The sequence below is a fragment of the Alteromonas sp. ASW11-130 genome (genome assembly GCF_026183735.1).
GTDB lineage: Bacteria > Pseudomonadota > Gammaproteobacteria > Enterobacterales > Alteromonadaceae > Alteromonas.
This window is the reverse complement of the sequence record NZ_JAPFRE010000015.1, coordinates 317,585-375,255: the sequence shown is the minus strand read 5'-3', so window position 1 is coordinate 375,255 and position 57,671 is coordinate 317,585. Positions and strand designations below refer to the sequence as shown.

At 44.8% G+C, this 57,671-nt stretch carries 50 protein-coding genes and 1 riboswitch (2 of these 51 running past the window's edge); of the genes, 26 read left to right on the top strand and 24 right to left on the bottom strand.

Annotated elements, in window-relative coordinates:
- The 4 genes in view from thiS to thiC are tightly spaced (each overlapping or abutting the next) and all read right to left on the bottom strand, a layout consistent with a single transcriptional unit that may run on beyond the window.
- Nucleotides 1-8 carry the 5' end (the start) of a sulfur carrier protein ThiS gene (gene thiS, locus OPS28_RS04760; protein WP_265608296.1) on the bottom strand. 193 nt of this gene lie to the left of the window's left edge, so 8 of the gene's 201 nt are visible here — the first part of the coding sequence; its start codon is at nucleotides 6-8; the stop codon falls past the left edge of the window.
- Entirely contained in the window at nucleotides 8-754 is a 747-nt protein-coding gene (locus tag OPS28_RS04755) for a HesA/MoeB/ThiF family protein (protein WP_265608295.1), read from the bottom strand. The genes thiS and OPS28_RS04755 overlap by 1 nt, the downstream gene beginning before the upstream one ends.
- Complete coding sequence (thiE, locus tag OPS28_RS04750; RefSeq protein WP_265608294.1) at nucleotides 744-2,225, bottom strand: thiamine phosphate synthase; 1,482 nt, start codon at nucleotides 2,223-2,225, stop codon at nucleotides 744-746. The genes OPS28_RS04755 and thiE overlap by 11 nt, the downstream gene beginning before the upstream one ends.
- Nucleotides 2,225-4,108 carry a phosphomethylpyrimidine synthase ThiC gene (gene thiC / locus OPS28_RS04745; RefSeq protein ID WP_265608293.1) on the bottom strand — a complete coding sequence of 628 codons (1,884 nt, stop codon included), beginning with the start codon at nucleotides 4,106-4,108 and terminating at the stop codon, nucleotides 2,225-2,227. The genes thiE and thiC overlap by 1 nt, the downstream gene beginning before the upstream one ends.
- Nucleotides 4,109-4,204: 96 nt before the next feature.
- Nucleotides 4,205-4,316: riboswitch (TPP riboswitch) on the bottom strand.
- A gap of 171 nt (nucleotides 4,317-4,487) precedes the next feature.
- Here thiC and OPS28_RS04740 point away from each other — a divergent pair.
- The 3 genes from OPS28_RS04740 (at nucleotide 4,488) to OPS28_RS04730 (ending at nucleotide 7,032) form a co-directional block, all read left to right on the top strand.
- A complete protein-coding gene (locus OPS28_RS04740; protein ID WP_265608292.1) occupies nucleotides 4,488-4,715 on the top strand; it encodes a FeoA family protein in 228 nt (75 codons plus the stop codon).
- Nucleotides 4,716-4,753: 38 nt separating this feature from the next.
- On the top strand, nucleotides 4,754-6,568 hold the full coding sequence (gene feoB, locus OPS28_RS04735) for a ferrous iron transporter B (RefSeq protein WP_265608291.1): 1,815 nt from the start codon (nucleotides 4,754-4,756) through the stop codon (nucleotides 6,566-6,568).
- Between the two features lie 110 nt (nucleotides 6,569-6,678).
- Nucleotides 6,679-7,032 (top strand): hypothetical protein, encoded by a 354-nt coding sequence (locus OPS28_RS04730; protein ID WP_265608290.1) that lies wholly within the window; start codon nucleotides 6,679-6,681, stop codon nucleotides 7,030-7,032.
- A gap of 32 nt (nucleotides 7,033-7,064) precedes the next feature.
- Here OPS28_RS04730 and OPS28_RS04725 read toward each other — a convergent pair whose 3' ends face one another.
- The 5 genes from OPS28_RS04725 to OPS28_RS04705 are packed head-to-tail and all read right to left on the bottom strand — an operon-like array spanning nucleotide 7,065 to nucleotide 11,802.
- Nucleotides 7,065-8,240, bottom strand: a complete 1,176-nt coding sequence (locus tag OPS28_RS04725) for a heme biosynthesis HemY N-terminal domain-containing protein (RefSeq protein WP_265608289.1) — start codon at nucleotides 8,238-8,240, stop codon at nucleotides 7,065-7,067.
- Nucleotides 8,237-9,430 (bottom strand): uroporphyrinogen-III C-methyltransferase, encoded by a 1,194-nt coding sequence (locus OPS28_RS04720; RefSeq protein ID WP_265608288.1) that lies wholly within the window; start codon nucleotides 9,428-9,430, stop codon nucleotides 8,237-8,239. Before OPS28_RS04720 ends, OPS28_RS04725 begins: the two co-directional genes overlap by 4 nt.
- Entirely contained in the window at nucleotides 9,430-10,146 is a 717-nt protein-coding gene (locus OPS28_RS04715) for a uroporphyrinogen-III synthase (RefSeq protein ID WP_265608287.1), read from the bottom strand. The genes OPS28_RS04720 and OPS28_RS04715 overlap by 1 nt, the downstream gene beginning before the upstream one ends.
- Before the next feature lie 2 nt (nucleotides 10,147-10,148).
- Nucleotides 10,149-11,084, bottom strand: a complete 936-nt coding sequence (hemC, locus tag OPS28_RS04710) for a hydroxymethylbilane synthase (RefSeq protein WP_265608286.1) — start codon at nucleotides 11,082-11,084, stop codon at nucleotides 10,149-10,151.
- Nucleotides 11,085-11,124: 40 nt separating this feature from the next.
- The gene (locus OPS28_RS04705) at nucleotides 11,125-11,802 is read right to left on the bottom strand and encodes an alpha/beta hydrolase (RefSeq protein ID WP_265608285.1); all 678 of its coding nucleotides are present in this window, start codon (nucleotides 11,800-11,802) and stop codon (nucleotides 11,125-11,127) included.
- Nucleotides 11,803-11,932: 130 nt separating this feature from the next.
- On the opposite strand from OPS28_RS04705, the gene gmk reads away from it, so the two are divergent.
- The 10 genes from gmk (at nucleotide 11,933) to OPS28_RS04655 (ending at nucleotide 22,019) form a co-directional block, all read left to right on the top strand.
- The gene (gene gmk / locus OPS28_RS04700) at nucleotides 11,933-12,580 is read left to right on the top strand and encodes a guanylate kinase (protein ID WP_265608284.1); all 648 of its coding nucleotides are present in this window, start codon (nucleotides 11,933-11,935) and stop codon (nucleotides 12,578-12,580) included.
- Nucleotides 12,581-12,683: 103 nt separating this feature from the next.
- Nucleotides 12,684-12,956 (top strand): DNA-directed RNA polymerase subunit omega, encoded by a 273-nt coding sequence (gene rpoZ, locus OPS28_RS04695; protein WP_265608283.1) that lies wholly within the window; start codon nucleotides 12,684-12,686, stop codon nucleotides 12,954-12,956.
- A gap of 126 nt (nucleotides 12,957-13,082) precedes the next feature.
- Nucleotides 13,083-15,191: a bifunctional GTP diphosphokinase/guanosine-3',5'-bis pyrophosphate 3'-pyrophosphohydrolase gene (spoT, locus tag OPS28_RS04690; protein WP_265608282.1), complete on the top strand. Its 2,109-nt coding sequence runs from the start codon at nucleotides 13,083-13,085 to the stop codon at nucleotides 15,189-15,191.
- Between the two features lie 215 nt (nucleotides 15,192-15,406).
- Entirely contained in the window at nucleotides 15,407-15,793 is a 387-nt protein-coding gene (locus tag OPS28_RS04685; RefSeq protein ID WP_265608281.1) for a RidA family protein, read from the top strand.
- A gap of 88 nt (nucleotides 15,794-15,881) precedes the next feature.
- The gene (gene trmH, locus OPS28_RS04680; RefSeq protein ID WP_265608280.1) at nucleotides 15,882-16,598 is read left to right on the top strand and encodes a tRNA (guanosine(18)-2'-O)-methyltransferase TrmH; all 717 of its coding nucleotides are present in this window, start codon (nucleotides 15,882-15,884) and stop codon (nucleotides 16,596-16,598) included.
- 167 nt (nucleotides 16,599-16,765) lie between these two features.
- Nucleotides 16,766-17,299: a peroxiredoxin-like family protein gene (locus OPS28_RS04675; RefSeq protein ID WP_265608279.1), complete on the top strand. Its 534-nt coding sequence runs from the start codon at nucleotides 16,766-16,768 to the stop codon at nucleotides 17,297-17,299.
- Nucleotides 17,300-17,426: 127 nt separating this feature from the next.
- Nucleotides 17,427-19,499, top strand: coding sequence for an ATP-dependent DNA helicase RecG (gene recG / locus OPS28_RS04670; RefSeq protein ID WP_265608278.1), 2,073 nt, complete (start codon nucleotides 17,427-17,429; stop codon nucleotides 19,497-19,499).
- The gene (locus OPS28_RS04665) at nucleotides 19,492-20,256 is read left to right on the top strand and encodes a class I SAM-dependent methyltransferase (RefSeq protein ID WP_265608277.1); all 765 of its coding nucleotides are present in this window, start codon (nucleotides 19,492-19,494) and stop codon (nucleotides 20,254-20,256) included. The genes recG and OPS28_RS04665 overlap by 8 nt, the downstream gene beginning before the upstream one ends.
- Nucleotides 20,257-20,265: 9 nt before the next feature.
- Nucleotides 20,266-20,739 carry a peroxiredoxin gene (locus tag OPS28_RS04660; protein WP_265608276.1) on the top strand — a complete coding sequence of 158 codons (474 nt, stop codon included), beginning with the start codon at nucleotides 20,266-20,268 and terminating at the stop codon, nucleotides 20,737-20,739.
- Between the two features lie 98 nt (nucleotides 20,740-20,837).
- Entirely contained in the window at nucleotides 20,838-22,019 is a 1,182-nt protein-coding gene (locus OPS28_RS04655) for an NAD(P)/FAD-dependent oxidoreductase (RefSeq protein WP_265608275.1), read from the top strand.
- A 358-nt stretch (nucleotides 22,020-22,377) separates the two neighbouring features.
- On the opposite strand, the gene OPS28_RS04650 is transcribed toward OPS28_RS04655, so the two are convergent.
- A complete protein-coding gene (locus OPS28_RS04650) occupies nucleotides 22,378-24,558 on the bottom strand; it encodes a S8 family peptidase (RefSeq protein WP_265608274.1) in 2,181 nt (726 codons plus the stop codon).
- Between the two features lie 737 nt (nucleotides 24,559-25,295).
- Between OPS28_RS04650 and OPS28_RS04645 the strand changes: the two genes are divergently transcribed.
- Nucleotides 25,296-25,796 carry an outer membrane beta-barrel protein gene (locus OPS28_RS04645; RefSeq protein WP_265608273.1) on the top strand — a complete coding sequence of 167 codons (501 nt, stop codon included), beginning with the start codon at nucleotides 25,296-25,298 and terminating at the stop codon, nucleotides 25,794-25,796.
- A 412-nt stretch (nucleotides 25,797-26,208) separates the two neighbouring features.
- Here OPS28_RS04645 and OPS28_RS04640 read toward each other — a convergent pair whose 3' ends face one another.
- The 4 genes from OPS28_RS04640 to efpL all read right to left on the bottom strand — a co-directional run bounded on the left by OPS28_RS04640 (nucleotide 26,209) and on the right by efpL (nucleotide 31,278).
- Nucleotides 26,209-27,255, bottom strand: a complete 1,047-nt coding sequence (locus tag OPS28_RS04640) for a lipocalin-like domain-containing protein (RefSeq protein WP_265608272.1) — start codon at nucleotides 27,253-27,255, stop codon at nucleotides 26,209-26,211.
- Nucleotide 27,256: 1 nt separating this feature from the next.
- Nucleotides 27,257-29,653 carry an ABC transporter permease gene (locus tag OPS28_RS04635; protein ID WP_265608271.1) on the bottom strand — a complete coding sequence of 799 codons (2,397 nt, stop codon included), beginning with the start codon at nucleotides 29,651-29,653 and terminating at the stop codon, nucleotides 27,257-27,259.
- Nucleotides 29,637-30,290, bottom strand: a complete 654-nt coding sequence (locus tag OPS28_RS04630) for an ABC transporter ATP-binding protein (protein WP_265608270.1) — start codon at nucleotides 30,288-30,290, stop codon at nucleotides 29,637-29,639. The genes OPS28_RS04635 and OPS28_RS04630 overlap by 17 nt, the downstream gene beginning before the upstream one ends.
- 412 nt (nucleotides 30,291-30,702) lie before the next feature.
- Nucleotides 30,703-31,278, bottom strand: a complete 576-nt coding sequence (efpL, locus tag OPS28_RS04625) for an elongation factor P-like protein EfpL (RefSeq protein WP_265608269.1) — start codon at nucleotides 31,276-31,278, stop codon at nucleotides 30,703-30,705.
- 268 nt (nucleotides 31,279-31,546) lie between these two features.
- On the opposite strand from efpL, the gene OPS28_RS04620 reads away from it, so the two are divergent.
- The 5 genes from OPS28_RS04620 to OPS28_RS04600 all read left to right on the top strand — a co-directional run bounded on the left by OPS28_RS04620 (nucleotide 31,547) and on the right by OPS28_RS04600 (nucleotide 37,499).
- Entirely contained in the window at nucleotides 31,547-32,068 is a 522-nt protein-coding gene (locus tag OPS28_RS04620) for a DUF2975 domain-containing protein (RefSeq protein ID WP_265608268.1), read from the top strand.
- Between the two features lie 8 nt (nucleotides 32,069-32,076).
- Nucleotides 32,077-32,280 carry a helix-turn-helix domain-containing protein gene (locus tag OPS28_RS04615; protein WP_265608267.1) on the top strand — a complete coding sequence of 68 codons (204 nt, stop codon included), beginning with the start codon at nucleotides 32,077-32,079 and terminating at the stop codon, nucleotides 32,278-32,280.
- Nucleotides 32,281-32,378: 98 nt separating this feature from the next.
- On the top strand, nucleotides 32,379-32,978 hold the full coding sequence (locus OPS28_RS04610; RefSeq protein WP_265608266.1) for a DNA-J related domain-containing protein: 600 nt from the start codon (nucleotides 32,379-32,381) through the stop codon (nucleotides 32,976-32,978).
- A 263-nt stretch (nucleotides 32,979-33,241) separates the two neighbouring features.
- Nucleotides 33,242-34,396 carry an efflux RND transporter periplasmic adaptor subunit gene (locus OPS28_RS04605; RefSeq protein ID WP_265608265.1) on the top strand — a complete coding sequence of 385 codons (1,155 nt, stop codon included), beginning with the start codon at nucleotides 33,242-33,244 and terminating at the stop codon, nucleotides 34,394-34,396.
- Nucleotides 34,397-34,406: 10 nt separating this feature from the next.
- Nucleotides 34,407-37,499, top strand: a complete 3,093-nt coding sequence (locus OPS28_RS04600) for an efflux RND transporter permease subunit (protein ID WP_265608264.1) — start codon at nucleotides 34,407-34,409, stop codon at nucleotides 37,497-37,499.
- Between the two features lie 14 nt (nucleotides 37,500-37,513).
- Here the strand turns inward: OPS28_RS04600 and OPS28_RS04595 are convergent, their stop codons facing one another.
- The 3 genes from OPS28_RS04595 to OPS28_RS04585 all read right to left on the bottom strand — a co-directional run bounded on the left by OPS28_RS04595 (nucleotide 37,514) and on the right by OPS28_RS04585 (nucleotide 40,649).
- Entirely contained in the window at nucleotides 37,514-38,251 is a 738-nt protein-coding gene (locus OPS28_RS04595; protein ID WP_265608263.1) for a glutaredoxin, read from the bottom strand.
- Between the two features lie 545 nt (nucleotides 38,252-38,796).
- Nucleotides 38,797-39,768: a zinc transporter ZntB gene (locus OPS28_RS04590; protein ID WP_265608262.1), complete on the bottom strand. Its 972-nt coding sequence runs from the start codon at nucleotides 39,766-39,768 to the stop codon at nucleotides 38,797-38,799.
- The gene (locus tag OPS28_RS04585) at nucleotides 39,765-40,649 is read right to left on the bottom strand and encodes a mechanosensitive ion channel family protein (protein ID WP_265608261.1); all 885 of its coding nucleotides are present in this window, start codon (nucleotides 40,647-40,649) and stop codon (nucleotides 39,765-39,767) included. Before OPS28_RS04585 ends, OPS28_RS04590 begins: the two co-directional genes overlap by 4 nt.
- A 300-nt stretch (nucleotides 40,650-40,949) precedes the next feature.
- On the opposite strand from OPS28_RS04585, the gene OPS28_RS04580 reads away from it, so the two are divergent.
- On the top strand, nucleotides 40,950-41,480 hold the full coding sequence (locus tag OPS28_RS04580; RefSeq protein ID WP_265608260.1) for a hypothetical protein: 531 nt from the start codon (nucleotides 40,950-40,952) through the stop codon (nucleotides 41,478-41,480).
- Nucleotides 41,481-42,365, top strand: a complete 885-nt coding sequence (locus OPS28_RS04575) for an ATP-grasp domain-containing protein (protein ID WP_265608259.1) — start codon at nucleotides 41,481-41,483, stop codon at nucleotides 42,363-42,365.
- Nucleotides 42,366-42,632: 267 nt separating this feature from the next.
- On the opposite strand, the gene OPS28_RS04570 is transcribed toward OPS28_RS04575, so the two are convergent.
- From OPS28_RS04570 to OPS28_RS04545, 6 genes are all read right to left on the bottom strand, one after another.
- Nucleotides 42,633-43,943, bottom strand: a complete 1,311-nt coding sequence (locus tag OPS28_RS04570; protein ID WP_265608258.1) for a DUF3300 domain-containing protein — start codon at nucleotides 43,941-43,943, stop codon at nucleotides 42,633-42,635.
- A 517-nt stretch (nucleotides 43,944-44,460) separates the two neighbouring features.
- Nucleotides 44,461-45,078, bottom strand: a complete 618-nt coding sequence (gene ribA / locus OPS28_RS04565) for a GTP cyclohydrolase II (RefSeq protein WP_265608257.1) — start codon at nucleotides 45,076-45,078, stop codon at nucleotides 44,461-44,463.
- Nucleotides 45,079-45,163: 85 nt separating this feature from the next.
- The gene (locus OPS28_RS04560) at nucleotides 45,164-47,965 is read right to left on the bottom strand and encodes an EAL domain-containing protein (protein ID WP_265608256.1); all 2,802 of its coding nucleotides are present in this window, start codon (nucleotides 47,963-47,965) and stop codon (nucleotides 45,164-45,166) included.
- A 323-nt stretch (nucleotides 47,966-48,288) separates the two neighbouring features.
- Nucleotides 48,289-49,374: a GGDEF domain-containing protein gene (locus OPS28_RS04555; protein WP_265608255.1), complete on the bottom strand. Its 1,086-nt coding sequence runs from the start codon at nucleotides 49,372-49,374 to the stop codon at nucleotides 48,289-48,291.
- Between the two features lie 79 nt (nucleotides 49,375-49,453).
- Nucleotides 49,454-49,762 (bottom strand): DUF3630 family protein, encoded by a 309-nt coding sequence (locus OPS28_RS04550; RefSeq protein WP_265608254.1) that lies wholly within the window; start codon nucleotides 49,760-49,762, stop codon nucleotides 49,454-49,456.
- A complete protein-coding gene (locus tag OPS28_RS04545) occupies nucleotides 49,750-50,196 on the bottom strand; it encodes a protein adenylyltransferase SelO family protein (protein ID WP_442863967.1) in 447 nt (148 codons plus the stop codon). Before OPS28_RS04545 ends, OPS28_RS04550 begins: the two co-directional genes overlap by 13 nt.
- Nucleotides 50,197-50,488: 292 nt before the next feature.
- Between OPS28_RS04545 and OPS28_RS04540 the strand changes: the two genes are divergently transcribed.
- Complete coding sequence (locus tag OPS28_RS04540) at nucleotides 50,489-51,151, top strand: glutathione S-transferase (RefSeq protein WP_265608253.1); 663 nt, start codon at nucleotides 50,489-50,491, stop codon at nucleotides 51,149-51,151.
- A 182-nt stretch (nucleotides 51,152-51,333) separates the two neighbouring features.
- The gene (locus tag OPS28_RS04535; protein WP_265608252.1) at nucleotides 51,334-53,304 is read left to right on the top strand and encodes an alpha/beta hydrolase family protein; all 1,971 of its coding nucleotides are present in this window, start codon (nucleotides 51,334-51,336) and stop codon (nucleotides 53,302-53,304) included.
- Between the two features lie 40 nt (nucleotides 53,305-53,344).
- Here OPS28_RS04535 and recQ read toward each other — a convergent pair whose 3' ends face one another.
- Nucleotides 53,345-55,180: a DNA helicase RecQ gene (recQ, locus tag OPS28_RS04530; protein ID WP_265608385.1), complete on the bottom strand. Its 1,836-nt coding sequence runs from the start codon at nucleotides 55,178-55,180 to the stop codon at nucleotides 53,345-53,347.
- 153 nt (nucleotides 55,181-55,333) lie between these two features.
- Here recQ and OPS28_RS04525 point away from each other — a divergent pair, with 153 nt between their 5' ends.
- The 3 genes from OPS28_RS04525 to rarD all read left to right on the top strand — a co-directional run.
- Nucleotides 55,334-55,801, top strand: a complete 468-nt coding sequence (locus OPS28_RS04525) for a thioesterase family protein (RefSeq protein ID WP_265608251.1) — start codon at nucleotides 55,334-55,336, stop codon at nucleotides 55,799-55,801.
- Nucleotides 55,802-55,824: 23 nt separating this feature from the next.
- Nucleotides 55,825-57,162 carry a magnesium transporter gene (locus tag OPS28_RS04520; RefSeq protein ID WP_265608250.1) on the top strand — a complete coding sequence of 446 codons (1,338 nt, stop codon included), beginning with the start codon at nucleotides 55,825-55,827 and terminating at the stop codon, nucleotides 57,160-57,162.
- A 133-nt stretch (nucleotides 57,163-57,295) separates the two neighbouring features.
- Nucleotides 57,296-57,671 carry the beginning of an EamA family transporter RarD gene (gene rarD, locus OPS28_RS04515; protein WP_265608249.1) on the top strand. Its footprint extends 560 nt past the window's final position, so only the first 376 of its 936 coding nucleotides appear in the window; its start codon is at nucleotides 57,296-57,298; its stop codon lies beyond the right edge, outside the window.

The following is a 57,671-nucleotide window of genomic DNA, read 5'->3' as shown; positions in this document are numbered from 1 at the left end:
ATTTTCACTATTTGTCTCCACACACTGCACATTCAGACCGTTTAGGAATAGCGAATTGTTTCCACTGCATTTTTGAGCCGTCGAAAACGTGCAGCCGCCCCCAATCGAGTTGATTACTACCTGATAAATAATAAAGTGAAGCTAGCGCCTGATAATTGCCTGCCAACGCCACCACCGGGCCTAATATACCCTGACTTAGGCAGCTATTGCCGGTGTCTTGCTCTGGGGCATAAAGGCAGGCATAACACCCATGATTTTGCGCTGGGTTAAGCGCTACAAACTGTGCAAGACTCCCTGTGGCTGCACCAATAAAAAGGGGTTTCTTGTGTTTGTAAGAAAGCGAATTAATGATAAATCGTGTAGGAAGGTTATCGGTGCAATCAAGTACAATATCGACAAGCGGTATAAATGTCTCTAGCACTGCTTCATCGGCTTGATAGGTTAAGGCAGAAATTCGTCCAGTACTGTTAATTTGCAGAAGACGCCTGGCTGCGGACTCGGCCTTGTAGCTGCCGACATCACTTTCGACATAGAGCGGCTGACGGTGCAGGTTAGAAATATCGACTTTGTCATGATCCATTAGTAGAAGATGCCCCACACCACTGCCGACAAGATATTGCGCCGCCGCGCAGCCTAGCCCACCTGCACCGACAATCAATACGCTCGAATGTATTAGTTGTTGTTGTGCCAAATCGTTGAATGGGTCGACTAACAATTGCCGGCTGTAGCGTTGATAGGTTTCTTTAGTTAACATTTTCAGGCTCCTGCAAAAGCATACCTTGGAGATCGCGAGTAGCCTGAAGGGGCGCGCTGGCCTTTACAATGGCTGATACAACCGCAATACCATCCACTGCTGTTTTCGCCACTGATAAAAAGCGTTCTTTATTGATACCCCCTATCGCCACGGTAGGAATATCACCACAACACTTAACATACTCGGTTAGACGCTCGAGGCCTTGGGGAGCGGACGGCATATCTTTCGTTGTGGTAGCAAAGATATGACCAAGGGCAATATAAGACGGTTTTAATTGCAGCGCCCTTGCAAGCTCACAATAACCATGGGTCGAAATACCTAACCGCAACCCTGCATTGGCAATCGCTGCAAGGTCAGCAGCCTCCACATCTTCTTGACCAAGGTGTACACCGTAGGCGCCCGCTTCAATTGCTTCTTGCCAATAGTCATTTATAAACAGCTGACATCCGGTGTCTCTGGCAAGCAATACTGCTTCTTTTATTTGCGAAGAAATATCTATCGAAGAATTTTTAATGCGAAGTTGAAGGACATTTATTCCCGTTTGCAATAGTAGTTTTACCCATTCCACACTATCTACTATTGGGTAAAGCCCAATATTATCCTTGAGTAGGCGAGGAAAGCGGTAAACGGACAAAGCCGAAGGTGCGTCGACCAACGGCAAATATCGATGGTATGTTACGGGAGTATTGTTAATACTTTGCGCTTCGGCTACGTCAATAAAATTGCTGGCGAGTACACTTTTGGCTAAACACACCGCATCCTCAAGGATATGTTGTTTGGCGAGTGCGGCGCTAAGGGCACTAGCTAACCTGCATCCAGAGCCGCGCAACGTGGTGTTTTTAAGGCGCGGGGAAGTAAAACACACCTTTTGATTGGCCGCAATCAGCCAATCTGTGGCAGAAGGCTCCCAATGTGCATGCCCGCCTTTTATCAACACGGCATCGATCCCTACATTAATAAGTATTTTCGCAGCAGCAGTGGCCTGTGTCCGACTCGAAATATCTTGTTGAGCTAACCAGCTCAATTCGGCCACATTAGGGGTGATTATATCCACGTAAGTTAGGAGGGATAGGATAGCGCCACGTGAACAGAAAGAAAGCTGCAAGCCAGACGTTGTTCTGACAACGGGGTCGAATACGACTTTCAGAGTCGGGTTCTTCGCCTTGATATTCACCAGCGTGGGGAAGAGCGCATCAATTTGCTCATCATTCGCAAGAGCACCAATTTTAATAGACGCAGGTAGGGTTGCTTGTTGAGAAACAAGCTGTTGTTTGAACACGTCTATGGCAACGGGAGAAACAACTTGAGTTGCGTTATTGTCATTCTCCACCAGAGGTTGTGCCGTCACCATTGTCGCAATAGGGCAGGTGTGCACACCTAACGTGTCAGCAATAATGCAGTCTCGCGTCACTCCTGCGCCGCCGCTAGGGTCAAGCCCACCGATACTCCACATTATAGGGTGAGCTGACATTATTCGTGACCTGTTTCAGCAGGCTCATACAACGTTTCGGCGCCAGCGTTAAATGCCTCTGCCATCGCCCGCATGCCCGCTTTCATCTTGGTTTTCTTTTGTGCTTCGCCTTTGCGTACTTCCTGCGATAATTTCATTGAACAAAATTTGGGCCCACACATCGAACAAAAGTGGGCCACTTTACCTGATTCCTGGGGGATCGTTTCGTCGTGGTAAGCTCTTGCGGTATGGGGGTCGAGAGCCAAATTAAATTGGTCTTCCCAGCGAAATTCGAAGCGTGCTTTTGACATAGCATTGTCACGAATTTGCGCACCCGGATGACCTTTCGCTAAATCGGCAGCATGTGCGGCAATTCGATAAGCAATTAGCCCCTGCTTTACATCTTCTTTATTAGGCAAACCCAAGTGCTCTTTCGGTGTGACATAGCACAGCATGGCACAACCGTACCAACCAATCATGGCTGCCCCAATACCCGAGGTAAAATGGTCATAACCCGGCGCGATATCGGTGGTAAGTGGGCCTAACGTATAGAAGGGGGCTTCGTGACAATGCTTTAGCTGCTCATTCATATTTTCTTTAATCAAATGCATGGGAATATGTCCCGGCCCTTCAATAATTACCTGAACATCGTATTGCCACGCAATTTTGGTGAGCTCTCCGAGGGTGTGGAGCTCAGCAAATTGGGCTTCATCATTGGCATCAGCTATGGAGCCTGGGCGCAAGCCATCGCCCAGACTTAACGACACATCGTAAGCGGCGCAAATCTGGCAAATTTCGTCGAAATGGGTATATAAGAAGCTTTCTTCATGATGACTTAGGCACCACTTCGCCATAATTGCGCCGCCGCGTGAAACGATGCCAGTTAAACGTTTAGCGGTAAGTGGTATAAAAGAAAGACGTACGCCTGCATGGATAGTGAAGTAATCAACACCTTGTTCAGCCTGTTCAATCAAGGTATCCCTAAAAAGTTCCCAGGTGAGCTTTTCAGGCATGCCATTTACTTTTTCTAATGCTTGATAAATTGGCACCGTTCCAATGGGAACAGGAGAGTTACGTAACAACCATTCACGGGTTTCGTGGATGTTACGCCCGGTCGACAAATCCATCACCGTATCTGCCCCCCAACGCGTAGCCCACACCAGTTTTTCTACTTCTTCCTCAATGGACGAGGTGACCGCCGAATTACCTATATTGGCATTTACCTTCACTAAAAAGTTACGCCCGATAATCATAGGCTCTGATTCTGGATGATTAATATTGGCCGGTATAATCGCGCGACCTTCAGCGACTTCCTTGCGAACAAATTCTGGTGTAATCTCATTCGGAAGGTTTGCGCCAAAATCCTGCCCTGGATGTTGAGCGTTTAGCTTTTCATCTGAAATGCGAGCGCGGCCCATGTTTTCTCGAATAGCAATATACTCCATTTCGGGGGTAATTATTCCTCTTCGCGCATAGTGCATCTGTGTGACACACTTTCCGTTCAGGGCTTTCCTTGCTGAACGACGGTGACGAAAACGAAAGTCATCTAATGAAATATCTTGTTCCCGAGCCTGAGTATAAGTTGAATTGGATTGTTCAAGTTCGGACGTATCTTTGCGAGCCTCTATCCACTGTTGTCGCACAGGAATTAATCCTCGATGAACATCAATATCACAATCTGGATCACCATACGGGCCGGAGGTGTCGTAAACGGGAATGGGAGGATTACGCTCTACCTTTCCCTGTTCTAGCTGTGTATCCGTTTGATGGATCAGCCGCATAGCGACACGAATATCCGCACTGCTGCCTTGTTCGTAAAACCGGGAGGAGTTGGGAAACGCACTTCCAATAAGTTGATTAATAAATGATTGCGCCTGCTGGCGCTGTTTACGTTGGTTTGACATAGCATTTTCGCCCTATATAAATGGTTTGAATGCTTGTCAGGAGTTGTTGTAGGACAAATGAAAATAATCCCAGTAAGGCAAAGCAATTGCCGCACCGGTTTTATTTACCTTGTTCCCTTCGCAGGTATTAGCCTGATCAGGTTCAACGGATCCCGCTTTAGCGGTCTCAGCTTTGGTTGCAAAACGCAAAGCACTCCGACAAGTTGATAACACCTAGTATAAGTACCCTGCGAAGCAAAGATCAACCATTGCTGGAGTAAAAAAGAAAACTTTGGTAACCTTAATAAAAATCATTATTATTTAAGTTGTCGGTATGAGAGTTGACGCATCCCGTCATTGTCACGTTCTTTAGATTCGAGGCTTTTGGGTTGGAAACACTATGACATTGTGGGATTTATCAACAGGCGACCTCGCTACCGTATCTGGAATTGCTGAGGATGTCGCAGATAACGTAAAGCTGCGGCTGGTCGAAATGGGCATACAGAAAGGGCGCGATTTAAAGTGCGTGCGCAGAGGGCCATTCAATGGTCCTATTGTATTGCAGCTAGGTGGCAGCGTATTCGCCCTTGAGCAAGATATCGCCAAGAAAGTTGGGATTCGACAGTAAAACCCCTTTTAAAGCCGCTAACGAGGAACGTTTTTTTCATGCAACGAATTTTGATGGTGGGTAAGCCAAATTCGGGGAAAAGTCTGCTTTTCAATCAATTAACGGGCCTTCGTCAGAAAGTCGCAAATTATCCTGGCGTTACGGTTGAAGTAAAATGTGGAAAGTGTGAACAATATGAATTGGTGGATTTGCCCGGTACGTATTCACTAACCGGCATTACCCGCGACGAAGAGATTGCCGTTAACGAAATTACTCGTTGCATCACGCGCGATGACACCGCACTGATATTGTGTGTACTGGATGCATCGCGTTTAGAAAGAAGTTTTGTGTTAGCGCTGCAAGTTCAAAGGTTAGCCAAAAACCACAACAAAAACGTGCTGTTTGCAATTAATTTCATCGATGAAGTGCGCCGGCTTGGAGAAGATATCGACGTAGATGCATTATCGAAAGAGCTTGGTAGCCCAGTGATGGCCCTATCCGCTCGTTCCTTAGAGGGCTTGCACGAATTCAAACAATCGATGCTAAAACTAGCTCGCCAAAAAGCCGGTCATATTCCACATAAAGCGCTGGCTGATAATCAAAGTACAGTACCCCTCAGCCGTAAACTTGCCCATCGGTATGGTATACAATTTGATGTGGTGCTTAAAAATCAAAACCAGTTCGATCGTTTTTTACTGCATAGCTGGTCCGGCTGTCTTATATTTTCTGCGGTTATGTTTGTCTTGTTCCAGAGTATATTCACCTTAGCTGCTCCATTAATGGATGGCACAGAAGCTATCATTGAAAAGCTGGCTATCAGTGTTAGCTACGTTGCGCCTGAAGGTATTATTACTGATTTTCTGCATGACGCAGTATTCGGTGGGGTGGGGGCGTTTCTAGTATTTGTACCTCAAATTATGATGCTAACGCTTATCATAGGGCTACTGGAGGACAGCGGCTATTTAGCTCGCGCAGCACTTATATGCCATCGACCGTTAAGTTATGTGGGGTTGTCTGGACGAAGCTTTATTCCTTATTTATCAGGGCATGCATGCGCTATACCTGCCATTCTGGCCGCAAGAACCATCGAATCGCCACATAAACGGTTGATAACGATGCTGACTATTCCCCTTATGTCATGCTCTGCCAGGCTCCCCGTTTATGCACTGCTGGTGGCTGTACTAGTACCCGCAGAAGCCAGCTTTTTAGGCGTATTTAATTTACAAGGGGCGGCATTTTTTGGACTGTACTTCTTTGGTATTATTATTGCGCTGGTTGTGGCACAGCTGCTAAACCGATTATTGCCCCGCGACATAGAAAAATCTGATTTGCCATTTATCCTTGAACTACCTACCTATCGTTTGCCTCATTGGAAACCATTGATTCATAAAACACTAAATAGTGGGGTCGTTTTTATAAAAAGAGCAGCCCCTATCATCTTTTTGGTGTCAGTCGGTCTGTGGACACTAGGGTATTTCCCGGCTAACACCTCTCTTGAAGCCTCATGGCTGGGTCAAATCGGACAATTAGTCGAACCTGTTTTTGAGCCTATGGGGCTGGACTGGCGTTATGGCCTCGCCATTCTAATGTCTTTTCTGGCAAGGGAGGTGTTTGTGGGGGCATTGGGTACACTGTTAGGTATGGATGAGGCAGAAGACAATATCGCTGGCCTCGCCGAAAAAGTACAGACAGATGGACTTGCCCTAGGTGCAGGGCTTGGGCTGGTCTTATTCTACGTCGTTGCCCTGCAATGTGTCGCTACCGTGGCCGTCCTCAAGGGTGAAACGGGAAGTAGTAAACTTGCGTGGGCCTTATATATTGCTTATGGGGTTTTGGCGTATGGCATTGCGGTACTCGTGAATGCCGTTGTGTAAAGTTTTAAGGCTTTGACTGCCGCCCGTCATTTAATGGCTATATTTGCAATTTTTGCTAAATAGGCTACTGTTTTGTTTGTACTTTTTGTTAGGCAATAAAAGGATAAAAAATGAAAAACTTTCGTAGATTAGGTGCAGTAGCAAGCACGGCGTTACTGTTTTCAGGTATTACATTTGCTAACACTCATAATGATATTGACTGGGATACTACTGAGTTCTCGACAGAGACCTACTGTTTGCTTAAAAACGAACATGTGGATCCGCGCTACTTGAAAGCATATGCCGCCCGCCTGGATAAAACGCCGAGCAGAAAAACCTGCAAAGCGTTCACCAAATTTGCTAAGACTGTTACGCCTAAAGACTGGAATTATGAAGATAATAGACCCTACCCGGGTAGCGTTATCAGATTATCGCCACAGCAAGTAGAAAAGTTGAAAAAGGCAAAAAAAGCGCAGAAAAAATAAGCTCCCACTCGATAAAGAAGCCTGACTAACTGTCAGGCTTCATCTACTGCAAATCCCTTCTTATACAGCGAAAGTGCTTGAAGGTTGTCTTCTCTGCGTTCGCTAATCTTAGCAAGCATCAATAAGTCTTCTTTGTTTTCAGCTAATTTAACAGACCGCAGCAGTGCTTTTTCAGCCAAAACATCTTCTCCTGCATTGTAAGCAATATGCCCTAGCGTAGAGTAATAAGTGGCATTGGTGTCGTCCTGTTTAATCCATTCTTCTAATAGTTTTATTGACGAAGCAGGGTTGGGTAAGTAAAGCTCTTTCATTAATGGGAATAGGAACTCGTTAGGTCCTTTACGTTGCCAATTGACTAGACAGGTTTGCGCGTCCTGATGCATGCCTTGCTCAAGTAATTGACGAACATAAGCGCAGCGATACGCATCGTCGTTACGTAATTTACGAGGCAAGTTCTCCCAATGCGATTTGAGTTCAACGGCGCCATGTTTACTGGCAATTTCAGCAAATTTACCTTTCGCGATTCGTTGCGCCCACACGACATAATCATCTTTCAGCACATACTTCCAATGAGGAAGCTGGTCCTGAAGTTCTTGCCAATGGCCCAGACGTGCCATTGCTTCTGTTTTAAGGCGAATGACCTGTTTATGTTTAGCGTGTTTCGGCTCAAGTTCCTCCAGACGCTTTAGCGCACTTTCGTCTCGCCCTTCTTCCAAATCAAGGCGAGCCAATACCAGTTGAGCCGCCAACGTGGAGTCACGGTATTCCCCAGCCTGCTCTAACAATGTTCGCATACGTTCTTTCTCGCCCAAATGACGAGCTACTTGCGCAGCGGCCAGATAATTAACCCCATCAAAGTCGCCGTCAGTGGTTTTTCGAAAAGCGCCTTTCGCTTCTTCCAGCTCGCCTTCGGCAAGCGCCTGAAAGCCGCGATAAAAAGCTTTTTGGCGTTTACGTTTGCCCCAACTGCCAAACCAATGGTGTGAGCCGCGAAACAAGCTCCAAATTCGACTAAAGACGTAGCGTAGAATGTAAAGCAGAACCGCTGCAACAATCAGGCTGATGCATAAGCTTACCACGGTCATTTCTATGGTAAGTGTACCCATGGCTATCAGTACATACCCCTTATCGCCTATTACTTCTGGAGCCACAATCATGGCTGCAAGTAACAGGCAAATTGCGACAACAGCAATAATTAGCCACTTCATATTGCGCTGTCTCCTTTCCCAAATACGTTTTTCACGCGTTGTTCGAGGAGGGTTTCTAGCGGTGCTTGAGCCGCAAGTTTGTTGGGCAGCTCTTTGCTGACATCTGTAATTTGCAGATTCTCAATACCACTTAGCATGCCAACGACTTTACTGTCATCTTTATCAAACTTTTGCTCAAGTAGGGTCTTCGCATTATTAAGCGATTGTTGATAAAGCGTATGTTCAGAGCCCATTGCGGCTGATTGCGCCTGCATAAGTGCAAGTTTTAACTGTTCTCGATTAAGCCATTGTTGCTGCTCGCTCATCATCGGCTCAATGGGCTTGTCGGTACGTTTTACGCTGACAAAGTCATCAACAAGGGAGCGCCAGACGCGCTTGATGTTGGCCTTCCAGTCATCAACTGAGTCAGATACTTTTTCCTGTGTGGGATCTAGCGGACGTTCGAAGGTATCCAAAGGTAACTTATCAACTTGTGGTAGTAGTCCAGAAATCGCCAGGGCCACAGAGGTGCGGGATACGGGGTTGACCTGCTGTAGCGTTTGGATATCTTCGGCAATCAGCGCACGCACTGGTAATACCGATGGGTCAGAGAGCGATTTCAAACGTTTGTCCGCATTAACCAGTAGCATGATTGCGGTTCGAATATCTCTTTCCAACCAAACTTTGCGGCCGGCCATTCGCACCAGATAATCTGCCTCGGCAATTAGCCAGTCTGAAGGGCGTTTGCCTTCCAGATTTTGTAACTGAGTTAACGCCGACTCGGTTTGACGTTGCATAGTACGGCTGGTAGCAGTTAACTCATTTACTGCTTTGCCAAGCGCTTGGCGGCTTTGCTCCAACTGGCTAAGTTGTTGCTGTAAAGCGGCGTTATCCTGATTCAGCTTAGCTAGCCTATCTTGTTGGGCTTCTTGTGTCTTAACCAATTTTTCATGTGCAGTGACCAGCGTTTGGTTATTGTCTTGCTTGTTGTAAATGAACCAATAACCTGCTCCGCCCAGTCCAGCCACGCCCAATAAACAAATTAAAATCATCAACCAGAGCAAGGCATGAGAGCGAGGCTTTGAAGTAGTTTTTTTCTCAGATTCTTGCTTAGGGGGTATCGACGATGTAGTTTCGCGCTTCCCGGTAACCTGACCCTCAATAGCTGGCATTGTAGAGGATTCTTTATTGTTGTCTTTGTTGTCGGCCATCAGGACTCCCAGTTCTCTTGTACCCATTTTATAAGCGCCGCATCACTTGCGCCTTCAGCGATACCAACCGACTTGACGCCCTGGGAAATCAAGGTGTCTGCAATTCGTTGGCTTACCGTTAACCAGGGGGCACTGATTAACTTGTCTGAATCATAGTGTGTAAATAACGGCAGGGCCATTTCTACACTCGTTGTAATAATGCCTTTTACGTCGGTCCATCGCCATTGGTTTGATTCCACAGGTGGCGAAAGTAAATTTCGCCGATATACCGCGATTTCTGTGGGCGTAATTCCAATTTTAGTCAGTCTTTCAGCAAGATACTCTCTACCACCTTCTCCTTTCATGATAACCGCCTGACAATTTTTTGCATTATTCTTTCTCAACATGTCCAACATTCCCTCGGATGTGGGCACATTGGGCGTACTGATTGAAAATCCATGTTGCTTGAGTAAATTAGCAGTCGAATCACCAATTGCCACGCATTTGGCGTGTATATTCTGGGGAGAAATAGATTGCGCTAATATTTTTGCTGCAAACGTACTGGTAATAATAAGCCAGTCATCGCTAGCAAGATTTCTTAGCTTTGAGAAGGAAGCCTCGGCGATAACAAGTGGTTCAATATCCAGCGTTGCAATACCCGTTACGCTGATACCACGCGCAGCAAATTGCGCGCAGCTGGCTGCTAGCTTAGGGCGCGGGCGGGTGAGCAGATACATGGTTATTTAAGCGAAGCCAAAATATTTCCTGCGCCTTGAGAAAGCAACGCATCGGCCACCTCTGTACCCAACTCTTCCGCGCGTAATGCATCGCCGGTAGCACTGGCAAAAAGTAATTCGGTGCCGTCAGGTTTACCTACCATCCCGGTTATAGTAAGTGAGTCTTCACTAAGGGTTGCAAAGCTGCCTATCGGCACTTGGCACCCGCCTTCTAAACGGGCGTTCATAGCACGTTCGGCACGTACCCGCGTCGCTGTGGTGGAATGATTCAACCTGCTTAAAAGTGCAATCAATTCATCGTCATCGTTGCGGCACTCGATCCCCACAGCGCCCTGACCCACCGCGGGAAGCGAAATGTCGGGCGGAAGTTGTTGGGTTATCCGATCGTGCATGTCGAGCCTTATCAAACCCGCAGCCGCCAGTATTATCGCATCGTATTGGCCATCGTCGAGTTTGGCTAAGCGGGTGTTTACATTGCCTCGCAAATCGCGAATGTCCAAATCGGCGCGGTAGCGCCGGAGCTGACATTGACGACGCAAACTTGAGGTACCCACCACCGCGCCGTGAGGTAGTTCATCTATACTTTGGTAGTTATTGGATACGAACGCATCAAACGGATTTTCGCGTTTACAAATCGCGTATAAACCAAACTCATCTGGAAAAGCCACAGGTACATCTTTCATAGAATGAACAGCAAGATCTGCGCGCCCCTCTAGCATCGCAACTTCAAGTTCTTTTATAAACAGCCCCTTACCGCCGATTTTTGCCAAAGGCGTATCTAAAATCTTGTCGCCTTGTGTGCTCATTGGCACGAGTTCAACGGTGAGGTCGGGATAGTGGAGCTGAAGTTGGCTTTTAACGAAATTTGCCTGCCACATAGCTAACGCACTTTTACGGGTTGCGATGCGAAGAGAGCGGGGAAAAGATGATGAAGACATGAATTTCTCTAAATGACTTTGATTAACTGCAAAAGAGCGTTTATTGCAACGGCAAAACGCGAGTGATAAATTCAGAAATATCTTTTATTTCTGCCATACATACGTTGTGCTGCATAGTATAGGTATGCCAAGTGCAATTGTATCCGTTTTCTTTGAGTACTTTAAACGCTGTATTTCCCAAGAACACCGGCACTACTTCATCCTGCTCGCCATGGGCAACAAAAACAGGTGTTTTCTTGTTAGCTTCATGCGCTTCAGTCGCCAGGTTTTGTGGCTCGCACATATAAGTCGATAGCGCCATAATGCCCGCTAGACTTTGGTGAAAACGCGTGCCTTCATGCAGCGCAATTACCCCACCCTGAGAAAAACCAGCCAGTAAGATTCGGTTGGCCGATACGCCATCCGCTATCTGCTTTTCAATTAAGCGGCGAACTTGGGCTGATGATTCTATGACCCCAGTAACATCCGCTCTGCTATTAAAGTCTAACGATTTTATATCGTACCAGGCACGCATGCGCATCCCGCCATTGATAGTAACGGCGCGTTCTGGGGCGTGAGGGAAAATGAACCTTATTCGATGGTTGTCTGGTAAAGACAATTGCGAAACGATAGGTGCAAACCCATGCCCGGAATCTCCCAGTCCGTGCATCCAGATCACACAGGCGTCGGCTTCCTGAGTTGGATTAACTTCTACAAAGGGGAGTAAAGAATGGGACATATTACAGTTCCTAGTTCGTTGGTATTACGCACTTCAATAACTTAAAAGTGAATTATTACGGCTTTATAACAGGTTATGCTACCATTGCTTTTAAAAATCACCACCACTTGATAACGTTGTTATACCGAATATGGCATCTTTACTTGGCAATTTATTTATTCTCGCAGCGCCATCGGGCGCAGGAAAATCCAGCCTGATCAAAGCGCTACTGGAAAAACATGATGGCTGTGCAGACTATCCATTGCAAGTCTCGGTTTCTCATACTACCAGACAGCCCAGACCCGGAGAGGTGGATGGTATCCATTACCACTTTGTCAGCCGCGAACAATTCGAAACTTTGATTGAACAAGGGGTGTTTTTTGAGTACGCAGAGGTATTTGGTAATTACTATGGTACCTCAAGAGTGACAATCGAGCAGACATTGCACCGCGGCGTAGATGTGTTTCTTGATATCGATTGGCAAGGGGCGCGCCAAGTTAAAAAGATACTGCCTGATGCGTGTAGTATTTTTATTTTACCCCCCTCAGTGGCAACCTTGCGTGAACGATTAAGTAAACGAGGGCAGGATTCTGCAGAGGTTATCGAAAGTCGTATGAACGAAGCGGTGGCAGAGATGTCTCATTTCGGCGAATTTGACTACATATTAATTAATGATGATTTTTCCACTGCTTTATCGGAATTAGAAGCGTTAGTATGTGCGCAGCGTTTACGCACCCAAAAACAGGCTCTACGTAATGTGGACTTACTCAGTCAGCTGGTAGGTAGCCGCGAATCCTGAAGATTTACCAATCGTACAAAAATAGGGCTACACCTTCACACGTAACACGTGTATACTGTGCGGCCGTTTTTTATATTCGCACTAATCAATTTCGGAGATATACATGGCTCGCGTAACCGTAGAAGATGCCGTAGACAAAATTGGCAACCGTTTTGACCTGGTTTTGGTCGCTGCACGCCGTGCTCGCCAATTGGCAACAGAGGGTAAAGACCCAATGGTAGATGTTGCAAACGACAAACCTACCGTTACTGCTTTACGCGAAATTGAAGCGGGTTACGTCACTACCAAAACGTTGGAAGAAGACGAAATGCGTGACCAAGAGCAGCAAGAAAGAGCGGAGTTTGCTTCAGTAGCAAACATTCTTTCTGAGCAGTAAGCGCTGCCGTTAAATGTTTAAAAAAACGCCAGTGAAATGTCATTCACTGGCGTTTTAGCATTGGCATAACTCCTTTTTATTCGTATCCTTTAATTAGTTACATTCAAAAACGGAAACCTCACTTCTGTGTACTTATTTGAAGGGCTAAAACAAAAACTTTCCGACTATCTGTCTCCAGATCGCGTATTACTGGTTCAGAAAGCGTATGTTTTAGCAAAAGATGCCCACGATGGACAAATGCGGTCCAGTGGCGACCCGTATATTACGCACCCGGTAGCGGTGGCAGGTATTCTTGCCGACATGCACCTTGATCACGAAACATTGATGGCCGCTTTGTTACACGATGTCATCGAAGACACCCATTATAGTTTCGATGATTTATCCAGCAATTTCGGCAAGACGGTTGCTGAACTGGTCGAGGGCGTGAGTAAACTTGATAAAATAGAGTTCAGCACCAAGCAGGAAGCGCAGGCAGAAAACTTTCGTAAAATGATGATGGCGATGGTGCAGGATATCAGGGTTATCCTGATCAAATTGGCCGATCGCACGCATAATATGCGAACATTGGGGTCTTTGCGCCCCGTGAAGCGTCGTCGTATTGCGTTGGAAACGCTGGAAATATACGCCCCAATTGCGCACCGTCTGGGTATTCACGATATTAAAAATGAACTTGAAGATTTAGGTTTTCAGGCCATGTATCCCATGCGTCACCGGGCACTTAAGTCGGCGGTAAAGCAGGCGCGGGGTAATCGTAAAGAAATTATCGATAATATTCGTCAGGAGCTCTCTACACGTCTGCAAGAACACCAAATCAGCGGCGAAGTAATAGGCCGCGAAAAGCATTTATATTCCATTTATCGCAAAATGAAAAATAAGGAATTGATGTTTAATGAGGTGATGGACGTATATGCCTTCCGCATCCTGGTTGAGTCGGTAGACAATTGCTATCGTTCTTTAGGTGCGATGCATAGCCTTTACAAACCAATTGAAAACCGTTTTAAAGATTATATCGCTATTCCCCGTACCAATGGTTATCAATCCCTGCATACGTCGCTAGTGGGCCCGCATGGTATTCCCGTTGAGGTACAAATTCGTACCCGTGCAATGGATCAGATGGCAGATAAAGGGGTAGCGGCCCATTGGTTGTATAAATCGCCGGACGACAGTGATACCACCGCACAATTGCGCGCACGCAAGTGGATGCAAACTTTGCTGGAATTGCAGCAAAGTGCCAGCACCTCTTTTGAGTTCATTGAATCTGTTAAAACAGATCTTTTTCCTGAAGAGATTTACGTATTTACCCCCGACGGTCGCATTATTGAGCTACCCATGGGTGCTACCGCAGTCGATTTTGCCTATGCGGTTCACTCCGATATTGGTAACACCTGTGTCGGGGTCAGGGTAGAACGACGAAATTACAGCTTAAGTAAGCCACTGGAAAATGGGCAGACCGTTGAAATTATTACGTCTCCAAAAGCCAAGCCCAATGCGAATTGGCTAAACTTTGTGGTTAGCGCCAGGGCGCGCACCCGAATCCGTCAGTATTTACGTAAGCAGCACTCTCAGGAAGCAGTGAACATGGGTAACCGATTATTACGCCATGCGCTTGGTTCCATTAAACTGGATGACATCGCTCAAACAGATATAGACAGAGTGGTCGCTGAAACCAAACATAAAACGTTCGATGATTTGCTAGTGGATATTGGCCTAGGGAACGAACTGAGCGCGATTGTTGCAAGACGATTGTTAGGTGATAGTGCAGAGTTACCCGAGCGAAAAGGGAATGTAGCAATTCGTGGGACAGAAGGCTTATTGGTACACTTCTCTCGTTGCTGTCATCCTATCCCCGACGATGAAATAATCGCTGTACTCAGCCCTGGACGGGGCATGACTATTCATCAGACAGGCTGTAAAAACATTCGTAAATTGACTCGCGAAGAACCGCAACGGGTATTGCCCATGCAATGGGATGACAAACCTCAAGGTGAATTTAAAGCAGCTTGTCGCATTGAACTCTATAATCATCAGGGCACGCTAGCTACGCTGACAAATATGATTTCCAGCTGCGATTCAAATGTGATTGGTCTGCAAACAGAAGAAAAAGAAAGTAATATTTACTTTGTTGATATTGAGTTGACCACCCATAACCGCGTTCATCTTGCGCGCATTATGCGCAAGATAAGAACGATGCCTGAGGTACAGAGAGTTTCGCGTCACAGCCAGTCTCGTAACTAGCGTGTGTGAGGTGCTGTTGCGTAAAATACGTTTTCTGCGGGCTTTCGAAAAAAGTATGAGGCAGGGAGCTTAGTAATCTCAGTAAATGGCGACTCACGTCATGGCAGCACGAAAATTCACCCCAATGGGTAATGTTTGTAACACAACTGGACAACCGTGCGCTGTAAAGCTTAACACCAAAATGCAGCGCGCATGATACTAAAACAGGAAATATTATGGCTAAATCGATTATTCAAACGGATAACGCCCCTGCAGCGATAGGCACTTATAGCCAAGCAGTGAAAGCCGGCACAACCGTATACCTGTCAGGGCAAATACCACTAGATCCAGCAACAATGGAATTGGTGTCAGATAATTTTGAATCACAGGCAGAACAGGTATTTGAAAATTTAAAAGCTGTATGCTCGGCAGCCCGCGGCTCTATGGATGATTTAGTAAAAGTAAATATTTACTTACTGGATCTTTCTCATTTTGCCACGGTAAATGAAATTATGAGCCGATATTTCAATAAGCCTTACCCTGCCAGAGCGGCTATTGGTGTAGCCCAGCTACCTAAGTCTTCGCAAATCGAAATTGATGGCATAATGGAATTGCCGGAGTAATACCCGCCTGTGATGATATGGGCATGAATAATATCGAAAAACGTTAAACCTACTAATAACCAGACATCCCAGCTGTATTGAGAAAATTATGTCTCCAGAACGCTATCAACGCATACGCACTATGTTGGCAAAACGCCAGACAGATCTGACCGTTTGTTTGGAAAATGTGCACAAGCCCCATAATGTTTCTGCCGTGGTGCGCACCTGCGATGCCGTGGGTATCCATCGGGTGCATACCGTTTGGGACCAAAAGTACAAATTACGTGGTGGCACGGCAATGGGAAGTCAGCAATGGGTTAGACAGACTAACCATGACAATATCACTGATGCGCTTGGGCATCTTAAAAGCAAAGGTATGCAAGTGTTAGTAACCCATCTGTCTGATACGGCAGTGGATTTTCGAGAAATAGATTACACCCAACCCACTGCTATTTTATTCGGCCAGGAAAAGTATGGGGCAACCGACGCCGCCATTGAAATGGCCGATCAAGATATTGTTATCCCTATGCTGGGCATGGTGCAGTCTTTAAACGTTTCAGTAGCAGCGGCGTTGGTGTTGTATGAAGCGCAGCGCCAACGAGAGATAGCAGGAATGTATGATCAGCAGCACCTTAGCGAGCAGTCCTGTCAGGAGATATTATTTGAGGGGGGGTATCCCCGGTTGTATCCCTTGTGTAAGCAAAAAGGTATTGCCTACCCGCCCATCGATGAAAACGGTCAAATTGCCGCTGACGAAAGCTGGTGGCAGCAAATGCAGTTAACTCCTAAGGCAATGAGCGCGCTAAAAGCGGATGAATCTTCCTAAAAACTATTAGAAATAAGAATAATGGATTGAAGGTCATATAGGGTTATACAAGCAATCCGCAAATAGTTATGACCAAATCCATTTGCTTAGCCCTAGTCTTATAGTCGTTTGCTGCTAGTCATTATGCTTACGCATACACACCTACTTTTGCTGAAAGTGCAATAGAAGTGCGTTCGTTGCTTAATGACATGAATGTACCTGACATAAAAGAAAAAGATGCTGACGATTCGCCCTTTAGTTTAAAAGCGCTACTAATGCGAAAACCTACTATGGTGCTTTTTTATAGAGGTGGGTGGTGTCCCTACTGCAATCGGCAGCTTGCCGAGCTCAAATACATCGAAACGGATTTGATAAAACTCGGTTATCAAATATTAGCAATTTCACCTCAGTCACCTACCCAACTCCAGAATCAAAAGTTTGATGCTAAACAAGCAGTTACATCGTTCACAGATGAAGGTTTACAAGCAATTAAAGGATTTGGTGTAGGTTTTACTGTGGATGCAGCTACGGTGGCAAAATATAAAGAATATGGCATAACGCTTACTAAAAGTGCGCAGGGACAGCCCGTATTACTCACTCCCAGCCTATTTATCGTGGCTACGCAAGGTATGGTACAAATGAGTTTGGTTAACCCTGACTACAAAGTACGCCGCTCAGCCGACTTTGTGGTGGCCATTGCAAAAACATTTGCGAAGCGATAGCCGTTCGGAGTGTTGGTTGCTCACATTACCGCTGATAGGGATAGAACATCGCCTAATCCGCTTCACGCTAGTGACTTTTTGCGGTTATACTGCGGCTACTTATAAATAGCCGAGGGAACTGGCTGCGATGCAGTCTCTAGCGCACATGCCTCTGACCCAGCTAAAAGGAGTCGGGGCCAAGGTAGCCGAAAAGCTCCAAAAAATTGGTATTTATACGGTTCAGGATTTGCTTTTTCATTTGCCTGCCCGTTATGAAGATCGTACCCGCATATACAGCGTGGCTGAATGTCGTCCTTTTAGTCATGTAAGCGTCATTGGCGAAGTTATGCAAGCCGATATTCAATATGGTCGAAAACGCATGCTGGTAGTCAAATTATCTGATGGAACTGGCACTATTACCCTTCGTTTTTTTCATTTCGGCGCTGCACAGCGGACGATCCTTTCTCCGGGAAATCGTTTGCGATGCTTTGGTGAGATCCGAACGGGCAAGACCGGTCTCGAAATAATGCATCCAGAATTTGCTCTACAAGATGAAGGCGCGGCGTCTGTAGAAGAAACCCTGACACCGGTTTACCCCACAACAGAAGGGATAAAACAGCTTACATTGCGCAAGTTAACTGAACAGGCACTTGCATTACTTAGCGATAAAAACCTTACCGATTTAATGCCTGAAGGTTTGTATGAACACCAAATTCCTTTGCATGAAGCCTTGCATACGGTTCATAGACCCACTGCGGACGTCGCGATTGAAACGTTTGAAAATGCAGAGCATCCTGCGCAAAAGCGGCTTATCTTAGAAGAATTACTTGCCCACCACTTGAGTGTGCTAAAAGTACGACAACAGGCTGATGCTCAGCCCGGTATCCCATTAAAAGATGCGCCAGCTTTGCGTAATAAATTACTCAATTCGTTACCTTTTTCGCCTACAGGCGCCCAACAAAGAGTAGGGGACGATATTCTTAACGATTTGAAAAACGCTCGGCCTATGATGCGATTAGTGCAAGGAGACGTCGGCTCTGGAAAAACGCTGGTAGCCGCCCTTGCTGCATTAACCGCTATAGGAAATGGCTACCAGGTTGCGCTCATGGCACCAACAGAGTTGCTAGCTGAACAGCATGCGGTTAACTTTAGAACGTGGCTGGAACCCCTCGGAATAGAAGTGGGCTGGTTGGCGGGGAAGTTAAAAGGCAAAAAACGAGAGGAATTACTCGATCGCCTCGCGAACGGCGATATTCAGATGCTCGTTGGAACCCATGCAATTTTTCAGGAAGCAGTAGACTATCAGCAACTTGCTTTAGTAATTGTCGATGAACAACACCGTTTTGGTGTTCATCAACGGCTGGCATTACGAGAAAAAGGGCGCGTCCAAGGTCGGTTTCCCCACCAATTAATCATGACGGCAACGCCGATACCCCGCACACTTGCAATGACCGCCTATGCAGATTTGGATACATCGGTTATCGATGAACTTCCCCCCGGCAGAACCCCAGTTACCACCGTGGTCCTGCCCGACACACGTAGGGCAGATGTTATCCAGCGCGTTTACGAAGCATGCAAAACGAATGGCAGGCAGGCTTACTGGGTGTGTACGTTGATTGAAGAATCCGACGTGCTGCAATGTCAAGCCGCCGAGGACGCTGCAACGACATTACGTACCGCATTGCCGGAACTACGCATCGGTTTAGTTCACGGCCGTTTGAAAGCGAATGAAAAACAAGCAGTGATGGCTGAGTTTAAGGCCGGTAAACTCGACTTATTAGTTGCGACAACCGTAATTGAGGTCGGCGTAGACGTACCGAATGCCAGTATCATGATTATTGAAAACCCAGAGCGTTTAGGATTGGCGCAGCTGCATCAGCTACGGGGACGCGTTGGCCGTGGCGCGGTAGAAAGTCAGTGTGTATTGATGTATCAAAGTCCGTTATCGAAAACAGCGACACAGCGATTAGGCGTGCTAAGAGAGTCGAGTGACGGCTTTTATATCGCCCAGCGGGATCTGGAAATCCGCGGTCCGGGTGAATTGATGGGCACGAAACAAACGGGCATTGCTGATTTGAAAATTGCCGACTTGGTGCGCGATGCCTCACTTATCCCTCAAGTACAGCAGATCGCCAACCGCTTGTGGACAGAGTATCCAGCAAACGCCCAAGCTATTATAAATCGCTGGATTGGCGTGAAGGAGCAGTACGGTCATGCTTAATACATTGCCTGTCTATGTCGAGAATGCCAGCGAAGCAGTGCATCAAAAAGCCCAATTGCTGTGCGCAAAGTGGGGATTCGAACGCGTAAAACAACAGCCTACCGAACTCGGGTTGTGTTTTGAAAACGAGCACCTGGTGCTCAAGGATTTCACCGAACCCAAGCAGCATGGAGTCGCCGTAGATTTCCTATCGGCACAAGTTCAGTACCGTAAGCAATATGGCGGTGCTTTTAAAGAACCATTAGTAAAAGCGTTCGCTGTTAAATCGAATCATCAGTTGACGATTATAGATGCTACGCCTGGATTGGGGCGTGATGCTTTCGTGTTGGCCAGCGTAGGTTGCAGGGTAATATTGGTCGAGCGTTCCCCTGTCGTCGCCGCACTACTGGCGGATGGTATCGCCAGATTGGTAGCGCAACAACCCGAAATGGCTGAACACATTTCACTTATTCATGGCGATAGCATATCAGTTATGCAAAACTGGTCCCAAGGACCAGTGGATGGCGTTTATTTAGATCCCATGTTCCCACATCGCAAAAAATCTGCTTTAGTTAAAAAGGAGATGCGGGTATTTCAGCAACTGTTGGGACACGACCTGGACGCTGATAACTTGTTGACGCCAGCTAAGGCCTTGGCCAGGTCGCGGGTTGTGGTGAAGCGTCCCAATAGTGCGCCAGTGCTAGCTGGATGCGAACCATCAATGGCAATTACCAGTAAAAAACACAGATTTGATGTATATCTAATAAAAACAAAATAGGAGAATCCGATGATTCAAGTTGGCAGTTCATTACCTGAAGTTACCCTAAGCGTATTAAAAAATGGAAAGATGACGAACCCCCATGTAAACGAACTGTTCGGCGGTAAGAAAGTCGTGCTGTTTGCCGTGCCCGGCGCGTTTACGCCCACCTGCACGCAAACTCATTTACCGGGTTATGTTGCGTTGGCGGATAAGATTAAAGCAAAAGGCGTAGATTCAATTATTTGTATTTCGGTTAATGATGCGTTCGTAATGGACGCTTGGGCTAAGGCTACTAATGCCGAAGGCATTATTATGGCTGGTGACGGTAACGGCTTCTTCGCCGAATCAATTGGGATGGATGTTGATACTGGCGAGTTTGGCGGCGTGCGCTCAGTGCGATACTCCATGCTGGTTGAGGATGGTATTGTTAGAAAACTAAATATTGAGGATCCGGGCAACTTTGAAGTAAGTGACGCCCAGACCATGTTGAACAGCCTTTAGTGGACAAGGGGGAGTGCCCCCTTCACTTTAATTTTTCATTTTTACGCTGTATTTATCTGTATAATTCCCGCGTTTATATGATTCGGGTTAACTAACAAATGGTAAAGCAGCGGGACGTGATAGTAATTGGCGCAGGCGCAGCAGGATTATTCTGCGCTGCGGAAGCGGGCAAGCGCGGTCGTAAAGTTGAAGTCCTTGATCACGCCAAAAAAGTAGGCCGCAAAATTCTGATGTCTGGGGGGGGGCGTTGTAACTTCACCAACATGTATGCTTCACCAGAAAACTACTTATCGCAAAACCCGCACTTTTGTAAATCCGCCCTGAGTCGCTACACCCAATGGGATTTTATCTCACTGGTGGCTGCTTATGAGATACCTTACCACGAGAAAACATTAGGCCAGTTGTTTTGTGACCAGTCAGCTGCTGATATTGTCAACTTGCTCTTAAGCGAATGCAGCAAATATGGTGCAGAAGTCACCACCCGATGCGACATTATAAGTCTGGAGAAAGTGGCAGACAAATTTGTAGTACATACTTCGTTGGGCGAATACCACGCAGAATCAGTGGTTATCGCTACGGGGGGGTTAAGTTTACCCAAATTAGGGGCTACCCCATTTGGCTATAAAATTGCAGAACAATTTGGTTTGTCGGTTTTACCCACACGGGCAGGTTTGGTTCCATTTACATTGCATGATCAAGACAAACACGTGTTCGCAGACCTAAGTGGAATCGCGGTAGATGTATCGGCAGGAAACCATCGCAACGCTTTTAGCGAAGCGATGCTTTTCACTCACCGAGGCCTAAGTGGCCCTTCCATGTTACAGATTTCATCATACTGGGAACCGGGTGAATCCATCGACATCAATTTACTGGCTGCGGCACATGAGTCAATTTTAGTTGAAGCGAGGCAAACTTCTCCCGACGCTCAGCTATCAACGGTGTTGGCTAAACACTTTCCCAAACGACTAGCGCAAGTCCTGATTGAAGTAAATAAGTGGCAAAATCTGCCCATCAAACAATTTTCAGTTAATCAGTTAAAAGCTATGGAACAGGCGTTAGCAGGGTGGAAAATTAAACCTAACGGTACCGAAGGTTATCGAACAGCGGAGGTGACCTTAGGCGGGGTCAATACCGATGAACTTTCGTCTAAAACCATGATGACTAACAAAGTAGAAGGTTTGTTCTTTATTGGCGAAGTAGTAGATGTCACTGGCTGGCTGGGAGGGTATAACTTTCAGTGGGCGTGGAGTAGCGGGTGGGCTGCGGGACAAAATGCGTAATGTTAGTTAACGACAACAATATTTCCCCATACCCTTAAATAAAATTAAGTGTGCTCCGAGTTGGTGATGTCTCCTCTACATTTGGGGCATTAAATTAAGGCGACTGGCGGGATAGCGAACTCGGTCGCTTTTTTGTTCTAACAATATGCCACAGTATGACACGCGTTTGTTACGACAGAAGCCCTGCTTTAGGTAACAAGACTTTGAATTCACATGAGTGGAAGGTACTTGCTCTGCAACGAGGTAAACATAATGGCGAATAGCAATGCATTATAAATAACCACGCTCCATTGCAACTAAAAAATCCTCGACCATTGGATGGGCGAGGATTTTAAATGGATTATATTTTAACTGATAATTAATCTGCCCATAATAAGAAATCCGACCATAGGTTTGCATCAGACCATAGGTTTGCATCAGACCATAGGTTTGCATCAGACCATAAGTTGGCATCAGACCATAGGTTGGCATCCGACCATAAGTTAGCATCAGACCATAAGTTAGCATCAGACCATAAGTTTGCATCAGACCATAAGTTTGCATCAGACCATAGGTTTGCATCAGACCATAAGTTAGCATCAGACCATAGGTTTGCATCAGACCATAGGTTGGCATCAGACCATAAGTTGGCATCAGACCATAGGTTGGCATCCGACCATAGGTTGGCATCAGACCATAGGTTGGCATCAGACCATAGGTTTGCATCAGACCATAGGTTGGCATCCGACCATAGGTTGGCATCCGACCATAGGTTGGCATCCGACCATAGGTTGGCGTCAGGACGCATCACCCCGTTCACCCACCGCTTTCCATTACCATCAACGTAGTGAGGCTGTCCATATTTATCAACCTCAACTGTGCCTTGGTAATGCTGGCCTTCATATAGCTCTGCAACAATATCCAGACCTTGATTGGCACAGCCAATTCGGCGTGATTTAACGGCTTCTATCACATTCAACGTTCCAAACCCTTGTTTAAAGATAGAATAAGCTGTCGCATCCTGGGTCGCCAAAGGAACAGATGTTGACTTCAATCGACACTTAATATCATCCGGCGTTAACGTTGGATCCGCTGACAACATCAGAGCTACAGCGCCACTCGTAATAGCTGTCGAAATAGAAGTGCCATTAGCCATGTAGTGATTTTGAAGTCCGAAATTATCCGGCCTTAACATGCCAAGCTGAGAGTCACTATCTAATAAACCAATAACGTGATGGCCGGGGGCGACCAGATCGGGCTTTGCAAAGCCGTCAATGGTTGGCCCCACACTCGAAAATGACTTAATGTAATCATCGAAAAGAAAACCGGGGGTGTAATTATCTGAACTAGCACCGACTGTGATCGCATAAGGATTGTTACCCGGCGTATTAATACTGCCATACCCTTCTTCGCCGCGATTGCCCGCTGATGCAACAACCACAATTCCTTCGCTCCACGCCTTAGTCACCGCGTAATTTAAAGGGTCCAGAAAGTATGGGCTCCGGATTCTGGCACCAAGAGATAAATTTAGTACATCAACACTCAGGGTGTCATTGTTTTCAATGATGTAATCAATCGCTTTGATAACATCAAACAAACTCCCTTTTCCTTCTGTACCCATAGCCTTAACGATGACAAGATCTACATCAGGTGCAATGCCGTGATAAGATCCGGTTTTCTTGCCTTGAAATTTTGTTTCAGTACTATTTGCAATCACGGAAGTAACATGCGTACCATGTCCGTAGTCATCATAAATATCGACACCGCCATGGGCATTGTATTCTACGATATGACGCTTACCACCTTGCGTATTGCGCTTAATTTCTTTGAAGGGAGTCAGTCCTGTGTCAATCATCGCTACAGTCACACCCGCGCCAGTAATACCTTGCTTATGAAGTACATGAGCTCCAATTGATTCAGCAACAAACGTGTTGTCCCGTGATCTGTCATAATCATCATATCCCTTTTGTGAAGTGACAGAGCACCCTTCAGACATTTGGACATTGATTTGAATATCTGACTGCTCAACGTCCCTCGTCATTTCACTGAATTTTAATGTGATCTCATCGCCAGAGACAATTTCAATAGGAGCGCTTGTGGTATAGCCGCCTTCCGTAGTTGGAACAAAGGAGAGGCGTTGATTACCAACACTTATCCTTATTAAATCGCCCGTTTGGGCGCGATCAGATGTTACTTGTATGTCTTGGATATACATACTCTCGGCTTGGTGGTAAAGCTTCCATCGAAACCCGTTTCCTTGAATCTTAATATTGTTGGAGCCAAATACGCGGCAGGTGCCTTCGCTGTCTGCAGAGACAGACACGTTTTTGTAAACAAAATCAATGTTTTCATCTTGTCTGATTTTATCAGCTTCAGATTTGCTCATCGTAACGTTATGCAATTCCATAGTTGATAAAGACTGTATTTCGGAAACGTTATAATTGCCTAACACCGCGCCGCCATCATTTGTTTTTACAACATAATCGGCAAGCTCTGATGCTTGTGCGAAGGTACTCATGGAAATTATCGTTGCCAGAATAGTTTTCTTCATGCTTGTCATTATAAACCTCTATTTTTATAGTTCTTGTTCAAACTTTATACTACATGTCCTCCCGAAAAAAGCATTCAATTAAAAATAAATACTTCGAGTTGATGACGAGATGTGAATTTTTAAGAAAAATGGATTGCAGTAAAATTAAGCGGAGACGGTGCTAAACACCCAAGAAAACAAGGTTGTCAAATTATCGCGTGTACTAGATGGAAAGGTACTGTAGGTCAGTACCTTTCGTATTGCTCGCAAAGATAGACTCGGTCGGTGCAAGCCAGAATCGGCGTTTTTGATGGGTTTCCCTGATAGTGTTAATATCCTTTACTATGCTGCTTCTTATATCATGATGCATCCTTTCTCATTAGCACTGTCCTTTATTATATTTTTTGCAAAACGCACTCAATAAAAAAGTGAGCCGCATTCTTATAAAGAAATCGGTGTATATTATATTGGCTGCTACATACCAGTAGGTCTATGCAACGAGAGCATCGGAGAAGTGGTTCAAGCATGACATGCAAAAAGAGGTTTGTTTTTTTTATGCTATTAAACAAGTCGCGTCCAAAGTGGAATTTTGCCGATTTCGAACAGTCTGTTTATCCCCATTATATTGTCATTTATACCTTTCTCCCAATCGTACCTTCGTATTATGTATAAAAACATTTGACATTTCATAGTGTTGCATTACTATCCCGCGCTCCGCGAACGCGGTGACGGAATTTATATTTGTTTTTATTATAAGGAATGAACGAATGAAACGTACATTATTAGCTTGTTCACTGGCTGTTTTTAGTAATATGGCGTTAGCAAATTGGGTGGGACAGCTTTCTTACTCCAGTCTTTCTGATGATGACCCTAACGCAGACGTTTCTTTAGGAGCCATAGGTGCTTCCGTCGGATACCGCTCTCAAATGACTGAAAGCTTTTATCTGACTCCCGAGTTACGCCTAGGAACAGGCATTAATGAAGAAGAGTTGTACGGTGTAGAGTTAAGCATCGATAACTATTATGGTGTGGGCATCCGAGGTGAATACCTAGCGAATGACGTATTTTACCTATTAGCCAGTGCTGCATATTTGAAATTCAATTTTGACGCTGAATATCTTGGCTACGCGGTAAGCGAAGGCGAATCTGAGTTCGGTGTAGGCATTGGCGCAGGTTATAACATCAACGAAAAAGCGAGCATTGAAGCGACTTTCGAGACATTCGATGGCGTTGACTTATTAAATTTCGGCGTCCGCTTTAAATTTTAAGCTAGTTAATAGTTAATTATTTTCTACGTTGAAATAAGAAGTCGATAATGCAGTTATCGACTTCTTTATAGACAATATTATAAATACCTGTAAGTTCCCCATTTACTGATCTTAAAGCTAATAAACTATATTGCTTTGGCATTTAAGAGAAATTCAAAGACCGTTGTGTGACGAAGGAAGTCTTGGTTTTCATCACGAGGGCCGTAGCTGCTCTTGAGGCTCATCCACTCTCTGACGACACTATGTAGTCATCACCACGAACGTAATTTTTAACGTTTCTTCGGTGTTGACGTAGCGTATGATTTTCGCCCCGATGATCCTAATTTTTAATACTGATTAAATATCTCTTCGCTGGTTAAGTGGGTCAACGTTACCCTTTAAAAGAATACCGAGCGTTATGTAAATAAAAATACTAATTTCCCGTTATCTCACCGTATCCTTTCCCAACAAAACCACCGCTGGACGTTATGCGTCCCTCCCAGTATTGTATCGAAAGATTATTTCGGGAATCCCGAGTGATAGTTTCAATAATAATCGGCGAGAAATCGGAGATAGTGACTCGCCATTTTTGCGGGTAAGTTCGATTATCAACGTTTAAAGACTCAACCACAGACATACTGATATCGTCCTGCTTCAGCGCTTTAGCACTGCCGTCAGCAGCAATAATGGTACCCCCACAATACTCATACACTTCTTCGCGGCCCCGTATACAAAAAAGCATTAAGCCATTTTGCAGATCCTTGTCGACTAAACTAAACCAATCCCAGCCAATCTGGTCTTTGTCCAGTAAGCTAGCTGACCATTCTCTGTCGTACCAAGCATGGCCAGTGACAACGTGGTCTTGTCCCGCAAAGGAAATCTCCCCCGTAACGCGCAAAAAGGGATAGCTAAAATAGTAGGAAGCGTGGCCGCTTTGGGTTTTCTGACTGTAACCGTTCGTGCCATGCAGAGTGACAGGACTGTTATTTAACAACAGGGAAACTCCATAGCCTTTTTCTGCGGCGTTTAGTTGTAAGGGAAGAAAGCTGCTCTTTTCGCTTCGTAATTGCCAATCGTCAATTACCGCTTCGAAAGGCGCGCTTGTTACATCTGCTTGGCCTGAACGAGCAAAGCGCTCAAAGGCGACGTGTTTTTGTTCGTGCTGCATGGCGAAATGAGCAAAATACAGGTTGTTATCCCACCAGACGGATTTAATCGGGCTGGGCGCAAGAGTACGGAACAGCGTCCATTGGACACCAAAGCTTTCGCCCGAATCGCTTGTCAGATTAGCGGTTAGATACCACCATTCAATACCCTGTTCTTGGTGTATACCATGGTCTTCGGGGAAAGTAATACTGTATCCCTTTTCAACGGCTGTGCCACTGGCTATTGCCAATGCTGAGTGCTCTGACCGTTCGGGAGGCGGGTGGCACGCAAACAACACCCAAACGAGTAGCAGCAAACCGTATCTTATCCTCATGTCACGTGGCTCCCTTATCTACTTTTGTTAGCATTCTTATGGGTAAATACGCGCAGGCAGTAGAAATAGCCACCAGGGTTAAACAGGTTATCCCCAACGCGGGCAAGTCAGGATTGAAGTGAATGGTCCACCCGAATGCAATTGGCATCACATATTTAAGCAACACCCAACCTAAGACAAACCCTAAAGGCAGACTAAGTAGTGTAGTAAACAATACAACAAGCGCGGTCTGCGATAATTTCATTATCCATAACTGAGTCTGGGTCACGCCAAGTTTGTGTAATATCGATAGCTGCTCTAGCTGGTCAGTGCTTAGGCTCAAAAGACTTGTGCACAAGCTGATAAGTGCGATAGCGAGAATAAAACCGTTGAGTATTTTAGTGACGACAAATGTGTCATTGAATAACTCGCTGGCATAACGTTTAAAGCGCTGATTAACATAAATTTGGGTACTATCCTGCTCAAATGTATTGACTAAACGCTCACTAAAATTGTCTACCGAATAATCTTCTTTAAGGCGAATAGAATAACCAATAAATTCGGTATGTAAGGCGCTATGGTTATGGACTTCTTCAAGCGTTAGCAACTTAATGCGAGGGTTACCATAATCATAGAAAAAACCTGATATCCGGCAACGTACTCGTATCTCATTTTGAGTAAAATAAGCTAAGCTTCCCAGCTTTACACCGAATTTTATTGCGCTCTGTTCATTCGCTAAGCAACCCTTTGGTTTAAAGCTGGAAAGCGACACCTTGGCGCCAGATGTTAAGCTGATATGCTGGTAATGCTCGGGGGTATTTCCGAAACTTTCCAGCGTGGCGGGGATACCGTTTACACTACCCATGCTTTGTTGGTAAATACTGACGAGAGTGACTTCAGGCTGGGCGTCCAGCGCTTTACGTAAATTTCTATTATCTGCATCAGTGCGTAAGTATATGTCTGCACTAAGTTGCTTTTCGAGATGGTTATCTAATGTCACGGCAAAGCTTTTTACCATTATCTGCATACTTAGTGCTGTTCCAAGCGCCACTAAGATAGCCACAATAGCCACATGTAATTCTTTTACGTGAAAGCGGGTGTCTGCGTGTAACCATTGGGCGAGTGGGCTGGTGAAAGCGATGGGTAAAGACGCTATTTGTTGCAATAACCTGGGCGTAAATAAAATGAACAGGGTTAAAATGCACAAGCACAACAGCAACGCCTGGTACTCAGTTGCAGCGTTATAGAACAACCATATTCCGCCCCCTACGCAGATTGCAAAGCTGCTAAAAAAGGCGGGGCGACTAAATTTGCTAATTTGTTTAGATTGCGACAATAAGATCACCGCCATTGCAACAAGGTTTAAGCCAAACCCTAACAATACTTTTGACCACTGCCAGTTAATGATAAGTGCTTTGTCGAGATCATATAACCCGACCAACGTTCTATTTATATCTAATACCAGTAGGTTGGAAATAAAATAGCCGCCTGCGGTCCCTAAGAGGGCGGTAAACAAACTTAGGGTAATAAGCTCGATGAGTAGACTCAAACCGATTGCCTGTTTGGTGCATCCAAGCAAGTGCATTTGGGTAAGAAGTTTTTTTCGTGCAGTTAGTGTTAACTTTATGGCGTTAAAACTTAAGAAGGCAGCAACAATATAACCAAGCATAGCTAAGGCGGTTAAATTGAAGAAAAATGCTTCTGATAGAAGACTGAAATTTTGGTGTTCTGCCTCTACCAGTTGAGCTTTACCAGCGATTACGTTTTTTATCGTGACTATTTGCGTCTCTGTTAATTCAGATAACTCAATAAAGCTAAGTTGTCCTTTTGCATCCAGTAAATAATCAGCGGTGGCCAGATCCGTAAGGGCCCACAGGCCAATGTCCTCAACGAAGTGTAAATCTGGTTGACGACGGTCTTTTTGAAGCTTTAGTGGTATTTTGTCGCCTTGGTCGGTGATAAGGCGTTGAGCAAACTGGGCGTCTACCAGCAAGCTTAAAAACGAATTTTCGACACTAGTCTGTTTTGAATGTTTTCCACCAGTCCTTTCGTTATTTAACCAGAGCAACGTATTTACACCTTGAATAGCCAGTGAACGGCCTTCTTCGGTTTTGAGTGTGCCGCGTAAAACGGGCTGTGCGTTCGTCATACCTAAACGGCGTAGATTAATCCACAATGAACCGTCAATATACTTCGTCCCAGTGAGTGGTTTAACAAAATGGGTAACCGGATTACTTATCAAAGCGGATGACGCTTGATAGCGATTTTGGGCTTCCTGATTTAGCCCAGCGATGGCGGTTAAAAGTGCGCTTCCCAAGCTTAATCCAAGTACGAAGAGTGCAATTAACCACGGATGCCTACGGTAAAAGGCTAAATGACTGGATAATACCAGCCGGATTTCACTAATCGAGTTGCCCATCTTTTAGCGTTTTTACATTTTGGAAATATTCAGATAACTGATGGCTGTGGGTAACCATGATCAAGTTAATTTGTCTCTCGCGGCATAGCTCAGTCAATAATTGCACCACTTGATGCGAGCGCTTTAAATCCAAATTGCCAGTGGGTTCATCGGCTAAAACAAGGTGAGGGTGATGGAGTAAAGCCCTCGCTATACCTACACGTTGTTGCTCGCCGCCTGACAGCTGGTGAGGCAATGCACTAAGTTTGTGCGCTAGACCTAAAGCATCAACAAGCTGATCAAACTCATCCGCGTTCTGGGTAGGGAAATTTAGTTTGTGCTGAAACATTATATTCTGTTTCACGGTGAGACATTCCAGGAGCTGATAGTGCTGAAAGATCAGCCCGATTTTTCGTCGGTAGAAAGCAAGCTCATGTTCGTTTAGGCGAGTAAGTTCTTGGCCATTCACTTTTACCGCGCCACTATCAGGTTGTAGCAGGCCAGCTAACAAATGTAAAAGAGTCGTTTTGCCGGAACCGCTGTCACCCAGCAGAGCCATATGCTCGGCTTTTGGTACTGACAAATTAAGCGCGTTTAGTATAGTGTGTGTTTGGCTGCCATCCGCGCGGCTAAAGCACACATTTTTTACTTCAATCATATCTGCCTCAGTAGCTTTTCCTTAGCTTAGCATGTCAATTCAAACTCATTCCATTAAACGAATTGTGCGCTTAGTCGCGAAGAGCGTATCGATTCTAGCGCTTTAGCAGTATTGCAGTGGTTGAGTAGGCCTATAGCCAGCGCAACGCCCTTCGCTAATTAATGCGAAGGGAATATTATGAGCTAACTTTTAAGTGGTTATTCGCACCCTGTTGTACTTAATAACAGTGGTTCCGCTGCACACCGTTTGTTTTTCCTTTTTGGTAACCGTACAAAAGGTAAAAAAAGGGGTATGCATAGAAATATGTATTTCACCCCCTGTATCGTATTAATCACCCGAATGCGGAGCCACACTTAGTACTCAGTACTAAGTACTAAGTACTAAGTACTAAGTAGAAATTATTCTGATCTCGTTAATGCTTATCGCCACGGCTCTGGAATTTGCGCTCTTCCGTGTTAATTTTTATCCATTCGCCGGTGCTGATGTATTCAGGCACTTGGACAACCAATCCGGTAGATAACGTTGCAGGCTTAGTACGCGACGTTGCAGATGCACCTTTGATAGAGGGATCTGTTTCAATAATTTCCAGCTCAACGCTCATAGGTAAGTCAATTGCTACTGGCGCATCGCTTACAATGACAACCTGAATGCCATCGGTCTCTTCATTAAAGAACAATGCTTCTTCGGCAATACTGTCTTTGTGCAGGTGATAGGGTGTGTAGTCTTCTTTATCTAAAAACACATATTCGTCGCCATCCATGTAAGAAAACATAGCAGGGCGACGCACTAAATCTGCCATTTCCAGTATATCTGAATCTTTAAATGTTTCGTCAAACTTTGCGCCTGTGACCACGTCATACATACGCATGCGGTAAATGCTGCCGCCAGCTCGACCTTGCGGAACAGAGCGCTCGATATCTCTGACGATACAGGTTTTACCGTCAAACACGATAGTATTATTCTTTTTGATTTCACTTGCCTTTGGCATATATCTTATCCTGTCATTAAAAACGCCAGCGTTATCAGGCGTAATGAGGTAAAAGAGTTATTCTCTTCTATTTTTCATCGCAGCGAAAGCGACTTTCTAGGGCAGTGAATATAATTAGCAGAAGTTGTATTAACCATTTCTGTTTACGCCTTTCCAATTTCTATTGAGCTGTGCCCATTATTAATGGGAAAAGGAACAAGAGTTGACTTGTAAAGTTATTGTGAAACGATAATATATTACTGTTTTAATTTAATATTAATGGGGTTTTATGTTATCGGCTATTTCAAAAGTTATCGTTTGGGCCTGTATCACCGTGATATGCGTTACGCCGGTCGTTTATCTTTATTTCATAGTTAATGTAGACTCTTTAGCACACTTTACCAAAGCGAGCCTATCGCTTCCTATTCAGTGGGATACGGTAAGTTTGGCCCAGTGGTATGCACTACTAAGCGTTACTTTTATCTACCATGGTATAGGATTGGTTAGTTTGTATGTGCTCAGCAAAGCATTCAAAAACTTCGCTAAAGGGGAATTGTTCAACCACAGCAATAGCCAAAACCTGCGATGGTTCGCACTGCTTATTTTCATACAAGCTATAACGAGACCCATCCATTATGCATTTTCCAGTGTAATCCTTTCGTTTAATCATCCGACGGGTGAGAAAGTGCTGGCTTTCCTAGTGAGTAGCGAAGAGCTAAAGATTATTGTACTGGCGGGTATAATGTGGGTTATCAGCGAGTTAGTCGTTAAAGCAAGGGTGTTTGAAACAGAAAACAAGCAGTTTGCTTAGAGGCTTACATGTCAATAGTGATTAAATTGGATGTGGTAATGGCAGAAAGAAAAGTGAAGGGTAAAGAGTTGGCTGAAAAAGTCGGCATTACCGAACAAAACTTATCGCTGCTTCGAAATGGAAAAGTAAAGGGGATACGCTTTTCGACGTTGGCAAAAATATGTGAAGAACTATGTTGCCAACCCGGTGAGCTAATAGAGTATAAAAAATAGAATAAGAAAAGACTGTCGTAGTGCAATTGTCTTTGTTAATTTGATATCGCTTTTTTTTGATAAAAATACAGTATTAAGAGCCTGGAGCTTTTGTCATCGTGAATCAACATAACATTCTGCTAGAAACGCTTCAGCACTTTCACGGCATTTTCAAAGAAGGTGTCAGTGAATATAAGCTTATTCAAGCATTGCAAGCTGAACCGTTTAAGTTATTTGATGAGCGGGCGCTAAATAATTCCCTGGCATTATTTCAAACGCACTTTGTCTTGTTTAACGCGCTGTACCAGCTTCAACAGCGTTGGCGACAGGATGAAACCGGTATGTTGAATATTCACGTAACCAACATTGTGCTTAAACCTTATGTCCAAAATCAGGAAGGGATAGCTAAACACGACTCGGTAGCGGCTTACTATTTGGATTGGAACAATTTTAGCCAAACGAGTGAGACAGATGTGGATGAGATGCTGGATAGCTTTTGGCAACAAATGGCAGGCACACATTGTGTGGATGAAACTGATATTTCCCGCGCTAAAAAGGTACTCGAAATTCCCACAGAAAAAATTATAACTAAGCCATTTCTCAAACAGCGAGTTAAACGTATGCAACATAGATTTCATCCAGACAAGGGAGGGGATGTTGAACGATCAAAAGAGATAATGTCTGCCTTTCAACTCCTGCTAAAGTGTGTAAATGAATGAGGTTTAACGATACAGATGACTGGTTAGCCTATATTACCTTGGGATGAGGCCTATTCGTAACCTTCCCTACATCTTACCGAACCACTCTACGATTAATCTAATTCTAATAAGCGGACGTTCCCGTCGGCTTTTTTAATCACTTCGCAATTTTCATCGTCAAATAGCGTGGGTTCAATTTACCTTCATTGACTAAGTTCTTCTCAACGCGTATTTTTTACGTTTCCCCGCCACTTTGCCGGAATGGTAAATATTTAGGTTTTCGTATGTACAAGTTTTACAGAGTTATTACTGTTTTTGCTGTTTCGTTGTTAGTTGCCTGTGCCGAAGAATCAGGCCCACAGCAATCGCGAGGGCAAAATATGCCACCTCCTGCGGTTTCAGTAATGGAACTTACCCGCCAAAACGTAACGCTATCGACCACGTTGCCAGGCCGGGTGGTGCCGTCGAAACAAGCCCATGTAAGGCCGCAGGTGGATGGAGTGGTGGTTAAGCGTTTATTTGAAGAAGGCGCAAAAGTTAAAAAAGGCCAACAGCTATACCAAATCGATGATGCGCGTTATCGGGCACAGTACAATAGTGCGAAAGCCGATCTAGAAAGCGCACAAGCTAATTTGGAAACACTCGAAGCACGCGCAGGGCGATACAAAAATCTTATTAGTAAAAATGCTATCAGCGAGCAAGAAAACGACGATGTTATTGCACAACTTGCTCAAGCGAAGGCTGCAATAAGCGTGGCCAAGGCAACCACTGAGCTGGCAAAAGTTAATTTGGATTACACCAAAGTGTATGCACCAATTGACGGCGAAATAAGCCGTTCTGAAGTCACTGAAGGTGCGTTGGTGAACGCCAATCAGGCCCAGCAAATGGCAACCATTACACAATTAGACCCAGTATTTGTGGATATTCAAAGCTCAGGCAAAGAAGTGCTGGAAATTCGAAAAATGATGAGAGAGACCGGCTCGTTGCCGGTCGATTTGGTATTAAATAATTTAACGGGTGAAAGATACGCGCACCAAGCACAGCTTAAGTTCTCAGAAGTCACGGTAGATGAGTCGACCGGGGCCGTAACCCTGCGTGCAGTCGCTCCTAACCCCGAGGGTTTGCTCATGCCGGGAATGTTTGTTAAAGCTGAGATTCAAATGTCTTCAGAGCGGGCCTTGCTGCTTCCTCAACGCGCCACCACCCGTAAACCCGATGGCTCGCTGGTGGTTTTTATTGTTAACAATGCAAACAAAGTTGAAGCCCGGGCTGTTTCAGTCAAAGGAAATTATCGCGACCAATATGTGGTGCACCAAGGGGTGTCGGAAGGAGAAAGCATTATTGTGACCGGCTACCAGAAAGTACAACCTGGTATGGATGTATCCCCACAACCCTGGGGAGTAAATTCTTCAGGTAAATCAGCATCATCTGGTCAATAAAGGAAACCGCATGGCTAATTTTTTTATCGACCGCCCTGTATTTGCCTGGGTGCTTGCCATAATTACTATGTTGGCTGGTTTGCTGGCAATTCGCTCTCTACCGATCGAGCAATATCCTAAAGTTGCTCCGCCTTCCGTCAGTATCAGCGCAAGTTATCCAGGCGCGTCAGCCGAAACTGTTGAAAACTCAGTTACTCAAATTATTGAGCAAAACCTGTCGGGTATCGACAATTTACGCTATTTTTCTGCTACCAGTGCTAACAACGCAATGAACATTTCATTGACCTTCGCACCGGGAACTGATCCGGATATCGCCCAGGTGCAAACACAAAATAAGGTCCAAGGGGCAATTCCGTTGCTTCCGCAGGAAGTGCAGCAACAAGGGGTGACCGTTACGAAGGCCAACAATTCGTTTGCATTGGTTGTGGGGGTTTATTCCGAGGACGCTACTTTCTCGCAGTTTGATTTAAGTGACATGTTGGTATCGGTCTTTCGTGATCCTATTTCGCGGGTGAATGGTGTAGGTAGCGTCCAGGTGTTCGGTGCGCAACGGTCAATGCGTATTTGGCTCGACCCTGCCAAGCTATATAGCTTTAACATGACGCCAGTTGACATTCAAAATGCCGTGCGAACGCAAAATACGGATATTTCAGCTGGCCAGCTAGGTGGGATGCCCGCTCTCAAAGGCCAACAAATTACTGCCACCATTCAGGCTCAGTCCCTGTTACATTCGGTGAATGACTTCGAAAATATCGTTTTACGTGTCAATACCGATGGCTCTCAAGTACGTTTAAAGGACGTTGCTAGAGTGGAGTTGGGGGCGCAATCGTACGATGCGATCGTGCGCTACAAACGGCACCCCGCTTCGGGGATGGCAGTGAGCCTGGCAGCAGGTGCCAATGCACTTGACACCATTGAACGAGTAAAACAGCGGGTTAATGAACTACAGTCAACTTTACCGCAAGGGGTCACGGTAGTGTATCCGCTGGATTCATCACCATTCATCGAGCTTTCGATAAAGTCGGTGGTACAAACCCTAATCGAAGCCATTATTCTGGTTTTCCTGGTAATGTTGCTGTTTCTACAGAACTGGCGCGCAACTCTTATCCCAACTATAGCGGTCCCCGTGGTTTTATTGGGAACATTTGCGGTGCTCTATAGCTTCGGTTTCAGCATCAATGTGTTAACCATGTTTGCCATGGTATTGGCAATTGGCTTACTGGTAGATGATGCGATAGTTGTAGTAGAAAACGTTGAACGCATCATGGAAGAAGAAGGACTTGGGCCTAAAGAGGCAACCAAAAAGTCCATGACCCAGATCAGTAGTGCGCTTGTGGGGATTGCCGCCGTGTTGTCGACAGTGTTTATACCAATGGCATTTTTCAGCGGCTCGGCGGGGGCTATATATCGCCAATTTTCTATCACTTTGGTGTCGGCGATGATATTTTCAGTGCTCGTTGCCATTATTTTATCCCCGTCCCTTTGTGCAACATTTCTAAAAAAACATGTTCCGCATGATGAGAAAAGTAAAGGGCTTCTCGGCGCTTTCAATCGGATGTTCAACGGAGGGCGTCACCAATACCAGCGCTCCGCTTCTTACATGGCAGGCCGCTTTAAACGTTTCTTTATGGTATATGGTTTACTGGTAGCAGGGATGATAGTTATTTTTATGCGTTTACCCGGTTCGTTTCTACCGAACGAAGATCAGGGCAGTGTTTTGATGATACTGACCACGCCACCCGGTTCAACCGCCGAACGTACGCTAGAATCAGTAAAGAAAGCCGAAGACTTTTTCCTTAATCAACATGAAGAGATTGTGCAGGATATGTTTTCGGTCGTCGGTTTTAGTTTCGCGGGAAGTGCGCAAAACGCTGCTATGGGTTTTGTTCATTTGGTAGACTGGGACGAACGGGACGAGTCCCAAAGTGCTTTTGCTATAACTAATCAAGCCTATGGAGCCTTCTCGCAATTTCAGGATGCCATGGCGTTTCCTATTATGATGCCACCTATTATGGAATTAGGTAACGCAACAGGCTTCAGTATGCAACTTGTTGATCGCGGTGGGTTAGGGCATGAAGCGCTAATGGACGCGCGCAATCAGTTATTAGGTATGGCCTCGCAAAATCCAAAACTGATGGGGGTAAGACCTAATGGTCTGAGTGACGTGCCCCAGTTTAAAATTAATATTGATAATGAAAAAGCCTCTGCATTGGGTATTCCTTTAAGTGAAATCAATGCCACTTTACAAATTGCATGGGGTTCAAGCTACGTTAACGATTTTATTGACCAGGGGCGAGTAAAACGAGTCTATTTGCAGGCTGATGCACCTTACCGTATGAATCCCGAGGATTTAGATAAATGGTATGTGCGAAATCAAGAAGGCGATATGGTGGCATTTAGCGCGTTTTCTACTTACGAGTGGACGTATGGATCACCTCGGTTGGAACGTTTTAATGGTATAGGCTCTTTAAACATTCAAGGCAACCCCGCCCCTGGTGTTTCTACGGGGGAGGCCATGCAGGAAATGCAAAAGATAGTTGACCAGCTGCCTCAGGGGTTTGGGGTCGAATGGACGGGGTTATCCTATGAAGAACAGGAAGCGGGTGATCAAGCACCCATGCTGTATGTTATTTCTGTACTTGTCGTCTTTTTATGTTTAGCGGCGCTTTACGAAAGTTGGGCTGTACCTGTCGCCGTAATCCTGGTAGTACCGCTGGGTATTCTGGGCGCGGTAACTGCTGCGTACTTTTTTGGTTTACCGAATGACATCTATTTACAGGTGGCGTTTCTGACCACGGTTGGGTTGGCAGCAAAGAATGCTATTTTGATCGTTGAGTTTGCCCGCGAGCAGGTTTCCCATGGTGAAGATTTGATGGTGGCGGTAGCCAACGCGGCCAAACAACGTTTTCGTCCCATTATCATGACGTCTATGGCCTTTATTTTGGGGGTGTCGCCCCTAGCCTTGGCAAGCGGTGCAGGCGCTGCTGCGCAGAATGCCATAGGTATCGCGGTAATAGGAGGCATGCTGGCGGCTACTTTCCTGGCCATTTTCTTTGTACCTATGTTCTACGTAGCAGTAGAAAAGGTATTAAGGCGGCGCTAAGGTGCGCCGCTTAACTACATCAACTTCGTTAACATCCAAAGGCCAGCGCCAAGCATAAACAAGTTTTCGCTCAAACTAATGAATCCTAAAGGAACGTTGCTGTCTCCTCCTACACAGGCGCACTTCAATTCCCGCTTATCAACGTATACCGCTTTTATTACTGAAGCAGCGCCTATACCGCCGATGAATATTGATACGGGAGCGATTGCTAGGATAGGAAACTTAGCGAGCATTGCTAATCCCGCGTAAGCTTCAGCAAAGGGGTAAAAATAGGCGTAGCGTAGGTGCTTCATCGCCAGTAAGTCATAGGTAATAAACATGGTAGCAAAAGAATTTATATCTTGAAGCTTTTGCAATGCCAGTAGCACCATAGCAAAAGCTACAAAATGCAAGATAGTGGGTTCAATTGCCACGGGTAAGCGCGAAGAGAATAGCAGTGCGGCCACGAATAACGCAGCGATTAAAAATATGGCTATGACTGGGGTATACGTAGTGCCTTGCTGACCTTCTTCGCCTTTTCCGAAATACTCGCGTAAATCGTCGTAGCCGCCAATACGCTTATCATCAATGAAAGCCTGAGGTGTTGTTTTTACCCCATATTTTGCTTTAAACGCATCTGTTTCTTCGCGTGAGGTTAGCTTGTGATCGTTTACCTTATAACCCTCTCGTTCCAGTAAATCTTTCGACTTAAGGCCATAAGGGCAAAGATGTTCATCAGAAACCATACGGTAAAGAGTTGCTTGCTTAGTCATTTTCACTCCTTATTGGAAACGGGCGATAATCGTGTGGTGACAGGGTAGATAAGAAGCTCGCTATATAGAAGATCACAATAAATAAGTGTGCGACCTGATTCGCAGGTAAGTTTTTTCTGGCCCAAATTTCACACAAATTAGTAACTGGGCAGCAATGAAAGGTGCTCAGGTGGTAATGCTCAGATGGAAAGCCACCCATATTTAATGTCGATTTAGGTAGGGCTAATGTAACGGAAGGGGGGAAAACAGGGTAAAAAGATGAATATTCCCTCACGTTCCATTTATATGCAGGCGGCTGCTGGTATTGCCGAGCCATTCCTCTGGAAAACATATACAACTAATTATGATTTCTTATTGATCAAGACCCTTGCAAACAAAAGAAGGTTCCTCTGCGCGGACAGTCTGTATCTTCGCTGAGGTAAAGCGTGCTTTGGGTAATTGTATTGGTCGCGCAAATTAGCCATGAATGCGAACTCTGAGCGACCCAGATAAGGGGGTACCCACTCCCTTTTAAAGGGTAAAGCAAACGTATTCAACTATGGCGGCTATAACCAACGTTTCCATAACATGGCAATAAGCATTGCTACTGCTAGGCCACCCATAGCGGCCACGAGAATAGTGAAAGCTTCAGGAGATTCCGTTCCGGGTAAGCCGGCCACATTCATTCCAAACACACCGGTAAGGAATGAAAGGGGCAGAAAGATGGCGGTAACCATGGATAAAACATACATGCGCATACCCTGACGATCCGCAATAGTGTTGCGTAATTCATCCTGCAACACCATTGCTCTTTCACGCGCTAAATCGAGATCTTCAATGTAGCGGGTAACGCGCTCAGTCTGCTCTCTTAGCTCGAACATCTGTTCGTTACTTAGGTGGGGAAGTCTGAACATTGCATCTAATGCGTCCCGCTGAGGGGCGAGATATCGTCTAATAGACGCCGCTCTGCGTCGCAAATCACCTAAGGCAATGCGCGCTTTTCGGTCTAGATGATCACCTAATTCAAATTCGACCAAAATGTCGTCCAGTTGTTCGACGGTCTCGTGGATTTTGTCTGCTAAATTCTCAATGATCTGAATAAGCATATGCGTAGACGAAGCGGGGGAGTAACCATCTTCCACTTGTTGTCTGTTTTCATTAATTGATATCAACCCACGATCGGTTCGTCTGGCAGTAACAATCATTTTATCCGAAAGCCACACGCGCAACGACACCATATCATCAGGAGCCGCCCCTGGGTTTTTATTTATTCCACGCAGGTAAATTAAGGTGCCATGGTCCACTATAATAGTGCCTGGACGGGTGACGGGCGCTGCAAGTTTATCTGCCACCGTAGCGGAAAGCTGAAGTGTGCGCATGATATTATCAACTTCAGCCACATCTGAACATAGGTGCACCCACACGTACTCATTGGCGGCACACGTAAACGGGAAATCTTGCAGCGAAAGTATTTGACTGGTACCGTCGGTTTTAATGAGGTAGGCCCATAACAGGGCCTCTGACGTTGGCGTGTTCATCCGTTAATTTCCTTTTTAGGTCGCGTGAGGGTAAGGGCGCCATCTACATGCACATCACGCTGCGGATAGGCGATGACGATATTTGCTTCAGCAAACAGTTCATCTATGGCAAACCGTACCGCACTGCGTATTTTTCTTAAGTCCCGCTCCACCGTGGCATTGACCCAAAAGTACGTCTCAAATACTAAGGCGTTGTCGCCAAAGTCTTCAAAAATTACTACAGGTTTAGGCTCGGTCAGAATATCGTCCTGGTCTGTTACCGCTTGTTCGATTAGTTCTGCCACTTTTTTGCACGGCGAACCATACGCTACGCCGACTTTTACTGAAGTTCGTGTCAGACGGTCAATTAATGTCCAGTTTATTACTGTGTTTTCTAATAATTTACTGTTTGGGATGAGCATATGCACCCCATCTATACGGCGAATGCGGGTAGAACGTGTATTGATGGCTTCAACGGAACCGCGCGCATTATCAACCTCTAAAAAATCGCCAATACGGATAGGACGCTCCCACATCAAAATCCAGCCGCTAATAAAGTTGTTAATAATATTTTGTGCGCCAAAACCAACGCCTATCGCGATAGCACCTGAAAGGAACGCAAAGGCTGTAAGAGGAACGCTGAGTAGTTCCAACATGGTCACAATCAGGACGGCAAAAGCAATGATATAAAAGATGCGCTTGAACAAATGAACCGTATCAGCACTGGCACCCGTTTTACGTAATCGGTAAGTCGATAAATGTGCGAGTTTTTTTATTATCCAGGAGCCTACAATAAGAATAATTGGAATAAACAGTAGATCCCCTAACGTGAAGGAGTGATTAAACAGCCTAAACAGTTCAAAGGTAAGGTATTGCTTAATTTCGGCTAAAAATTCTTGCACGCGCAATTCTCTCGTTCACTAACTATGCTGATTTTTAATCTGATTGAGCATGATAGACTGTTGGTTAGTCGCTTGCCAAGTTATACCCATTCGCAATAATGTAGGCTCAGCGCTAATTTCGCTCGCATTTGTGTCACTGAATTTTCATAACATGGAGCGAGAGAAAAGATAAACAAGGCACATTCTGTTGAACAGTAATTATTACAAGTTTGATACTAATCACAGCCAACGTTGAACCGACTGATAGCAAAGTGCAGTACCAATTAGGGCGCTATTCATAAGACAAGAAGAGACAAAATAATGACCTATAGCTCATATCTAAAACTTGCAAAAATAACCGCGATGTTGTGCCTGATTTTCACTACAACAGCGGCTTTGGCATTTACATTAAAGCTTTCTGAAAAAGATGTCGATATGATGGCAAAAGCGTCCTTTCCCCAAACCCAACTCTATGAAGGTATGATATTAACCTTCACCGATCCTGAAGTAGATTTGGGTGTGGCGAATAACGATGTGAGTATGATCGTTACAGTGAAAGCTGAAAGAACGGCAGGAACGATTACTGCACGTGGAAAAGTTAGCGGACAATTGGCATGGCGTCGGGCCAAAAAAGAGTTACAGATTGAAAACCCTATCCTTTCGGATCTTAATGTTATCGAAAACAATATGGCAAACTCTAATGGCATGTTAAAAGGCGTTGAGGCTATTCAGGGGAAGGTATTGCCTGTCATATTGCTTCTTGATTTAAATGACATGGAACTGGGTATTTTTGCACATCAACTACCGAAAAGTATGGCCGTTCGTGACGAAAAACTAATTATAGAGCTATAAATGAAAAAGTTAGCGTTTTTATCTACTGATCACTTGGAAGGCTTCTTCGTATACGACGAGCTATTGATTGCCCCTTTCGCTCAAGCTGGCTGGCATGTAGATACGATTTCGTGGCACCGTCGAGATATTAACTGGGATGCGTATGAAGCAGTCATTGTGCGAAGTACCTGGGACTATCAACAACACCCAGAGGCATTTTTAAAGACACTTAACGAAATTGATAAGTCGCGAGCTAAACTTGAAAACACCTTTACTTTGCAGCGATGGAACTTGCACAAAACCTATTTAAAAGATCTACAAAAACACGGGTCGATGGTTGTTCCTACACGTTGGTTGTCATGTTTTGAAAAAGATAAAATTGAAGCTCAGTTTAGACATTGGAACACTGACTATCTGATTATCAAACCGACCCTCAGCGCTAATGCAGACGATACATTTAAACTGTCTTTGGCTGAACTCAATGCGAAGTGCGATGAATTAATGAAAATATTCGCTAACCGTCAGCTAATGGTTCAACCTTTTTTAGATAACATCGAAAAAGAAGGTGAGTATTCACTATTTTATTTTAATGGTAACTATAGCCACGCAATCTTAAAACGCCCAGCTTCAGGTGATTTTCGCGTACAGGAAGAGCATGGAGGGCAGTTGGCCGTCTGTAGTCCAAACGATGACATGCTGGGAGCAGCCGAGCAAGCGCTCAATGCTATGCCCGATACAGCCTTATATGCCCGTGTAGATCTGATTCGCTATGAGGAAACGTGGGCGATTATGGAATTGGAGTTAATTGAACCATCACTGTATTTCACCCTTGATGCTCAATCCCCACAGCGTTTCGTCGAAGCGTTTACGCAGAGAATGGAAGATTCCGTTTTGCACGCCGTCTAAAAAGTATTTCGTGTTGTGGAGCGGTGTGTAAGTTCGTAAGTTATCTAGCCTGCCAATAGGAAGGAATGGACTACGGAGACTACCGCTTACGCGGTAGTGACGAGGGATTTTCTAGCAAAAGGAATGGTCTGTATGGACTACGGAGGCTACCGCTTTCACTGTAACAATCACGGGAAATTGATGGTGTAGATTGCGTTATTGTTTTGGTTGAATGTTATCGTCCCCCGCCTCCTTGCGGGGTCGATAACGCGGTGGTAAATCGTTATATCAATTTCTTTCTCGATCTCTGCTACGGTGGGCCTCGCGTTGCTCTCGGCGGGGCAACTCGTTGCGTTGAGTTAAGTCTTTCACTGACGTTCTATCCCGCGAGACAGTCGAGACAGTGTCTCGTTTTATTTCCACATGCCTAGGGTCAGCGTGTTGTCGGTGAAGCTCTCTTCGCTCTACTTTTGGCCGGCGAGAAACATGACGCTCTCGTTGCATATACTCTTTTTTATCCAGCACTGGCCTTTCTGGCTTGGCTAGTTCACTGCGACGGACGGGGGCAACATCACGCTTTTCTCGTTGTACATCGCGAGGGTGCGCTGAACGAAGATCCCGTTTATCAATTACTTTGTTGCGGGGTAGATTGCGTACCTGCTTTAATTCGTCATTTAGCGCTCGATGCTGGATGTTACGCTGCTGATAATTAGGTTTGCTTTGAATCTGATTTCCTTCCTGTAAGGAATGTACCCGGTTAATTACTCTGGGGGAATAACGGGAACGGCGATGGTCCGCGTTATGGTTCCACCGTTGAAACCCCTTACTGTATACGTGACGCGTATTACGTGGGCGATGGTAATAACGCACTGGCGCATGAGAGAACACTACATGGCGGTCATGCCAATGAATGCCGCCAAAATAAAAATGCGTCGATAAGCGGAAACTTGGGCTCCAATAAAAACTCGCATGCGATACCGCATGTACTGGATGATGCCAGTAAACCGGCGCAATAGGATGCCACCAGTTGCCGTAAACGACACGGGTGTCGTAGTAGGGAATATAAACAACTTCACGTCGGCGCGGCTCTATAACAATCACTTCCTCCTCTTTTTCATAGGTGAGGTAGTCAGAATTTTTAAGGTGCCCTGTATTTAAGGCGTGCTGGCGCAATACCTGAACCCTAGCTAAAACACGACTTTGGTCAATCAGCACGTTGTCGCCTAAATCTTGTAACCAGTCTAAATCATCACTCATGGTTTCCAGCACTTGGGTTAACGGCGCGAGTGCGCGGACACTGGGGTCCCAGTCAAATACTTCGACTTCTTCGGTCACCTCTTCAGCGGACAGATGCGCATTATCTTTGCGCCACCGATACGCATTTAACACTTCCAATGGATAAGTCGACGCGATCAATATATGCGTCAGTACGGTATCTGGATAAAGCGCTATAGGTGCCAAAATGCTGTCTAGCTCCGCGTCGCTAACTTCTCGCTGTGCCATCTGGGGCTCAGGCGGTGGCGTAGCGCCCACCGGGGGGCTGATAACATAGCCCGACAGCAACAGGGCAGTTAGCACAATAAATAGTGTTTTTTTCATAATCACTCCTGATCCACTTTTATAATCTCTATGTGGATTTATACGTGTTAACAGGAGTTATAGTGGGTTGAGGATTAACCGAAGCTGAATCAATTTCAATGCAATGATGAAAAGTTTGCAAACCGAACTGATATACAGCCGTTAATGATGATAAACAATACTAAAGTTTGGGGCGTTCAAAGATGAACAATAAAATTATTTATTAAGGGAGCAAGCTGGCATAGCTACACGGTAAGGAATTTAAAGTTATGTATGGTGGGATCCATAACTTTTTTTTAGGCTTCTTCGAGAGGAAAAATAGTATTGAAACAGCTGTCAAAAATTATATTAAGTCTTACTATACTGGGTGGCATTGTACTAATGACAGGGACAAATATAGTTAGCTCAATCGATGAAATTATAAGCTAAAACATGCACTATGATCTTCTTTATTTCTGTGGTGCCTATGCAGTAGCCCTTTGCTTTCCGCTATACCGTTCGGTTTAGGTAAGAAACTAAATTCAAAAAGACGTTACTATCAATCCTTAAACAAGTGCGGATCAAACGCATGGCCTAGTTTTTCCGTTTTGGTTTTAATGTAGTGCTTATTGTCTTTGGTGATGCCATGATCAATCGGTTTGCGGGCGACTATCTCAATACCTAATTTTTCCAATGCAGCGACCTTGCGAGGGTTATTGGTCATCAGCTCTACTTTATTTACATTTAGCTCTTCAAGCATAAGCTTACAAATATCGTAGCTACGCAAATCCGCGTCGAAGCCTAAATGCTCATTTGCTTCTACTGTATCCATGCCCGCATCTTGTAGGTTGTAGGCGCGAATTTTATTTAGCAGACCAATTCCCCGACCTTCCTGACGCAAATACAGCAACACCCCGAAGCCTTTGTCTACCATATTCGCCATGGCCTTCTCGAGCTGAAAGCCACAGTCACAGCGCGTGCTAAATAGCGCATCCCCAGTTAAGCATTCTGAGTGAATTCGGATAGGGACAACATCGTCTTCTTTCCATACGCCGTATGATAACGCCACGTGCTCCTGACCGCTGGCTTCCACAAATCCGTGAATACGAAAGTTACCTAAGCGGGTAGGTAGTTTTGCTGAGCTTACATATTCATACTTAGGTTGCTGGCTAGTCATGTCACATCTTTATAGCAGTTGAAGAAATCATAATGTTAGGGCAGTTTGTCGAAACCCAATAACTATCACGCGAATTATACCAGTGTTAGGCCTTCTTCGCATCGTTGTCTAACGAGACAAACTCTTTGAGGCTCCGAGGCTTTGCAATACCAAATCCTTGCGCATAATTCACACCCATTTTACCGAGCGCTACCATTGTCGCTTCGTCTTCAACACATTCTCCTACGGTTTCCATTCCCATAGCTTTGGCGACATCTTTAATTGAAGAAACCATGGCGTGATCAACTGGATCGTTCAGCATTTCTTTTATAAAACTGCCATCGATTTTGACACAGTTAACGGGTAAGTGCTTCAAATAGGTATAAGAGGAAAAGCCGCTCCCAAAATCATCGAGGGCAAACTGACAGCCAAGTTGATTGAATGTCTTCATGAATTGTAAAGTATCTTCCATTTTTACAATAGCCACCGTTTCGGTAATCTCAAAGCAGATTTTCTCGTAGGGAACGCCCGACCGTTCGAAGGCATTTAAAATGAGGAGTTTAATATCCTTATCCGCTAAGGACGGCCCGCTCAAGTTTATGCAGCAGCGCTCTAATTTTTCCAATACGGCTGAATTATCAGCTAGCCATTTGAAGGTGTTTTCTACCACCCAACGGTCTATTTTAGTACTCAGGTCATAGCGTTCAGCTGAAGGGAAAAATGCTGACGGCGGTATCAATTCGCCACTTTCTGAAACCATACGTAACAGGATTTCAAAATAATCGCCTTGTTGTTGAGCATTTAACACGCGGTAATGTTGGTAATAAAGTTCGAAACTGTTTTTATCGAGGGCCTCATTTATATCAGCAACCCATGTAAGTTCCTCTTCATAGCGTTTGAGACTCTCATCATCATTGCTGTAGCGATGAATTTGGTTTCGTCCTTGTTCCTTGGCAATGTAGCAGGCAGCATCCGCCATACTCAACAACTGTTCTGGGTTGGCTGCATGTTCGGTACAGTTTAATAAACCAATACTTACACCCAGGGTGAACACCCGGTTTTCCCAGATATAACGGTAAGACTGAATGGCATTTAGAATTTTGACCGCCTGTAAGTAAGCCGCGTCTTCGCTGTGGCCTTCAAACAATACGGCAAATTCATCGCCCCCCAACCGCGCAACAATTCCTTTGCCAGCCAGCGTACTTTGAACCAGACGGGCAATCTCTTTTATCAAGGTGTCCCCCGCTTTGTGTCCACAAGTATCGTTTACCGCTTTGAACCGATCTAAATCCAGATACAGCAAGACCACACTGGTTTTAGCTTGTTGCGCGAGGTTCGCAGCACTATGTAATCGCAATTCAAACTCACGACGGTTAAAAACGCCAGTTAAGCTATCGTGGCTGGCGAGATATTCCAGGCTGATGTCAGATTGTTTTCTTTCTGTTATATCGAATATTGATCCATATAAAAAGCGTTCGCCCTCCTCGCTTTGCAATTGGCAGGAAATACAAAACCAGAACTCATTGCCGTCTGCTTTGCGTCCTTTAATTTCTTTACCCATTACAGAACCTTTTTCTAACAACTCCCCAACTAGTAGTTCACGATCTTCGGGGTTTGCATAAAACTGGTTAGTGTTTTGGATCGCCTTGAGCATGCTTTTTTCATCTTCATAGCCGAACACTGAGCACATCGCAGGATTAACGCTTTTGAGGGCGCCATCTACGGTGGAAGTATATAAACCTTCAGCTGAATTGCGGAACAGATTATAAAAGTAATTGAGGCTGCTAATGGTTTGTTCTTTAGCGCTCATTTGCTGTTGGGTGAAACTGCGCTCTTTTAATTCTACACACACGCCCAAGCTAAGGCAGGCTAGAGAGAGCATTAACACACTTAACGCGGTGTGATAGGAAGTCAAACTGTAACTGCTGGCTAAAATATCTATTTGCAAGGCAAACAGGGCGGTTAAAAACAACCAGCTGATTAAGTATATACGGGACAATGACCTATTACGCCGATCCCGAAAAAGTAATGCCGAAAATACCTGAAGCAAACCGGCGATAGGTGCTGTAAGTAAAAGTGTAATGGACAAATACCAGGTATCTTGAGTCATTACCGCAATTAAAAGGTAAAGTGGCCCCACGTAATTTAAGAAATGGAATCCCGTTGGCAAGCGAACAAATAAGTTGTGGGTGACTTTAGCAAGCGTAAACAGAATAAAAGCCAGCAATACAGCGAGAATGGGTTCCGCGTATTTGGATACCGGGAAAATAGTATCTAACAAGCCTTGCATAGCGACGACTAAAGTAAGGAAGAGCAAATTCGTCAATGCCAGCCAAAAGCGAGCAGGGGTGCGTTGATACAAATACGAAAGGAAAAAATAAATAAATAAGATGGCAAGCTTTCCAGCTAGCACCCCCAAAAATAACAGGTGAATTTTACTGTGAGCCTTGAGTGCGTTTTGCTGCCATAGGAAGACGGGTAAACTCGTCAAGCCGCTATCTTGCACACTTAGTAATATAGTAACAGTCTGATTTTTGGGTAATCTAAATTCATAGGTAATGGCCGGGAGCATTTGTTCAAACCATGAAACCGGCTCTCCGGCAGTGGAAGTGTAGGAGTGCAGAATACGCTGGCGTTCATCAACAATCCAAATAGTCACTTCATCGAGGCCAAGTCTTTCAACTGTTAGCGCCATTTTTAGCGAGGTGTGTGAAATATTCTGCACATGACTGACGATCCACATACGCGAGCTATCGTCAAAGGAATGTAGGAAATGCGGGTTAACCTTGCCCGTGGTTGAGTTAATTATTTGGGCTAACGAGACATTTTTATCGGCCAACGTACTTAAGCCGTGTTGCTTTAAGTTAGCTTTTTCGAACTCCGGATCAATCAATAACGTTCCGGCCATGGCAAAACTGCAATGAAGCCCCAGAAATAGCGAAATGAGCCAGGTTCGAAAGTAAAGGGGTAGTGCAACTGGTCTTCCGAACCGGTTCCATAAAATTTGCAACACTCAATCTATCCGTACAGACAATCCCACTGTTATCTTAACCAACATCTGCCTATCTGGCGAATAAGTTAGCTAAGTTAAGGGTATAGGGTTTTGCACCTTTTTGTTTTTTTAGAATCTTTTTTGTTCAAATTCAGTTACTAAGGGGTATAACGCTGCATCGGCACCTTAACTGCCTGCTATAGTTGCTCACAATATTCACTTTATTTCGACCCGCCTCGTCAATGCATCGGAAATGTTTTGTTTCTGCCAGCATTTTTTGCCTGATATAGACGTTTATCAGCCTCATTAATCGCTTGATCAATTTGGCTTTTATCGCTCACATCGGCCAATCCGAAACTTACTGTGATACCGGTCTTGTGCCCCTTGTAATCAAACTCGGCGTTAGCAATCTGTGAACGAATTTTTTCGGCTACGATAAACGCTTCTCGCGTATTGGTTTCAGGAAGTAAAAACAGAAACTCCTCTCCTCCCCAACGCGCAAGGATATCTTGTTTCCTGAGCGAGGAAGACATCAATTTTGCCACTTCTTGTAATATGAAATCACCACCATCGTGGCCTAATGTATCATTTACTTTTTTATAGTGATCGATATCACAAATTAGCACGGTCAATGGAAGATCATAGCGCTGCGCGCGATCGTATTCGTAATGGAGGTGTTCCCACATTCCACGCCGATTGGGTACCCCTGTGAGCGGATCGCATCTGGCTTGTTTTTCAAACTTCAGGCTTAAATCGGTAATGGTTTTAAATGACTGTTGGCGGGTGTACTCGTAATAACCCGATAAAAAGGTAACGGTTAAAAAGGAATAGAGGAGTCGCGTCTTAAATTCATAAGTGTAAACAGTAGCTAAATGTTCACCCTGATCAAAAAACATCAAAAAACTTATCGCGCAAAAATAAATAGCAAGGATTATCAGTCCGCGTCTTAGGCCGCCCATAAACAATGCAACAGGAGGGACCAGATAACTCCATAGTGGGCCAGTGTTATTTGCCCCCCCCGAATAAATTAAATAGGCTGTCAACACCATCAAGCACGAAACTAATATAGTCGAGGTTACTTTATACGTCGCCTCTGAACGATACCAGCGCATTAAAAGGTGTGAGCCGAAAAAAATGGTACTTGTAATGAAAAGAGAAATTGCTAACGGCAAATCATTAGCTAAAAGTGCTCTTGTAGCCAGAGCTAAGGTAATTAAGAAGCCTACAGCAGCAAATAAGTTAATGACTGCGATAAGTCGACTCTTTTCTAGATCATTGTCTGGGTGGTCACCAGTATGAATGTACGCTAAAGCCAAATTTTTCAATACTACACCCTAAATGCCACATGCGTTGCTACGATCAAATATAGTTTATCTGATTCTACTTTCAAAAATAATGGAAATGCTACCGAATTAACAAATTGATTACTGCTTTTATTGCAAAATCTGAATGGTGGGATTCAATCCACATAGCGTCGCACAGCCACTCAATATGCAAACAGTAACGTCGATTGTCCTTTTCGAATACAGCCTGATATCGATCAGCTCCCCATTCTGCATTGATTAGTTGTGAGTGCGTACATTGCGTGAACTGTTTAATAAATAAGTTCGTTTCTTGTACCGTTTGCGGTATAGGCAATGTAATAATCGCCTTATCGCCTATCACGTTAAGGTTTTTGCCGAATAAGAGTGTAGTTAACTTTAATTGCTGCACGATAAACTTACTGGTTGTGAGTTTTGTGGCGCTTTGCTACCCAAATATTCTCGCATAGTGAAGCGAAATACAGCGCGACCATCGGCACTTCTGGAGTATGAAGTGGGGTTGGCGCCTTTTAAGTAAAGATCAACGGGCAGCTCTTCGCTGTTTCGAGTTTCTCCCAGCAATAATCCATGCCCATCGCCAAGCTGAGGATTCCACCGACTAAACGGGTGACAACCATATTTTTGTGCAAACGCCGGTTGTTTGCTAGATGATGCCGGTTCAGCTAATAGACTGGTTAACTCGTTATTTTGCCACCAACCTTTTGTATGGTTGAGAGATTCAGTCAACGGCTGGTTAACCGCTGCGAATGACATAGTGTCCCATGGCGAGGTAGATACATGAGTACCTGATTCGGGAAGTTCATTAGCATAGTCACTTGATGGCATTACTGTCCTTTAGCGTCAACGTAAATAAGGGTGTAAACCTGCGTATCATACCATTTATAAAAATGCGGCTCTTCCCAGAGAGCTAAGAATTAGTCGTATGAATTACGCAGTAACTTTTACGTTTGGAAATTATCTTTCTTGTCCTACAACGTTTAACTTGCTTTCATCGTCAGATACATGTGTCATTATTATACATCAAGCTTTCGTAAGTGCTTTTGGGCAATGAGAAGGGCTATTTCAACAAGACATCTAAATCGAGTACGGATGTCTTAAGCATTTTTAAGAGGGATCTATGCTTACGCTGCATTACTTAAACGATTCTCGTTCCCAACGTATTCTTTGGCTACTGGAAGAGTTAAACGTCGACTACAACTTAGCAATATACCAACGTGATGCTAAAACCGGTCTTGCACCTAAAGAGTTAAAGGCGATCCATCAGTTAGGCCGAGCGCCAGTACTGACCACCGAACACGGTGCCATCGCTGAATCAGGTGCGATTATAGAATACGTAATTACCCAGTTCGCTAATGACACTTTTCAGACCCCTGCAGATGAGCGAGCCTATCAGTCTTATTTGTTTTGGATGCATTTTGCTGAGGGTTCGCTCATGCCGCCACTCGTCGCAATGAAGGTGTTGTTTAAAGCCCGTGAAAAATCGCCCTTTTTATTTAAGCCGGTGGTAAATAAGATGGTTGAAGGTATTATCCGAGCTTACTACGGCCCTAATTTGGAGCAGAGTCTTAAATACGTTGAGTCGTGGTTGGCGTCACATGAGTGGTTTGCAGGAAATGAGCCCACCGGAGCAGATGTTCAAATGAGCTTCCCGCTCGAGTCACTGGTAGCGACAGGTAGAGCAAAAGCTTATCCTGCTATCACCCGATATGTCCAGCGCGTTCATGAACGCCCTGCGTATCAAAGGGCGCTTAGCAAAGGCGGTAAGTACGCTTACGCGTGAAGCTTGACGGAATGATTTTAGTGGATTTTATTGGAAGAAAAGCATAGCGCTTCTTTTCTAATTTCGGCAGGGGATACCAAATATTTCAGTATACTCCTGCCAAATTTACGTACGTATTATGCAAAAAACATTAGCGCTTGCTTGCGCTGAATTATCTAACATTTCTAACTAAGGAAAGTTTTATGAAGTGGTTACTACTTTTGATTTCAGGTCTTTTTACATTATTGTCTTTCGCGCAAGAAATCCCATTAGAAAAATTCGTGAAGCATGGAGACTACCTGGATTTAAAAATTTCACCCGATGGCAAACATATTGCCGGTAGGCTAAAAGAAAAAGACCAGGTCTATTTGGTTATTTTCTCCGTTGACACTAAACAAATGGTAGGCAGTTTTCAATCGGGTGAGAACAATGTCATCCACAGTGTTACCTGGGTTAATAATAATCGCATTATTTTCGAGTTCGCTGAGAAACTTCATTCCTTCGATCAACCCATTCCAACGGGTGAGCTATTTGCCGCCAATATCGATAATACGAAAAAAGAATTAATATACGGCTTGCGTGCGGGCGAGCAGCAAACCGGGAGTCATATAAAAACCAGAAAAAGCAGCCCCGCTACCCACGAAGTTATCAGTCTTCTGGAAGGAGACGATGATTACATCTTAATACTGGAACATCCATGGTCGTTGGTGAATGACGCTTGGTGGGATAATCGACATAAGAAATCCGTTATTAGTAAATTGAATGTTTATAACGGCCGAAAAAGGAAAGTCGAAACGCTTCCTTATCCTGGAGCCAAAGCACTTGCAACCAGTACGGGAAGCGTAAACTTTATGACATGGAGCGATGAAAACGGAGATTACCATTCGGCATACCGAGAAAATCGAGATAGTAACTGGCTCGAACTTAAAAAAGTATTTAACTTAGGTGGACACTTTTTACCAAAAGGTATCAGTGAGAATGGGGAAAAAATATACCTTGAAGGAAGAAGGGGAAATAAAGAGATCCTTTCATTATATGAATTAGATATTAAAACGGGTAGCTATTCGCCCATTTTTGAAGAACACGCTGCAGATATCATTGATTGGACCACAGATTTTGAAACTGGGATGCCCGCTGTCGCATTAACCTATCCAGGTAAGGCTAGATTTCTTTATTCTGAGGACCAAAGCAATACTGCTAACCTGCATAAAATGCTAGTCAGCGCATTTTCAAATCAAACAGTTAATATTACTAGTCGTTCTAAAGATGGCAAAACACTTCTCATAAAAGTAAGTAGCGATATTAACCCTGGAGAATTTTATTTATTCGACAGGGATACTATGGGCGCCAATTTTATCTGGGCAAATCGCTCGTGGATTGATCCGGAAAAAATGGCCAATAAAATTCCGTTTACCCTAGACACGTCAGATAATGTATCTATTAACGGATTTATCACCTTACCAAAGGATTATGATCACAAGGTAAAACTGCCTTTGGTTGTTTTACCCCATGGCGGTCCTCATGGCCCATTCGAAAAGTGGGATTTTGACACCGAAACGCAACTACTTGCCAGCAGAGGTTTTGCTGTTTTACAAACCAATTTTAGAGGAAGTGGGGGGCACGGTAACCGTTTCGAAGAAATGGGCTTTCGGCAGTGGGGTGGCAAAATGATTGAAGATATTATTGAGTCAATCAGATGGTCTGTGACTACTCACAATATCGACGAAAGTAAAATTTGTTCATATGGGGCAAGTTATGGTGGCTACGCCGCAATAATGTTAGCGGTTAAGGCGCCTGACTTAATTAAATGTGCCATTGGTTATGTGGGTGTGTATGACCTGAACTATATGTTTACCCACAGTGATATTCCTGGAAATTGGGGAGGCGAAGCTTACCTTCAAAAAGCGCTTGGTAATAATACCGAGCAACTCAATGCTTATTCCCCTGTTCATCATGCTGACAGTATAAAAGCCAAAGTAATGCTCATTCACGGAGCTAAAGATATACGGGTGTCAGAAGAAAATGCGAAAGCGCTGGAGAAAAAACTTATCGAAGCCGGGAATCCTCCTGTTTATTTAAGGTATAAAAACAGTGGACACGGTGTTTACGATGAGAAAAGCAGAGTGGAGATGTATCAGGGAATAGTAGATTTTTTAAAGCGTAACCTGCACTAAATCAAATTGGTTAAGCTGAAATGATGACACCGGTTTCAGCTTAACTGAATTCTCTATTTACATAATCATTTATGAGCTGTAAAAAAGCAGCCCCATAGCGTTCTAGCTTAGTTTGCCCCACCCCGCTAACGGCTAAAAGCTCTGCTGCACTAGTGGGCAATTTTGCAGCCATATCTACCAGCGTGGCGTCACTGAAGATCACAAATGGTGGTACTTCATGTTCGTCTGCAAGCGTTTTACGAAGGTGTTTGAAACGTTTGAATAAAGCTTTGTCATAGTCCACAGACAGCGTTTTCTTTTCTTTCTCAGGTTTAAATTCTAGCCGCGGCACGGCAAGTTTAAGCTCACTTTCGCCTTTTAACACGGGTCGGGCAGCCTCGGTTAGTCGTAAAGCGGCATGCGCTGTGATATCCACTCTGATCAGCCCTTTGTGAATAAGCTGGTTAATAATGCTATGCCAATAGCTATCGGAATTATCTTTGCCAATTCCATAAGTACTGAGCTGATCGTGACCCGCTTCCTGGATGCGTTTGTGTGCCTTGCCTCTGAGTATATCGATGACGTATTGGTTAGAGGCTTGCTGTTCAAGTCGCAAAATGCACGATAACACCTTCTGTGCCATAACGATGCCGTCAATTAATTTGGGTGGGTCTAAACAGATATCACAGTTACCACAAGGTTTGTCACTGTACTGAGAAAAGTAATTTAATAAGATCTGCCGCCGACACGTTTGCGCCTCTGCGAACGATTCCATGGCAGCAAATTTCTGAACTTCAATCGGGGTTTGTGTTGGACTTTCGCCTTGTTCAATCCATTGTCGAACCCTGGCAGCATCATTTTCATTGAACAATAACATGGCATCGGCAGGCAATCCGTCTCGTCCGGCCCGTCCAGTTTCTTGATAGTAACTTTCAATACTGCGCGGAACGTCATGATGAACAACAAAGCGCACGTTCGATTTGTTTATGCCCATCCCAAACGCGACGGTTGCTACCACAATGTCTATTTTTTCACGTAAAAACTGCTGAAGCACCAACTCCCGTTCGTCAGCGGCCATTCCGGCGTGATAGGCTGCGCACTTAAAACCCTGGCGATAGAGCCTGGCATACAGGTCGTCTACTTTCGCGCGGCTATTGCAATAGATTATTCCACTGCCCTCTGCGCTCTTTACATATTTTGATACTTGCTCAAACGCTTTATACTTTGACATTACACGATAGCGAATATTGGGCCGATCGAAGCTTCCTTTAAAGATAAAAGGAGAAGTGAGTGCTAACTGCGAAACGATATCCTGTTGGGTTGCCGTATCCGCAGTGGCGGTTAAGGCGATAATCGGGGTGGTTGGGAACTGCTGTTTGAGGGTGCCTAGCCCCCGGTAGTCTTGTCTAAAATCGTGTCCCCAATGTGAAACACAGTGGGCTTCATCTATGGCGAACAAAGCAAGCGGTAATTGTTTAATTAACTGCAAAAAAGAAAACTGCAGCAATCTTTCTGGCGACACATACAATAAATCAAGCTTGCCAGATCTCAATAATTCAATTGTGGCTTGTTGATTTTCTGCTGATAAACTTGAATTTAAGAATGCTGCTTTTACCCCAGATTCCTTAAGTTGCTGAACCTGATCCTGCATTAAGGAAATCAAGGGGGATACGACGATAGCCGTTCCTTCTCGCACTAGTGCCGGCACTTGATAACACAGTGATTTACCCCCTCCCGTTGGGAGCAACACTAATACATCTTGTCCCTCAACCACATTATCGATGACCTCCTGCTGTCCGGGGCGAAAGCTTGCATAGCCGAAAACCTGTTCAAGAACAGTGATGGCCGGAGTGTGACTGGAGATTGAAGGTTCTGAGGTAATGCAGGTATCGTTCATAACACGTAGTTTACGCGTTTTTACCTGTCGCTTCATCAGCAAAACGACGCTATTTTGAAAAACAGGGCATGCGGACAGTATGTATCCAGCTTTAACATAAGTAATAGCTTACAATGCGCTACACTCATTAATAAACAGAATAGTGGAGTCAGCGTGGGAAAAGCGGAATTTACACAGGAAAAAGTTATTGCCAGAGTAGTGAATTTATTTCAAGAAAATATGCCATTTAATCAACTTCTTGGGGTACGATTTGTGGTCGAAGATGATAGTATCCGCCTCGAAGTTCCATGGGATGACAAGTTGACTGGCAATCCACTTCAAAAAATTTTGCATGGCGGCGTAACCGCCTCATTACTCGATACGATAGGCGGACTGACGGCTATTTTAAACGCAGTAAAACAGACTCAGGAGAGGCATTTACCTGCATTGGTTGACCGTTTACCCAACATGGGCACGGTAGATATGCGGGTGGATTATTTACGCCCTGGCCGGGGTAAACTTTTTATCGCCACCGCACAAATTATTCGTCAAGGTAGCAGAGTAGCCGTGTGTCGAATGGAATTACATAATGAACGCGGCGATCATATTGCGTTTGGCACTGGCACTTACATGTTAGCTTAGCTCACAACCGTTGGGGAAGATGAATGGCTGAACCATTACCAGAATTAGTTGAAGAGTTTGTCTCGAATCCGCAGGTGGATGATCCCGCAGCTATCTTGACCACGCTGGCAGGGCAAGATGACATTTACATTGCTACGCTTTTAGAATCATTACCTGTGGGGCCCCGTGTAACGGTATGGGAGGGCATTCCACGGGATCGTAAACTCAATATTCTGGTAGAGATGCGAAGTGATCCGCGGGAAATTCTGATTGATGCCACGCCGGACGGTGAGTGGACTGCCATATTTGCTGACATCGAAGCAGAAGACTTGCTGGAATTGCTCGACTCACTTCCAAACAAACTGATAGAACTCGCGTTCACTGCTCTTGATGAACAACAACAAAAACACTTTAAAGCGGCATCTCAATTTAAAGATAATGAGATTGGTCACTGGATAAACTACGGCATGTTAGTGTTGCCGTTAAACGCGAAGGTCCGTGACGGTCTTCGCCTAATTCGGCGTAATGTGCCTTCTCACTGCGACACCATCTTTCTTATAAACCGCTCAGGTCAGTTTTCGGCGGCAGTCCGGCTTACACGTATTTTCGGTTCTCCCGAACATGTATCGTTGGTTGAATTGACCGAAGAATCAATTCCTGCGCTAAAAGGGAAAGATGATAGCACTACTGCTTCTTTGCAGTTACAGCGCTCTGGCTTTGCTTCGCTCCCAGTAATAGATGAAAACAATCAATTATTGGGAAGGTTGGACATTACCGCTGCCAGTGAATTAGTGAACGAGTTTTACGAACGTCAGGTAATGGCATCAGCGGGTATGGATGAGGACGAAGATTTATTTGCCCCCGTCGCGAAAAGTGCTCGCAACCGAGCGCTGTGGTTAGGGATTAACTTACTTACCGCATTTTTGGCGTCCTGGTTTATCGGTTTGTTTGAAGCCACGTTGCAAGAAGTCGTAGCGCTTGCGGTATTGATGCCTGTGGTGGCGAGTATGGGCGGGATTGCGGGAAGTCAAACCCTTACGCTGATAGTGCGAGGGCTGGCATTAGGGCAGGTCTCTAATGCAAACATCAAAGCGCTCATGGTCAAAGAGCTGAAAGTGGGTGGTGTAAATGGAATTATCTGGGCAATTATCATTGGTATAGTCGCATATTTTTGGTTTACCAACGTAGCGCTTGGTTTTGTCATTTGTTTCGCTATTTTGTTCAACATAGTGGCAGCGGCAATTGCTGGTGTATTTGTGCCGGTTGTTCTGGATAAATTGAAAATTGATCCGGCGCTATCAGGCTCAGTTATTCTGACCACTGTCACTGACATTGTGGGCTTTGTCGCTTTCTTAGGTTTAGGCTCCCTTATTTTGCTGTAATATTTGATATAGCGATAAGTATGGTCATTTCGTCTTCTTATCGCTTGTGCCCTGCCTGGTTTTTTCAGACAATGCACATTCTTTCAAGAGCGTGCTTTCATGCTATTACTTCTTTAGACTTCTGGAATTTTCATTGACGCAACCAATTAGCTCATCTGACACGGAAAAACGTACTCGTGCAGGCGTAATCTTTGCCATTGCCGCTTATAGTATGTGGGGCCTTGCGCCTATGTATTTCAAATTACTTCAAGCTATGCCAGCAGCTGAGATTTTGATGCATCGAATTGTGTGGTCTGCGGTGATTCTGGCAGGGTTAATTGTGGGGCTAAACCAAAAAGGTAAAGTGGTTAAAGCCCTACGCTCCCGCAAAGTCATGTCAATTCTACTCATTGCTGGCGTATTGCTAGGCGCTAATTGGCTTCTGTTTATCTGGGCAATAAATAGCAATCATATTTTGGATGCTAGCCTCGGTTACTACATTAATCCGCTTATCAACATGCTCCTTGGAA

Coding starts and splice junctions, on each gene's coding strand:
- OPS28_RS04630 (WP_265608270.1), bottom strand. CDS start 30,290: ATGATTGAAGTAAAAAATGTGTGCTTTAGCCGCGCGGATGGCAGCCAA.
- OPS28_RS04575 (WP_265608259.1), top strand. CDS start 41,481: ATGAAAAAGTTAGCGTTTTTATCTACTGATCACTTGGAAGGCTTCTTC.
- OPS28_RS04740 (WP_265608292.1), top strand. CDS start 4,488: ATGACATTGTGGGATTTATCAACAGGCGACCTCGCTACCGTATCTGGA.
- OPS28_RS04640 (WP_265608272.1), bottom strand. CDS start 27,255: ATGAGGATAAGATACGGTTTGCTGCTACTCGTTTGGGTGTTGTTTGCG.
- thiC (WP_265608293.1), bottom strand. CDS start 4,108: ATGTCAAACCAACGTAAACAGCGCCAGCAGGCGCAATCATTTATTAAT.
- hemC (WP_265608286.1), bottom strand. CDS start 11,084: ATGTCTTCATCATCTTTTCCCCGCTCTCTTCGCATCGCAACCCGTAAA.
- OPS28_RS04580 (WP_265608260.1), top strand. CDS start 40,950: ATGACCTATAGCTCATATCTAAAACTTGCAAAAATAACCGCGATGTTG.
- OPS28_RS04595 (WP_265608263.1), bottom strand. CDS start 38,251: ATGACTAAGCAAGCAACTCTTTACCGTATGGTTTCTGATGAACATCTT.
- OPS28_RS04560 (WP_265608256.1), bottom strand. CDS start 47,965: ATGGCCGGAACGTTATTGATTGATCCGGAGTTCGAAAAAGCTAACTTA.
- OPS28_RS04725 (WP_265608289.1), bottom strand. CDS start 8,240: ATGAAGTGGCTAATTATTGCTGTTGTCGCAATTTGCCTGTTACTTGCA.
- efpL (WP_265608269.1), bottom strand. CDS start 31,278: ATGCCAAAGGCAAGTGAAATCAAAAAGAATAATACTATCGTGTTTGAC.
- OPS28_RS04705 (WP_265608285.1), bottom strand. CDS start 11,802: ATGTCCCATTCTTTACTCCCCTTTGTAGAAGTTAATCCAACTCAGGAA.
- OPS28_RS04520 (WP_265608250.1), top strand. CDS start 55,825: ATGGCTGAACCATTACCAGAATTAGTTGAAGAGTTTGTCTCGAATCCG.
- ribA (WP_265608257.1), bottom strand. CDS start 45,078: ATGACTAGCCAGCAACCTAAGTATGAATATGTAAGCTCAGCAAAACTA.
- recG (WP_265608278.1), top strand. CDS start 17,427: ATGCAGTCTCTAGCGCACATGCCTCTGACCCAGCTAAAAGGAGTCGGG.
- trmH (WP_265608280.1), top strand. CDS start 15,882: ATGTCTCCAGAACGCTATCAACGCATACGCACTATGTTGGCAAAACGC.
- OPS28_RS04535 (WP_265608252.1), top strand. CDS start 51,334: ATGAAGTGGTTACTACTTTTGATTTCAGGTCTTTTTACATTATTGTCT.
- OPS28_RS04720 (WP_265608288.1), bottom strand. CDS start 9,430: ATGGCCGACAACAAAGACAACAATAAAGAATCCTCTACAATGCCAGCT.
- OPS28_RS04755 (WP_265608295.1), bottom strand. CDS start 754: ATGTTAACTAAAGAAACCTATCAACGCTACAGCCGGCAATTGTTAGTC.
- OPS28_RS04600 (WP_265608264.1), top strand. CDS start 34,407: ATGGCTAATTTTTTTATCGACCGCCCTGTATTTGCCTGGGTGCTTGCC.
- OPS28_RS04665 (WP_265608277.1), top strand. CDS start 19,492: ATGCTTAATACATTGCCTGTCTATGTCGAGAATGCCAGCGAAGCAGTG.
- OPS28_RS04715 (WP_265608287.1), bottom strand. CDS start 10,146: ATGTATCTGCTCACCCGCCCGCGCCCTAAGCTAGCAGCCAGCTGCGCG.
- OPS28_RS04570 (WP_265608258.1), bottom strand. CDS start 43,943: ATGAAAAAAACACTATTTATTGTGCTAACTGCCCTGTTGCTGTCGGGC.
- OPS28_RS04620 (WP_265608268.1), top strand. CDS start 31,547: ATGTTATCGGCTATTTCAAAAGTTATCGTTTGGGCCTGTATCACCGTG.
- OPS28_RS04655 (WP_265608275.1), top strand. CDS start 20,838: ATGGTAAAGCAGCGGGACGTGATAGTAATTGGCGCAGGCGCAGCAGGA.
- OPS28_RS04650 (WP_265608274.1), bottom strand. CDS start 24,558: ATGACAAGCATGAAGAAAACTATTCTGGCAACGATAATTTCCATGAGT.
- OPS28_RS04635 (WP_265608271.1), bottom strand. CDS start 29,653: ATGGGCAACTCGATTAGTGAAATCCGGCTGGTATTATCCAGTCATTTA.
- OPS28_RS04685 (WP_265608281.1), top strand. CDS start 15,407: ATGGCTAAATCGATTATTCAAACGGATAACGCCCCTGCAGCGATAGGC.
- OPS28_RS04540 (WP_265608253.1), top strand. CDS start 50,489: ATGCTTACGCTGCATTACTTAAACGATTCTCGTTCCCAACGTATTCTT.
- recQ (WP_265608385.1), bottom strand. CDS start 55,180: ATGAACGATACCTGCATTACCTCAGAACCTTCAATCTCCAGTCACACT.
- OPS28_RS04615 (WP_265608267.1), top strand. CDS start 32,077: ATGTCAATAGTGATTAAATTGGATGTGGTAATGGCAGAAAGAAAAGTG.
- OPS28_RS04645 (WP_265608273.1), top strand. CDS start 25,296: ATGAAACGTACATTATTAGCTTGTTCACTGGCTGTTTTTAGTAATATG.
- gmk (WP_265608284.1), top strand. CDS start 11,933: ATGGCATCTTTACTTGGCAATTTATTTATTCTCGCAGCGCCATCGGGC.
- OPS28_RS04590 (WP_265608262.1), bottom strand. CDS start 39,768: ATGAACACGCCAACGTCAGAGGCCCTGTTATGGGCCTACCTCATTAAA.
- OPS28_RS04545 (WP_442863967.1), bottom strand. CDS start 50,196: ATGCCATCAAGTGACTATGCTAATGAACTTCCCGAATCAGGTACTCAT.
- OPS28_RS04660 (WP_265608276.1), top strand. CDS start 20,266: ATGATTCAAGTTGGCAGTTCATTACCTGAAGTTACCCTAAGCGTATTA.
- feoB (WP_265608291.1), top strand. CDS start 4,754: ATGCAACGAATTTTGATGGTGGGTAAGCCAAATTCGGGGAAAAGTCTG.
- OPS28_RS04730 (WP_265608290.1), top strand. CDS start 6,679: ATGAAAAACTTTCGTAGATTAGGTGCAGTAGCAAGCACGGCGTTACTG.
- OPS28_RS04605 (WP_265608265.1), top strand. CDS start 33,242: ATGTACAAGTTTTACAGAGTTATTACTGTTTTTGCTGTTTCGTTGTTA.
- rpoZ (WP_265608283.1), top strand. CDS start 12,684: ATGGCTCGCGTAACCGTAGAAGATGCCGTAGACAAAATTGGCAACCGT.
- thiE (WP_265608294.1), bottom strand. CDS start 2,225: ATGTCAGCTCACCCTATAATGTGGAGTATCGGTGGGCTTGACCCTAGC.